The organism is Nocardia brasiliensis ATCC 700358 (assembly GCF_000250675.2).
Classification (GTDB): Bacteria; Actinomycetota; Actinomycetes; order Mycobacteriales; family Mycobacteriaceae; genus Nocardia; species Nocardia brasiliensis_B.
The window spans coordinates 402,885-460,555 of record NC_018681.1 but is presented as its reverse complement, the minus strand read 5'-3'; the positions used below and the strand labels follow the sequence as shown (position 1 = coordinate 460,555).

52 protein-coding genes and 1 tRNA gene (2 of these 53 cut by a window edge) are annotated in these 57,671 nt (G+C 66.8%); 20 read left to right on the top strand and 33 right to left on the bottom strand.

Annotated elements, in window-relative coordinates; translation table 11 throughout:
* Window positions 1-625 carry the 3' portion of an ATP-binding protein gene (locus tag O3I_RS02050; protein WP_014981225.1) on the top strand. Its footprint begins 317 nt before the window's first position, so the window shows 625 of its 942 coding nt (coding positions 318-942); its start codon lies beyond the left edge, outside the window; the stop codon is at window positions 623-625.
* Window positions 626-759: 134 nt separating this feature from the next.
* Here the strand turns inward: O3I_RS02050 and O3I_RS02045 are convergent, their stop codons facing one another.
* From O3I_RS02045 to O3I_RS46185, 6 genes are all read right to left on the bottom strand, one after another.
* Window positions 760-1,413, bottom strand: a complete 654-nt coding sequence (locus O3I_RS02045; protein WP_041563307.1) for a Uma2 family endonuclease — start codon at window positions 1,411-1,413, stop codon at window positions 760-762.
* A 1,462-nt stretch (window positions 1,414-2,875) separates the two neighbouring features.
* Window positions 2,876-3,991, bottom strand: a complete 1,116-nt coding sequence (locus O3I_RS02040) for a hypothetical protein (protein WP_014981223.1) — start codon at window positions 3,989-3,991, stop codon at window positions 2,876-2,878.
* A 33-nt stretch (window positions 3,992-4,024) separates the two neighbouring features.
* The gene (locus O3I_RS02035; protein WP_014981222.1) at window positions 4,025-4,555 is read right to left on the bottom strand and encodes a hypothetical protein; all 531 of its coding nucleotides are present in this window, start codon (window positions 4,553-4,555) and stop codon (window positions 4,025-4,027) included.
* Between the two features lie 4 nt (window positions 4,556-4,559).
* On the bottom strand, window positions 4,560-4,874 hold the full coding sequence (locus O3I_RS02030) for a hypothetical protein (RefSeq protein WP_014981221.1): 315 nt from the start codon (window positions 4,872-4,874) through the stop codon (window positions 4,560-4,562).
* 363 nt (window positions 4,875-5,237) lie between these two features.
* Entirely contained in the window at window positions 5,238-5,438 is a 201-nt protein-coding gene (locus O3I_RS02020) for a hypothetical protein (RefSeq protein ID WP_014981219.1), read from the bottom strand.
* 36 nt (window positions 5,439-5,474) lie between these two features.
* Window positions 5,475-5,792, bottom strand: coding sequence for a hypothetical protein (locus O3I_RS46185; protein WP_014981218.1), 318 nt, complete (start codon window positions 5,790-5,792; stop codon window positions 5,475-5,477).
* A gap of 323 nt (window positions 5,793-6,115) precedes the next feature.
* On the opposite strand from O3I_RS46185, the gene O3I_RS02010 reads away from it, so the two are divergent.
* The 5 genes from O3I_RS02010 to O3I_RS01985 all read left to right on the top strand — a co-directional run bounded on the left by O3I_RS02010 (window position 6,116) and on the right by O3I_RS01985 (window position 14,033).
* A complete protein-coding gene (locus tag O3I_RS02010) occupies window positions 6,116-7,087 on the top strand; it encodes a helix-turn-helix domain-containing protein (RefSeq protein WP_063632230.1) in 972 nt (323 codons plus the stop codon).
* 1,308 nt (window positions 7,088-8,395) lie between these two features.
* Complete coding sequence (locus O3I_RS02000; protein WP_014981216.1) at window positions 8,396-8,842, top strand: hypothetical protein; 447 nt, start codon at window positions 8,396-8,398, stop codon at window positions 8,840-8,842.
* 192 nt (window positions 8,843-9,034) lie between these two features.
* On the top strand, window positions 9,035-10,426 hold the full coding sequence (locus O3I_RS01995; RefSeq protein WP_014981215.1) for a cell division protein FtsK: 1,392 nt from the start codon (window positions 9,035-9,037) through the stop codon (window positions 10,424-10,426).
* A gap of 332 nt (window positions 10,427-10,758) precedes the next feature.
* Window positions 10,759-12,492 carry a replication initiator gene (locus O3I_RS01990; RefSeq protein ID WP_014981214.1) on the top strand — a complete coding sequence of 578 codons (1,734 nt, stop codon included), beginning with the start codon at window positions 10,759-10,761 and terminating at the stop codon, window positions 12,490-12,492.
* A gap of 266 nt (window positions 12,493-12,758) precedes the next feature.
* The gene (locus O3I_RS01985; RefSeq protein WP_041562354.1) at window positions 12,759-14,033 is read left to right on the top strand and encodes a tyrosine-type recombinase/integrase; all 1,275 of its coding nucleotides are present in this window, start codon (window positions 12,759-12,761) and stop codon (window positions 14,031-14,033) included.
* Between the two features lie 99 nt (window positions 14,034-14,132).
* Here the strand turns inward: O3I_RS01985 and O3I_RS01980 are convergent.
* Window positions 14,133-14,208: transfer RNA gene (locus O3I_RS01980), tRNA-Thr, on the bottom strand.
* Between the two features lie 57 nt (window positions 14,209-14,265).
* The gene (locus O3I_RS01975; protein ID WP_041563304.1) at window positions 14,266-15,471 is read right to left on the bottom strand and encodes a DNA polymerase III subunit delta'; all 1,206 of its coding nucleotides are present in this window, start codon (window positions 15,469-15,471) and stop codon (window positions 14,266-14,268) included.
* Between the two features lie 112 nt (window positions 15,472-15,583).
* On the opposite strand from O3I_RS01975, the gene O3I_RS01970 reads away from it, so the two are divergent.
* A complete protein-coding gene (locus O3I_RS01970) occupies window positions 15,584-16,129 on the top strand; it encodes a DJ-1/PfpI family protein (protein WP_014981211.1) in 546 nt (181 codons plus the stop codon).
* A 5-nt stretch (window positions 16,130-16,134) separates the two neighbouring features.
* Here the strand turns inward: O3I_RS01970 and O3I_RS01965 are convergent, their stop codons facing one another.
* The 3 genes from O3I_RS01965 to O3I_RS01955 all read right to left on the bottom strand — a co-directional run bounded on the left by O3I_RS01965 (window position 16,135) and on the right by O3I_RS01955 (window position 20,125).
* On the bottom strand, window positions 16,135-16,599 hold the full coding sequence (locus O3I_RS01965; RefSeq protein ID WP_051066876.1) for a DUF664 domain-containing protein: 465 nt from the start codon (window positions 16,597-16,599) through the stop codon (window positions 16,135-16,137).
* Window positions 16,600-16,698: 99 nt separating this feature from the next.
* Window positions 16,699-19,596, bottom strand: a complete 2,898-nt coding sequence (topA, locus tag O3I_RS01960; protein ID WP_041563303.1) for a type I DNA topoisomerase — start codon at window positions 19,594-19,596, stop codon at window positions 16,699-16,701.
* Window positions 19,597-19,918: 322 nt separating this feature from the next.
* Window positions 19,919-20,125 (bottom strand): cold-shock protein, encoded by a 207-nt coding sequence (locus O3I_RS01955; protein WP_011206895.1) that lies wholly within the window; start codon window positions 20,123-20,125, stop codon window positions 19,919-19,921.
* Window positions 20,126-20,561: 436 nt separating this feature from the next.
* Here O3I_RS01955 and O3I_RS01950 point away from each other — a divergent pair, with 436 nt between their 5' ends.
* Window positions 20,562-22,934, top strand: a complete 2,373-nt coding sequence (locus O3I_RS01950; protein ID WP_051066468.1) for a DEAD/DEAH box helicase — start codon at window positions 20,562-20,564, stop codon at window positions 22,932-22,934.
* Between the two features lie 310 nt (window positions 22,935-23,244).
* Here the strand turns inward: O3I_RS01950 and O3I_RS01945 are convergent, their stop codons facing one another.
* The 7 genes from O3I_RS01945 to ssd all read right to left on the bottom strand — a co-directional run bounded on the left by O3I_RS01945 (window position 23,245) and on the right by ssd (window position 29,226).
* Window positions 23,245-23,643, bottom strand: a complete 399-nt coding sequence (locus tag O3I_RS01945; RefSeq protein WP_051066875.1) for an Rv3654c family TadE-like protein — start codon at window positions 23,641-23,643, stop codon at window positions 23,245-23,247.
* Between the two features lie 172 nt (window positions 23,644-23,815).
* Window positions 23,816-24,178 (bottom strand): TadE family type IV pilus minor pilin, encoded by a 363-nt coding sequence (locus tag O3I_RS01940; RefSeq protein ID WP_171904448.1) that lies wholly within the window; start codon window positions 24,176-24,178, stop codon window positions 23,816-23,818.
* Window positions 24,179-24,192: 14 nt separating this feature from the next.
* Window positions 24,193-24,378 carry a DUF4244 domain-containing protein gene (locus O3I_RS01935; RefSeq protein ID WP_014981205.1) on the bottom strand — a complete coding sequence of 62 codons (186 nt, stop codon included), beginning with the start codon at window positions 24,376-24,378 and terminating at the stop codon, window positions 24,193-24,195.
* Window positions 24,379-24,716: 338 nt separating this feature from the next.
* Window positions 24,717-25,310 (bottom strand): type II secretion system F family protein, encoded by a 594-nt coding sequence (locus O3I_RS01930; RefSeq protein ID WP_041563299.1) that lies wholly within the window; start codon window positions 25,308-25,310, stop codon window positions 24,717-24,719.
* 411 nt (window positions 25,311-25,721) lie between these two features.
* A complete protein-coding gene (locus tag O3I_RS01925; RefSeq protein WP_041563298.1) occupies window positions 25,722-26,513 on the bottom strand; it encodes a type II secretion system F family protein in 792 nt (263 codons plus the stop codon).
* A 282-nt stretch (window positions 26,514-26,795) separates the two neighbouring features.
* On the bottom strand, window positions 26,796-27,977 hold the full coding sequence (locus O3I_RS01920) for a TadA family conjugal transfer-associated ATPase (RefSeq protein WP_014981202.1): 1,182 nt from the start codon (window positions 27,975-27,977) through the stop codon (window positions 26,796-26,798).
* A 142-nt stretch (window positions 27,978-28,119) separates the two neighbouring features.
* Window positions 28,120-29,226: a septum site-determining protein Ssd gene (gene ssd / locus O3I_RS01915; RefSeq protein ID WP_014981201.1), complete on the bottom strand. Its 1,107-nt coding sequence runs from the start codon at window positions 29,224-29,226 to the stop codon at window positions 28,120-28,122.
* A 380-nt stretch (window positions 29,227-29,606) separates the two neighbouring features.
* Between ssd and O3I_RS01910 the strand changes: the two genes are divergently transcribed.
* On the top strand, window positions 29,607-30,413 hold the full coding sequence (locus O3I_RS01910) for an HAD-IB family hydrolase (RefSeq protein ID WP_014981200.1): 807 nt from the start codon (window positions 29,607-29,609) through the stop codon (window positions 30,411-30,413).
* A 936-nt stretch (window positions 30,414-31,349) separates the two neighbouring features.
* On the opposite strand, the gene O3I_RS01905 is transcribed toward O3I_RS01910, so the two are convergent.
* Complete coding sequence (locus O3I_RS01905; protein ID WP_014981199.1) at window positions 31,350-32,093, bottom strand: hypothetical protein; 744 nt, start codon at window positions 32,091-32,093, stop codon at window positions 31,350-31,352.
* A gap of 11 nt (window positions 32,094-32,104) precedes the next feature.
* The gene (locus O3I_RS01900) at window positions 32,105-32,512 is read right to left on the bottom strand and encodes a MarR family winged helix-turn-helix transcriptional regulator (RefSeq protein WP_014981198.1); all 408 of its coding nucleotides are present in this window, start codon (window positions 32,510-32,512) and stop codon (window positions 32,105-32,107) included.
* 374 nt (window positions 32,513-32,886) lie between these two features.
* Here O3I_RS01900 and O3I_RS01895 point away from each other — a divergent pair, with 374 nt between their 5' ends.
* On the top strand, window positions 32,887-33,756 hold the full coding sequence (locus O3I_RS01895; RefSeq protein ID WP_014981197.1) for an alpha/beta fold hydrolase: 870 nt from the start codon (window positions 32,887-32,889) through the stop codon (window positions 33,754-33,756).
* Between the two features lie 180 nt (window positions 33,757-33,936).
* Here the strand turns inward: O3I_RS01895 and O3I_RS01890 are convergent, their stop codons facing one another.
* From O3I_RS01890 to O3I_RS01875, 4 genes are read right to left on the bottom strand one after another with little or no spacing between them, the layout of a single operon-like run.
* Window positions 33,937-35,631 carry a dipeptide ABC transporter ATP-binding protein gene (locus tag O3I_RS01890; protein ID WP_014981196.1) on the bottom strand — a complete coding sequence of 565 codons (1,695 nt, stop codon included), beginning with the start codon at window positions 35,629-35,631 and terminating at the stop codon, window positions 33,937-33,939.
* Complete coding sequence (locus O3I_RS01885) at window positions 35,628-36,599, bottom strand: ABC transporter permease (protein WP_014981195.1); 972 nt, start codon at window positions 36,597-36,599, stop codon at window positions 35,628-35,630. The genes O3I_RS01890 and O3I_RS01885 overlap by 4 nt, the downstream gene beginning before the upstream one ends.
* Entirely contained in the window at window positions 36,592-37,518 is a 927-nt protein-coding gene (locus O3I_RS01880) for an ABC transporter permease (protein WP_014981194.1), read from the bottom strand. The genes O3I_RS01885 and O3I_RS01880 overlap by 8 nt, the downstream gene beginning before the upstream one ends.
* Before the next feature lie 60 nt (window positions 37,519-37,578).
* Window positions 37,579-39,165 (bottom strand): peptide ABC transporter substrate-binding protein, encoded by a 1,587-nt coding sequence (locus tag O3I_RS01875; protein WP_014981193.1) that lies wholly within the window; start codon window positions 39,163-39,165, stop codon window positions 37,579-37,581.
* 417 nt (window positions 39,166-39,582) lie between these two features.
* Here O3I_RS01875 and acs point away from each other — a divergent pair, with 417 nt between their 5' ends.
* The 4 genes from acs (at window position 39,583) to O3I_RS01855 (ending at window position 44,481) form a co-directional block, all read left to right on the top strand.
* Window positions 39,583-41,535: an acetate--CoA ligase gene (acs, locus tag O3I_RS01870; protein ID WP_014981192.1), complete on the top strand. Its 1,953-nt coding sequence runs from the start codon at window positions 39,583-39,585 to the stop codon at window positions 41,533-41,535.
* A gap of 181 nt (window positions 41,536-41,716) precedes the next feature.
* Window positions 41,717-42,973 (top strand): Na+/H+ antiporter NhaA, encoded by a 1,257-nt coding sequence (nhaA, locus tag O3I_RS01865; RefSeq protein WP_171904447.1) that lies wholly within the window; start codon window positions 41,717-41,719, stop codon window positions 42,971-42,973.
* The gene (locus O3I_RS01860; protein ID WP_014981190.1) at window positions 42,970-43,500 is read left to right on the top strand and encodes a phage holin family protein; all 531 of its coding nucleotides are present in this window, start codon (window positions 42,970-42,972) and stop codon (window positions 43,498-43,500) included. Before nhaA ends, O3I_RS01860 begins: the two co-directional genes overlap by 4 nt.
* A gap of 45 nt (window positions 43,501-43,545) precedes the next feature.
* Window positions 43,546-44,481 (top strand): alpha/beta fold hydrolase, encoded by a 936-nt coding sequence (locus O3I_RS01855; RefSeq protein WP_014981189.1) that lies wholly within the window; start codon window positions 43,546-43,548, stop codon window positions 44,479-44,481.
* A gap of 336 nt (window positions 44,482-44,817) precedes the next feature.
* On the opposite strand, the gene O3I_RS01845 is transcribed toward O3I_RS01855, so the two are convergent.
* The 4 genes from O3I_RS01845 to nth are packed head-to-tail and all read right to left on the bottom strand — an operon-like array spanning window position 44,818 to window position 48,071.
* The gene (locus O3I_RS01845) at window positions 44,818-46,011 is read right to left on the bottom strand and encodes a MarP family serine protease (protein WP_041562352.1); all 1,194 of its coding nucleotides are present in this window, start codon (window positions 46,009-46,011) and stop codon (window positions 44,818-44,820) included.
* Window positions 46,012-46,021: 10 nt separating this feature from the next.
* Window positions 46,022-46,738, bottom strand: a complete 717-nt coding sequence (locus O3I_RS01840) for an NUDIX hydrolase (RefSeq protein WP_014981187.1) — start codon at window positions 46,736-46,738, stop codon at window positions 46,022-46,024.
* A complete protein-coding gene (locus O3I_RS01835; RefSeq protein ID WP_141691666.1) occupies window positions 46,735-47,373 on the bottom strand; it encodes a TlpA disulfide reductase family protein in 639 nt (212 codons plus the stop codon). Before O3I_RS01835 ends, O3I_RS01840 begins: the two co-directional genes overlap by 4 nt.
* A complete protein-coding gene (gene nth, locus O3I_RS01830; protein ID WP_051066873.1) occupies window positions 47,370-48,071 on the bottom strand; it encodes an endonuclease III in 702 nt (233 codons plus the stop codon). Before nth ends, O3I_RS01835 begins: the two co-directional genes overlap by 4 nt.
* Before the next feature lie 238 nt (window positions 48,072-48,309).
* On the opposite strand from nth, the gene O3I_RS01825 reads away from it, so the two are divergent.
* Window positions 48,310-48,537, top strand: coding sequence for a hypothetical protein (locus tag O3I_RS01825; protein WP_014981184.1), 228 nt, complete (start codon window positions 48,310-48,312; stop codon window positions 48,535-48,537).
* Between the two features lie 218 nt (window positions 48,538-48,755).
* On the top strand, window positions 48,756-49,430 hold the full coding sequence (locus tag O3I_RS01820) for a Crp/Fnr family transcriptional regulator (protein WP_011206875.1): 675 nt from the start codon (window positions 48,756-48,758) through the stop codon (window positions 49,428-49,430).
* Between the two features lie 66 nt (window positions 49,431-49,496).
* On the opposite strand, the gene O3I_RS01815 is transcribed toward O3I_RS01820, so the two are convergent.
* The 3 genes from O3I_RS01815 to O3I_RS44405 all read right to left on the bottom strand — a co-directional run bounded on the left by O3I_RS01815 (window position 49,497) and on the right by O3I_RS44405 (window position 51,117).
* Window positions 49,497-50,288, bottom strand: coding sequence for an MBL fold metallo-hydrolase (locus O3I_RS01815; protein WP_014981183.1), 792 nt, complete (start codon window positions 50,286-50,288; stop codon window positions 49,497-49,499).
* 186 nt (window positions 50,289-50,474) lie between these two features.
* Window positions 50,475-50,942, bottom strand: coding sequence for a RidA family protein (locus O3I_RS01810; RefSeq protein WP_014981182.1), 468 nt, complete (start codon window positions 50,940-50,942; stop codon window positions 50,475-50,477).
* Window positions 50,943-50,955: 13 nt separating this feature from the next.
* Window positions 50,956-51,117: a DUF4177 domain-containing protein gene (locus tag O3I_RS44405; RefSeq protein WP_014981181.1), complete on the bottom strand. Its 162-nt coding sequence runs from the start codon at window positions 51,115-51,117 to the stop codon at window positions 50,956-50,958.
* Between the two features lie 194 nt (window positions 51,118-51,311).
* Between O3I_RS44405 and O3I_RS01805 the strand changes: the two genes are divergently transcribed.
* The gene (locus O3I_RS01805; RefSeq protein WP_014981180.1) at window positions 51,312-52,331 is read left to right on the top strand and encodes an ArsA-related P-loop ATPase; all 1,020 of its coding nucleotides are present in this window, start codon (window positions 51,312-51,314) and stop codon (window positions 52,329-52,331) included.
* Entirely contained in the window at window positions 52,328-53,449 is a 1,122-nt protein-coding gene (locus O3I_RS01800; RefSeq protein WP_014981179.1) for an ArsA family ATPase, read from the top strand. Before O3I_RS01805 ends, O3I_RS01800 begins: the two co-directional genes overlap by 4 nt.
* 97 nt (window positions 53,450-53,546) lie before the next feature.
* On the opposite strand, the gene O3I_RS01795 is transcribed toward O3I_RS01800, so the two are convergent.
* A complete protein-coding gene (locus tag O3I_RS01795) occupies window positions 53,547-53,870 on the bottom strand; it encodes a WhiB family transcriptional regulator (protein ID WP_014981178.1) in 324 nt (107 codons plus the stop codon).
* Between the two features lie 359 nt (window positions 53,871-54,229).
* Between O3I_RS01795 and O3I_RS01790 the strand changes: the two genes are divergently transcribed.
* Window positions 54,230-56,599, top strand: a complete 2,370-nt coding sequence (locus O3I_RS01790; protein ID WP_014981177.1) for a penicillin-binding protein — start codon at window positions 54,230-54,232, stop codon at window positions 56,597-56,599.
* 67 nt (window positions 56,600-56,666) lie between these two features.
* On the opposite strand, the gene O3I_RS01785 is transcribed toward O3I_RS01790, so the two are convergent.
* Window positions 56,667-57,131 carry a GatB/YqeY domain-containing protein gene (locus O3I_RS01785; RefSeq protein WP_014981176.1) on the bottom strand — a complete coding sequence of 155 codons (465 nt, stop codon included), beginning with the start codon at window positions 57,129-57,131 and terminating at the stop codon, window positions 56,667-56,669.
* A gap of 159 nt (window positions 57,132-57,290) precedes the next feature.
* On the opposite strand from O3I_RS01785, the gene O3I_RS01780 reads away from it, so the two are divergent.
* Window positions 57,291-57,671, top strand: partial view of a metallophosphoesterase gene (locus O3I_RS01780; RefSeq protein ID WP_014981175.1) — the beginning only. It continues 582 nt past the right edge of the window; 381 of the gene's 963 nt are visible here — the first part of the coding sequence; it begins with the start codon at window positions 57,291-57,293; the stop codon falls past the right edge of the window.

The following is a 57,671-nucleotide window of genomic DNA, read 5'->3' as shown; positions in this document are numbered from 1 at the left end:
CGCGTGCATGCGCGATGTCGGCGGGGCACGACTCATGGTGACCGGGCCGTTCAGCGACGAAGATCTCGGCGTCGCCTGCTACCACTCCAAGGTCGGCGCGGCCGAGTTGCTGCTCAACCATATGGTCGACGGTGCGGGCGAATACGTCGTCGTCGACATGACCGCGGGCGCCGACTCCTTCGCCTCCGGCCTGTTCACCCGTTTCGATCTGACCGCGCTGGTGTGCGAACCGACCCTGCGCAGCGTCGGCGTCTACCGCCAATACCTGAACTACGCCAAAGACTTCGGCATCCACATCGCCGTCGTCGGCAACAAGATCTGCGATGCCGACGACCTCGCCTTCCTGCGCGAACACGTCGGCGACAACCTGCTCTGCTGGACCGGCCGCTCCGCACACGTGCGCGCCGCCGAACGCGGCGACATCCGCCCCATCACCGACCTCGAACCCGAGAACCGCGCCACCCTCGCCACCCTCCACTCCGCCCTCGACGCCCGCACCCGCGACTGGACCACCTACCAGCAGCAAGCCGTCGACTTCCACATCCGCAACGCCAACGCCTGGGCCGGCCCCGATCTCCTCACCCAAATAGACCCCACCTTCACCCTCCACCCCACCCCCTCCTGACCCAGCTCCCGCACCCGTTCCGTCTTCCCGCACTCCGCCCAGCGCGGTAGAGCGGGTGCGGGAACACAGAACCGGTGCGGGACAACAGAATCCACACTCGACCGCGATCCGGCGCTGCTCGAAAGCCCGTCGAGCTAGTACTCCAGATCGGACCATGGGATGTCGATGGGGAAGGGTGCGCCGATCCGGACGCCGTCGGGATCATCGTGCGTCCATTCGCCGACCAGGATGTAGTCGGCCGAGCGGAGTGGGCGCACGCCATCTGGCAGGGGTCCGTGTTCTGTTTCGAGCCCGTAGGCGCGGACCGTGGCGATGGCGCTGGCTTCGCGCGCCAAAGTCACCTCCCAGTACCAGGGAATCCGAGCACTCGCGTAGCGCCCCTTCTTCGCCTCCATGTCCGTCTGTGTGTTGGAAGGCGACAGTACTTCACCGACGAGCAGCGCATCGGCACCACGGACATCCTGATACGCCGATTCCAGACAGCGGTGCACCAGAAAATCTGGTGTCAGGAAGTCGGATTTCCCGCTCGTTCCCAGGAAGACGTTGGTCTCGAAGTTGACCACCCAGCAACGATCCGGCCTGTCCGCCATCGCCTTCCGCGAACAGCGCTCGATCGAGTTGGTCAAACGGCGGGTGAAGGTTTGGTGCTCGCCGGGCCCGCGACGGACCCACACCACGCGACCATCCCACAGCTCGATCTGATCAGCGATGTCCTCAGGAAGTCGCTGCAGCTCATCCCAAGTCATGTACTCAGGAAGATCCGGCCGCTCGATGCTCGGAAGAGACATGCCGCAATCGTAGGCGAGTTGCAATGCAGTCAACCAGGATGTTTGTGGAGCCGCCTGGGGGAATCGAACCCCCGACCTTTTCATTACCGAGAATGACGACTACCACGGGCAACTACAGACCCCCACCATGTTCTCTAAAACACCCTCTAACTGGCCATATACCTACTCTCGACTACCCTCAACGATCGAATATGCGTTCGGCACCAGACGGCGTTCACCGACTTAGTTGGGACTTAGTTGGGGGCAGCCGCGCCAGAGTATCGGCGTGTCACATCAGCGACACACCGTGAAATTTTGGCATCAGCTATCGATCAGCGACGGCAGTAAGAGGCAAGCCCCGAAGGGGTGCGGCAGCCCACATCCGACGGTTCCATGACCCATCGTCCAGCGCTGCGGCAGCTGGCCCGATGGGGGCCGAGTGCGCCGCTTCGGTCCCCCATCCTGGTTACGCGCCAGGGTGCCGCCCGGAGCGCAGCGAAGGGCGGGCACCCTGGGCGGCGCGCGCATGCGCGCCGCTCTTGATCCAGTAGAGGTGAATTCGGCAAGTTCTCTTACTTGGGTTTCCGGTTTCTCTTCCCCTTCTTCTCACTTCCCGGGGGCTCCCAAACTCTCTTCACCTGCCCTACCTGGTCCATCAAAGGCTGCGGCACAACATCTTCGCGCTACTGACCTTGTGTCCGACCCGTCGCGATGCGACGGACAGCCCCCTGGCGCGTGGCACCGGGATGAAGCGACCCGAATCCGGGCACGAACTTCGAGCCTCGAAAATCGAGCGTCTTAAAAAGTGATCGCTTGTGAGACACCACGCGGTTAGCATCCGAGCAGTCGTGCGTACTGCTCGCCCGGCGCGTACGGGAACGCGTAACCGGCCCGCGTGGTGCCGAGTCCGACGCTAGCTGTCCACAATCCCGGCTAGCAACACGCTCTGTTGGGGTGTAACCCGCTCAGCAGTTCGTGGTCAGCTCTCAGGCATACCGGCCTGTCTCCCCGAACAGGATTATCGGGTTGTGTGGATACACCCTCCTCCCCTTGGCGGCCCACCTCCAGTCATACCGGCCGATTTCACGCACAGGAGCCCGATGGTGGCGGTGGCGGTGCAGATGCCCCTACAGGGTGCACAGGGTGCAATACGGCCGTGCTGCGACTGACTGTCGGGCTGGATAGGTTCCGGCTGTTAAGGATTCGGTGCGGCCAGTTCCCAAGTTCTCGTGAGAACTTGGGGCACTTAGGGATTCAACCGAACGCTTAGGTGCCTGGCCCCCGCCCGTATAACCCCATCCCCCGGTCCCTACACCGGCTCGTTTTGAGGCTCCCCGATCTTGTAGGGGTTTTTCAGGTCCGTATGCAGATGCTGGGTGCAGGGACGAACCTCCGTGTTCGCGAATCTATAGAACCCAGCCCGACGCCGGCTGCGGCGTCGCCGCAGTTCATAGCGCTGCACTCGAGGTAACCCAGTGCGCCGTCACCGGCTGCGTTCTTGCCCTGGCGAGTCTCGTCCGTCCCTGCTGCGACCTTGCGCCCTTGCCGCTTCCTCGCGGGCGGTCTCAACCGCTCGTTCCGGCCCGTGTGCCTGCCCCAGGTTCATCAGCTTCGCGACGTGCGGCGGGAGTTGGGCCAACTGGGTTTCGCGTGCCTCGCGCTGTATCTGAAGCTCGGTCAGTCGCTTCTGTTCGGCTGCCTCGCGTTCAGCGGTGTTTTTCTCGGGTGCTTTCACGGGCGTTACGGGTTCGATCCTGAATTGTTTTTGAACGTCCCGCGCCGCCGTCTCTGCGGCTTCGCGGGCTATCCGGTCGCGTTCGGTCTCCGGCGCTTTAGGTTCCTTAGCGGGTGGCTTAGCTGATTCCCGCTGTATCAGATGTTCGAGCGTGGGGAATTCTTTCGCGGCTTGCCTCGCTGCGGCTAGTTCAGCGGCTTGCACTTGCTCGCGGCGTTGCTTCTCCTTGGCGATCCTGCGGATGTTCTCGAGCCGTTGTTGAGCGCGTTCCCTGCGTTGTCGTAGGCGCTGCTGCTCTGCTCGCTCTCGTGCCCGGTCCGCCTTCTCCTTGGCTCGCTGTTGCTTTTCGAGACGCTTACCTATCGTGAGGGCTAGGCGTCGCTGCTCGCGGGTGATCTCCTGAACGACGAACTGACCCGGATATTTTCCCTCAAGCTCCTTGATCCGGTCTCTGACTTCCTTGTCGTGCCGGGCACCTTGCACAATGGTCCAGTCGACCATTGCACCTGGCACCTCACGGATGTATCGCTCATCCTTATCGAGCTGCTTAAGCGTCTTCTCCTTTTGGGATCCGCCCGCCTTATACTCCGACGATTTAGTCAGACTGACATTGGCAACGTCGCTGATTCGAGGGCCTAGCGAGGTTTCAAGCCGGACTTCCTTCTCATAGCCGCGATCGGGCGTCTGACCTCGCAGAAGTGCCATGCCGTCTCGGAACCGGTTGCCCATGTCCCGCGAGCGTTTCCACCACTGCCGCGCCTTGAGATAACCCTCACGGTCTCTAGCGTTGAGCCCCTGGAACCACTTCTTGCCGACGTATCGAGTGTATTCCGCTTCTAACCTGTCGTTCCATTCATAGCCCATTGGCTCCCCCTGAGCCGGATGAAATAGGGGCGTTCAGTCCCTGCGTCCGGAAAGGGTGGGGCGACCCGCTTCGACCCATATCCGATAGTCCTCTTCGCTATAGCGAAACCCCTGTGCCCAAGTGCTACTCGTCTTGCGATCAATAGCAGTGGTGAGTGCAGGAATGACGCCCAGATAGAATTCCGCAAATGGCCTGTGGATGACCGGGCCGAATCCCTGGCTTCGCTTCGCATCATCGAACGAAGGGACGTTACGCCAGACGCCTTCGAAATTGCGTCGGAATACTTCGCCGATAAACCTGTGAAACTGATCGGCAACCGCTCGATTCTCGGGCGCAAGGGTAGAGTCGACGGTCGGAAATATCGAGAGTGCGGCGCGTTCTGCATGGTCGAGCCCCTGAGCCGACCAAGGGTCGTCCGGCATGTCCGGGACGGTCTCGTTCAGGAAGGCATCCAATTGTGCGTTCATGTTCTCCGGCGCTACCCATTCGAGCCATTTCGGGTCGTTCTGGTCGCGTTCTATCTGTTCGAGTTCGGCTTGTGTGAAAGGCCGGAAATCGCCCATGCTCTTACCCCTTCTCGTCATGGTCGGAACTGTTCAGTGTCGCGCTGTAGCGGTCACGGTACAAGCCGGTCACGACATCACCGTCCGCTTCGGTCCCGGTGACGATACGAAACAAGACCCGCCCATCGGGAAGATCCACGGTGAAGGTGTGATTGTCGAACCAGTACATCGGGAACCCGGCGTTGTGGAGGATGTCGCCGGAGGTCGTTAGATGCTCGACACAGTGCGCCAGGGTGCCTGTGGTGAGCGCGGGAAGCCGCACGGGCTCTTCGGTCGCCTCGGGCACCATCTCGAGGACGCAATGCGCCTCGCCGGTCACGACAGAGCTCCGTTGTCTTTGGGACGCTTCGCGTTCGGATACAGCTTTTCGTTCTCGCGGTACATCCAATGCAGGATGATCAGCACGGACACGGTGACGATGCACCCCGACGCAGTACATCGCAGGGTCGACCATCCGTTCTTCACGGCTCGTACAGCCTCTCGTTCGGCAGTCGACGCAATCCCGCTGTGCTGCCAGGGATTACGTCCACCTGATCCAACAAATGGCGCTGGTGGTGCTCCTGGACGAACCACAGCGCGCAGGTAACGCACGCCGCGTAGTGGAGCCGTACCCCGCCCAGCGTGACCACCAGGTGCACGTCCGGTTGGTCCGGGTGCGGAGACACCGGCGTGTGGCCGGTACTCATCGCGATTTCCGATCACTGGCGGCCTGTGCGGCTAGCCAGTTGTCCAGCTCGATCAGTGATCCGGACTTCACCGGTTTACGGCCGCCTACCGTGACCAGGTCCCATCCGTAGGGGGCGCGGTTCTGCCGTACGAGTCCGTACCCCGCATTTCCGGCTTGGAGCAACACCCGCTGCCGCAATTGCTCGAACGTGCTCACCGCCGCACCACCTTCGACGGATAGCTACCTGCGGTATCACCGGACACGGGGCATCACCAGCGTCCGCGAATCGCGATCGGAACCGGTACACATCCGGATCGTCTCGACCACGAGTAGAGCGCTGGGCCGGAAGGTGTTGCGGGGTGGTTCGATCCAGCGTCGCAATGCCCACGATTGCGCTGTGGGAGAGGGCAATACGACCACCCCGGCACGGACGATGATCACGTTCGCCCGGTACATGTCCGAGAACACGCGGGTGTCGTCCTCGGGCACATTCGGACGGACCAGGTACGTCCACCGGTTCGACCCGATATGCCCGATGATCGGGCCGACCGCAGCACCTCGAGACTTCATGTGCTGGCGCACCGTCTCACCCAACGGTGCGGGCATGGTCAGTGCACCGATGTGGCCCGCCGGGAACGTGATTCGACCCAGCGAAGGTGGATCTATTATCGCGGGCAGTCCGCACACGTCCCGGTAGTGGGCGCAACGGGTTAGCGGTGTGTCCTGGTTCGGTATGTGTTGCATCGTGATTCAGCCCCCTGCGGCATCGAACGACGTTTAGGTGTGCCCGGCCCTCCGGTCAGTTGAGGTGCGGCGGCTCGTCCAAGGGGTAAAGCCGCTTACCGGGCACCGATTCAGACAACCATCGGGAACGTCCGGAATGGCTCTGGTTGGTGTCCACATGTGTCCTCAATGCTCGCTACGCTGGAGCTGTGGACCCTGGGGCGCTGTTGCGTGCTGCCCGTGAGGCAGCGGGAATTTCGCTGCGTGGGATGGCCGAACGGACCTTCTACAGCCGGACGTATCTGGGCGCAATCGAAACGGGCCAGCGCCCTGTGCCTGCTGGGGTAACAGCTGCGTACGAACGGGTGCTAGGCACGACCGATCTAGGACGGCTAACGGCCGCCGCGATATCTGCGTCCAGCGTGGACGCCAGCACCTTGTCCGACGTCGCTTCGATGTTGTCAGCTATGCGCCGGGTCGAAGATGCGACAGGCGCGCTGTCGGTCCTTCCGGCAGTGCGGGGCATATCAGCGATGACCGAGCAGTTCGCACGGCAAGCGCGGAAGGCCAAGACCGCCGCGGCCGCGCTCGCATCGGAGGTGACCCAGTATCGGGGCTGGCTCGAACACGCTGTTGGAGCTGACACGGCCGCTCAACGCAGCCTCTCCACAGCCGTCGAGCTAGCGGAAGAATCCCGCGACCCTGACCGGCTGGTACACAGCCTGGGTTTCGCCGGGTACGTCGCTTGGGGAGCCACAGGGGACTACGACAGGGTTATCGCCCTCTCCGACGCCGCGCTGAAAGTCCGCAACGCACATCCGGTCTTGGCGGCCTACGCAAGGATGCGGCGCGCCGAACTACTAGCGGCACGTGGAGAGACGAACTCCGCACAACGCGCCCTGGCCGCAGCCGACGAGGTGACAGCGTCAGCAGATAGCCTCGAGCCACCCGAAGCGATGTACTGGTGGACGCCTGGGTTCGGTGCCGTCCAACGTGGCGGTGTTCTAGCCCTGCTGGGAGACACCGCGCAGGCGGTCGAAGAAGCTACAGCTGGACTTGCAGAGATGCCGATCGAGCATCGCGGTACAGAATGGCTGGCTTCGGCGCTGCGAAGGGTAGATCCGGATCTGACAGAAACCTAATCCCTCGATGTTCAGCTGTAACACTTGCTGTTAGAACCACTGTTAGAACGGGATGCAAAACTCAACACCGAGCACTTCGCGGTGCCCCCGCTCTGAGTGGACAGCCAATGCGCTCACTCGGTTCGCCCATGCCTAGCGGCGAAGGTAGAGCACGCACCTCCCAGACGATCGGTTAACTGTCAAGCGGACACACCGACAGGCACTCTCCGCGCGGGGCTAGCACGTTCGGATCTCCAGAGAAGAGCGGGAGTCGTTGCAGCACAAGACTACTCATCGCAACCCATGACTACCCATTGCCATTCATTACAACCCATTGCCGCTCATGGCAATTCGGCCATTGCTACCATTTCGCAACATTGGAGCGAGGAGCATCTTCGCACCCGCTAGAGCGTACAATCGCCCAGGGACACAGACGAGGATCGCGAAAATACTTGCAGCAGTATTGATTTCGATAAATAGCGAGTTTCTGCCGTCTTGGGCTGCGGAGAACGATCTCTCGACACGGCACGCGGTACCCTGGTGATGATTCAGGAACGGTTGATGCCGCCGTATGGCGCTCCTGGCTCTGGATCGACGGAGTAGTTCGTATCGCCGGGTGCGCGATATGCGAATCGCAATTTTTCAGCGAACTCCATGCCGGACTTGACGTTCGGCTCCCCCAGCCCAGTGTGCGAGTGAAGTCACCGAGCGGAACTTGCACAGATTGTGCACCCACAGCGGGTGTGAGATCGACGCTTTAGCCGGTGTGGTGGGCGTAGAAAGGAGTAACGCAGGACGTCACAACAACGTTGTGCACACAAATTGCGTGAATTGATGTACTGGACAGGTGCCGCCCGCGAGGTCAGGATGGAATGTTGGTCGCGGAACGCCAGAGAGGCAGGTGATGAGGATTCAGTGAGTGAGTTCGGCAGGGCCGAACAAGGTTTCGTCGCTGTCCCCCCGCGCTAACGAGGGGACAGCCTGAACGAAAAGAAACTCCAGCAGGTGTCAATGGGTCGCCACCCTCGCCTGTGGAGTCCCCACTTCCCATTCACGCAGAAACGAGGTCTCTGCCTTGTCAAGAGTAGTCGATAGATGCTGTTTAAGTCATCTTTCCGCCGCGAATTCGCCCCGTCCGCACGTCCCCGGAGCTGGGGTGTAAGCCGTGCTGACGACGCGTGGCTGCGGGCGGTTCGGGTGCCGAGGTCCGCCACGTGGCAGTAGGTCCAGCCCAGTGGCGTGACGCGCAACTTACTGCGCCACTAACACTCTCACTTTGGCGGAAATCAGTCAGATTACTCAGATTCGAACCCTAGGAAAGGTGCCGAGATGGCCACCGAAAACGAATATGACCGTCGCAAAGATCCCCGATACCCGGTTCCGTTCCCGGACCACTTCCACGCCGGTTTGTTGCAGTTGGGCGAGGTCCGTCCGGACAACGAGTACACAGGTGATCCGAACAGACCAGGCCCGCAGAAGCGCGATCCCGTTACGGGGCAGCCAGTCTGGAAGATCAGCGTGACTGATCCGGGTGAGAGCAACCCTCGCCGCGCCAGTTTCGAGGTGTTCCTTCTTTCCGACACCGAACCGGTGCCACCAAGTGAGGAGATCCGCCCGGGAGTCCGGTGGATCGAGCTGACCGGGATGACGATCAGTCCGCGTATCGCGGGGCAGGGCGAATACAAATACCTGAGCCGAACCATTCGTGCGACAGGCTACGCCCAGCCTCCTACCAGCCCGCGTTCGTCGGGCAGTTCGGGACAGAAAAGTGCCTGATCTGAGGCGCTGAACAAAAGGGATGGGGTCCGGTGCCAGCATGCCCGGACCCATCCCGCGCAAACTCCTGCGGGTGGAATGACCGTAAAAGCTTGTAAGACAGTGTTTTTCGCAAGCACGACCTGATGAAAGGCAATCAAGAAGATGGTTCGTTCGGCCGAATATCAGAAGCCCCCTCCGGGGACGCCCACGATGCTCGATGCCATCGGTAAGGCGTTTTTCTATGCGCTCGAAGCTGCGGTGGTCGGGGTGGCGCACGTGGTGTGGTGGGCGGTGTTGTATCCGATGTTGTCGGTGCCGCTGGCTGGTGCGGGGGTGTTGTGGTGGTGGCAGGGGTGGCCGTATGGGGTTGGTGCGGTGGCGTTTTCGGGTGCGTTGTGGGTGGCGTGGTGGGCATGGTGGCCGGGTTCGTGGCGGCGGTGGGTGTCCGGGCGTATCCGAGGCCGGTATCTGGGGTGGAAGCGCTACCGGGTGGGCTGGAACTCCACGCTCGCGCTGAACTCGCTGACTCAGGTACTCGACACGGGAGTGCTGACTCCGCGGCTGGCGAAGATCGAGGTCGGCGACACCGCCGATGTGCTGACGGTCAAGATGCTCAAGTCCCAGGTCGTGGACGACTGGGCCAATCGCGCCGATGCGTTGCGCAATGCGTTCGGCGCTGTCGGGGTGCGGGTGCGCACGATCGAGCCGGGATGGGTACGCCTGGAAGTGATCCAGGTCGACCGGCTCACCGAACCGATTCCACTACCTCGGGTGGACGCGAAAACCGTTGACCTGGAAGCGCTCACGATCGGGGTGACCGAACTGGGTAAGCCGTGGCAGGTGCGGTTGCTCGGTAATCAGTTCCTCGTCGCCGGGGCCACAGGCTCGGGTAAGGGGTCGGTGGCGTGGGCCACGATCGCGGCGTTGGGTCCGGCGATCCGGGCCGGGTTGGTGCAGGTGTGGGTGATCGATCCCAAGGGCGGTATGGAGTTCGGTGCCGGGCGGCGCTGGTTCGCGCGCTTCGCCTACGACAACGGCCCTGGTGCGTTGAAGTTGGTTCAGGACGCTGCGGCGGTGGTGCAGAGCCGGGGTGTGCGCTACATGGATTCGTGGGCGCGCAAGATCACCCCGACCGTGGCGGAACCGCTGGTGCTGCTGATCATCGATGAGGCAGCGAGCCTGAGTAGCTACTTCAGCGACCGCCGGATCAGAGACGAGTTCATGCGGCTGCTCGGGGATGTGCTGACCAAGTCCCGGGCGGTGGCGATGCCGGTGATGGGTTGTCTGCAAGACCCGTCGAAGGAGGTCATCCCGTTGCGACAGCTGTTCCCGTCCCGAATCGGGTTGCGGATGAAAGAACGCACTCAACCCGACATGGCGCTCGGGGACCACGCGCGTGAGCGGGGTGCGCTGTGTGATCAGATCCCGGTCTCGATGCCGGGTGTGGGGTTCGTGGAAGAAGAAGAATCACCGGAAATCACTCGCGTGCGCGCGTTTCATGTCACCGACGACGACATCCGCTGGATCATGTCCACCTACCCGCCTCCACACCGCCAGGGTGAGGACGAGACCGGCGTGGACCTCGGTAAGAGCGCTGGCTGATCTCGGCGAGCTAGCCTGGTAGAAGCCGTGCCAGGCGATCTCTTCAGTTTCCTTTTGCGAGCCGCACTTTCAACAGCGCGGGCAGCGCACTCAGACACAGACTTCTCGGCGCGGGTAGCGCGATCACACAGTCTCTCAGCGCGGGTAGCGCATCCTCGAGACCTATTTTCAGCGCGGGTAGCGCTCGTGGCCTGTACCGGCAGGTGCCACATCAATCCTTCATTGCTGTTCCGGCACAGAGACTTTCGGTGCTTGCTGTGGCACCGGACCGGGCTGCGTTCTCGTGGCGGACCTGGTGCCGCAGCTCCCCTAACGGAACAGGAGCGGTCTTCATGGCTGTCCATCTCGACGACGTATCCCACGAACACGACAGCGACAGTCAGGCGAGCGGGCGGGGGCCGTCGTTTCTGGAAATCGCGGTCGCTGCCGCAGACCGACACGGAGTCTGCGTGCGCCCGGTCGTGCTCGAACAAACCGACACCGTGACCGGACGGACCACCTTCGTTCCGGTGCCATGCGGTGCCAGACTCGAATCACGCTGCGGCCCCTGTGCCCGCAAAGCACAAGCCCTACGCAAAGCCCAGTGCCGCGAAGGTTGGCACCTGACCGAAGAACCGACTCCGGCGCGGACACGCGCGACCTACGACCACGAGGGCCTGCTGCTCTACCGAGCCGACCTGGCCGCACTCCTCGCTGAAGGTGTCGAACACGAGGCGGCCGAGCTGCGTGCCGAAATCGCTTGGGCAGACAAACAACTGACAGTGCTGGGCATGAGGGGATCACCGCCAGCGGAGACAGAGGAGACACACGCCGGCGGGGACAGCAGCGTCGAGGAGAGTTCGCGGCGTCGGCGGTCGACTCGCCGCCGCCAGGATGCGCCCGGTCTGCCGCGCGCCGATGTCTCCGAGCGCACGGTAGGACGAGCCCTCGGCGGTCACATCTCCTCGATGTTCGTCACCCTGACCATGCCCAGCTACGGCAAAGTCCATGGCGACGGGGCCGCCCGCGATCCCGACGCCTACGACTACCGGCGCGCAGCCTGGGATGCGATCACCTGTGCGCGGCTGTTCTCACGCTGGATTCAGAACCTGCGACGCGTGGTGGGCTGGAATGTCCAGTACTTCGCCGTGGTCGAACCCCAGAGGCGCGGGGCGCCGCACCTGCACGTGGCATTGCGGGGCGCGATCCCACGAGCTGTGCTGCACAAGGTGCACCAAGCCACCTACCACCAGGTGTGGTGGCCGCCCGCCGAGCAGATGCGGTATCCGGGCAAGGTCGTTCCGATGTGGGACACCGAGCACGCCACGTTTGTTGACCCGGTGAGCCGGAAACCGTTGGAGAGTTGGGGCGAAGCGGTCGACGCGATCGGACCTGACGACGTTCCCGCCCACACTGCTCGGTTCGGGCCGCGCATCGACATCCAAGGCATCGCGGCAGGCACACCCGCCGCTGATACAGCGATCGGCTACCTGTGCAAGTACCTGACCAAATCAGTGACCGAGGTGCTGCGCGCCCGCACAGCTTGCCAGCAGGACCACTACGACCGCTTACACGTGGCGTTGTGCCGGACACCGTGTAGTCCGCGGTGCGCCATCTGGCTGCTCTACGGCATCATCCCCAAGGGGGCGACGTCGAAAACCGTTCCCGGCGTATGCAAAGCACGCGCACACCGCCGCGAAACCCTCGCCCTGCCCGGCAACCGAGTACTCACCTCCGAGCAGTGGACCGGCAAAACCCTCGGCGACCACAAGGCCGACCGCCTCGAATTCGTCCGCCGCACCCTGGCCGCAGTCGGCATCGACAAACCCGCCCAAGACCCGCGCCGCTATGTGTGGGCCACGATCGCCCCCGGCACTCGCACGCCCTCGCGAGCGAAACTCTTGCTGGCAGCGATCAGCCAACGCATCACCTGGCGCGCCGAATACGACCGCGCCCTCTACGCCGCACAGCACCCCGACGGCGACGGCAGAGGTTCGGCAATTCGCGCAGGGGCAACGATTGCCATCGAGCAAACAGGCAGCAAAACTACTGATCTTGACCACTCAGGAGCTACTGATGTCAGCTGAGAGCGCATCCACCTGGCCAGTTCGCAGGTGGGCGAAGACCACGGAGGCCGCTGCGCACATCCGCGTAAACCCGGAAGTGCTCCGGCGTTGGAACCGAGAGCGTGACAAGCATCCGTGGCTACCGAAACCGAAGCGAGTGGGAAAGGACTTCCGGTGGGATCTGCACGCACTGGACGCGGCGCTGGAGGCACGCGAGGACTGACCACGCTGGAGACAGCATGAGAACCGGTCGACCTCCGCGCCCGATCGGTGTTGCGGGTGGCGTAATGCTCACGGAGCTGTCCCCGGGGCATTGGCAAGCTCGGGTGTTGGTGCGTGATGCATCCGGCAAACGGCGTGATCTGGCGCGGGTGTCGCCGATGAAACGCGATGCACAGGGACGAAGGATTCCTGATCGCAACGGTTCTCGAGCAACGGACGCGGTACTCGATGCGGCGAACGCGATCCGGATCGATGTCGGGGGCGAGTTGTCGGAGGCGACAAGTGTTCGGCAACTGTGGGCGCTGTACCGGATTTACCTGGTTGAGCAGGGGCGGGCTTCGGCAACGGTGGAGCGCTACGACTTGGTGGCTGAGATGTTCGACACGGCGTTCGGTGGTCGGCGTCTTCTGGAGGTGACGACCTCCGCTATCGAGGCTTTTCTCAACGACTTAGGCGAAGCCAAGGGGCCAGGCACGATGCGGACCGGGCGCATTGTCCTGTCAGGGATGTTCCGCTACGCGGTGCGTAAAGACGCGCTGAGCGTCAACCCAGTTCGTGAATCCAAGCTGGCTCAGAATGTCGAGGCGAAGGGCCGCACAGGCGGCTCACGCGACATCACCGTTGATGAGCTGCGGTTCATCCTAGCGGCGGTGCGGACATCGGAAGTTGCCTGTCCGCGAAAGCTTTCGAGAGCCGAGCGGAACCGCAAGACTCCGGTGAAGTCGTATACGCCTCCAACCGTGGCGGAGTACTGCGAGAGTGCTGACCTGGCGGACTGGGTGACACTGCTCGCCGGTACCGGCCTACGCCGTAGCCAGGCGGCGGGGTTGTTGTGGTCGGACATCAATCTGGAGCGTCGAACGCTTCGCACCTCGGGAAAGGTCGTCCGGGTCAAGGGTGACGGCCTTGTACGCGTTGTGAGCGATGACGATCCGAAGAATCGGAGTGGTGCCATCGCTTTGCCTGACTTCGTGGTGGAGATGTTGAAACTGCGGCGCAAGGAGCTGGCCGCGCGGAAGCTGGCTTCCCGCCCTACCGGTGGGGATGCGCTCGATCTCGTGTTCCCGTCTGCCGTGTGGACCTTGCGTGATCCGCAGAACTTGGGCCATGAATGGCAGCGGGTTCGCGAAGCCCTCGGCATCCCTGATGACGTGACTGCACACAGCTTTCGGGGGGCGGTGGCGACGATTCTGGACGACGCTGGCCTGTCGGCGCGAGTGACAGCAGATGTGCTCGGGCACGTTGATCCTGCGATGACCCAGCGGCGCTACATGGCACGTGGTCGGGTGCATCACGCAGCGGCAGACGCCTTGAACCGTGCAGTGAGCAATCCCACCTGATCACCGGGCGTGTCCAGCGACTTTGTTGGGACTTAGTTGGGAGTTCAGCCAGACAGGTTGAACTTCTGCGGGGCAGAAATCGGCCCCTACCTGGGTATATGGAGCCGCCTGGGGGAATCGAACCCCCGACCTTTTCATTACGAGTGAAGCGCTCTACCGACTGAGCTAAGGCGGCGTGCCTTTCGGCGTGGCGAGTCTATCGTCTTCGGGGGTGGATCGCGAAAACGGGTGGTCAGGGGGTTTGGGCGGCCATTAGGGCGGCGGCGAGGGCAGCCAGGGCGAAGCGGGGTTTGACGTTGAGGTCGAGGGCTTCGCGGCAGGCCAGGACGGCGTCGATGGATTGCAGGAGGCCCTCGGGGCGGATGCGGCGGGCCAGGTCGTGGATCTGGTCGGACAGGTCGGGGTGGGTGAGGGCCACGCCGGAGCCGTTGCGGGCGGCGCCGAAGCGGACCGCCAGCGCGTCGCGGTAGACGCCTGCGACGTCGATTAGGGCACGGTCGAGGGCGTCGCGGCCGGTGCGGGTGGCCCGGGACTTCTGGCGGCGTTCCAGGTCTTTCAGCACGCCTGCGGAACCTCGGGTGGCGCCAGCTGCGCCCTTGCCGGTGCCGCCCGCGCCGAGGGCGGTCGCGAGTTCTTCGCGTTCCCTGTCGTCGCGGGTGGCGCTCATCTGCTTGGCTTCGTCGTCTGCGGCCTTGACCAGTTCGTCGGCGGCGGCGTAGGCGGCGCCGGGTTTCGAGGCGGCGGCGACCAGTGCCAGGGCACGTTGACGGCGGGCGCGCGCATCCCCGTCGGTGGCGAGACGGCGGGCCCGGCCGACGTGGCCGCCGCTGATCGAGGCCGCCCAGTTGGCGGTCTTCTCGTCGAGGTGGTCGCGTTCGCGCAGGACCTGCGCGATGGCAGGCACCGACGGGGTTACGAGGTGCACGTGCCGGCAGCGCGAACGCAGGGTGATCGAGATGTCCTCGGGGTCGACGGTCGGCGCGCACAGCAGGAACACGGTGCGGTCCGGCGGCTCTTCGACCACCTTCAGCAGGACGTTGCCCGCGGCCTCGGTCAGGCGGTCGGCGTCTTCGATGACGACGACCTGCCAGCGGCCGGTGCTCGGCCGGCGCGACGCGACCTGCACGATCTCGCGCATCTCCTTGGTGCTGATGCTCAGCCCCTCGGGGATGACGCGGCGTACGTCGCCGTGTGTGCCCGCCATGGTCGTCGTGCAGGCGTGACAGCGGCCGCAGCCGGGCGAACCGGGGTCGGTGCACTGCAACGCGGCCGCAAAGCACAGTGCCGCAACGGATCTCCCGGACCCGGGCGGGCCGGTGAACAGCCATGAATGCGTCATCGCGCCTTCGACCACGTCGGCGCGTGCCGCGATCGCGGCAGCCGTCAGCTCGGACTCGACCGCATCCTGGCCGACCAACCGATCGAAGACACCTGCCACGCCGTACACCCTAGCGGCCCGCACCGACACCGATCGCCGGGCACAGGACACGCGCATCCCTCTTGACCCGCGTGCCACCCGGGCGGATCCTCGAGACGGAGGTGCGATCACCGTGCGAATTCTCTTGATCACCGGCGATGCGGCGGAAGACCTCGAGGTCATGTACCCGTATCAGCGTCTACTCGAAGAGGGCCACGAGGTGGACATCGCCGCCCCGGCCGTGAAGAAGCTCCAGTTCGTGGTACACGACTTCGTGGACGGCTTCGACACCTACACCGAAAAACCCGGGCACAGTTGGCCGGCCGATGTCGCGTTCGCCGACGTCGACCCCGCCGCCTACGACGCGCTGGTGGTGCCGGGCGGCCGCGCGCCGGAATATCTGCGCAACAACCCGGAATGCCAGCGCCTGGCCCGGCATTTCGCGGAGGCGGGCAAACCCATCGCCGCGCTCTGCCATGGACCGCTGATCCTCGCTGCCGCAGGCGTTTTGACCGGACGCTCGTGCAGCGCGTACCCGGCGCTGGCCCCGGACATCGAGGCCGCCGGCGCGAAATTCGTCGACAGCGCGGCCCACGTCGACGAGAACATCGTCACCGGCCGCGCTTGGCCGGATCATCCGGCGTGGATGCGCGAATTCCTCAGGGTGCTGGGCGAATAGGCGGTTCAGCGCGAGTAGGTGCTGTTCGCGCCGTCGAGTTCCTCGCGGATGATGTCGGCGTGCCCGCTGTGGTGCGCGATCTCGCGCAGGATGTGCAGCACCGTGAAGCGGACGGTCCACCAGACCCGTTCCGGCGACCACGGCGCGGTCGGCGTGGGCACCGAGGTATCGAGGGTGTCCACCGTGCGGATCAGCTCCGCCGTGGCGGCGGCGACCTCGTCCCACTCGGCGAGCAGCCCCGCGACGGTCTCGCCTTCGGCCATCGCGTATTCGCCCTCGAACCGGGCCGGGTCGATCGCGGCGTTCTCGTCCCGTTCGATGAGCACCGTGACCCAGTGCCGCTCGCAGCTGATCAGGTGATGCAGCAGGCCGCCGAGGGTCAGCTCGCTGACCGTGGTGCGCTTACGGGCTTGGTCGTCATCGATGCCGCGCAGGGTGATCCGGAACAGGTCTCGCTGGTCGGCGAGCATGCTGATCAGGTCTTCGCGCTCTTGGTCGGCCACAGGTACATCCTTTCGCGGGTCGTGCACTCGAGACCGTACTACGGCTCCAGCATCCGACCCGCGAACTCAGGAATTCCCGACGCCCGTCTTCTTGGTCGCCGCCTTCTTCGCGGCCGACTTCTTGGCGACCGTCTTGGTGGTCGTCGACTTGACGGCCGTCTTCTTGGCCGCGGTCTTCTTCGCGGGCGCCTTCTTCGCAGCCGACTTCTTGGCCGCCTTCTTCACCGGTCCGCGTGCGCGCCGGTCGGCGAGCAACTCCATCGCCCGCTCGGGGGTGATCGACTCGATCTCGTCGCCCTTGCGCAGGGTGGCGTTGGTCTCGCCATCGGTGACGTACGGACCGAAGCGGCCGTCCTTGATCACCATCGGCTTGCCGGAGGCCGAGTCGTTGCCGAGTTCGCGCAACGGCGCCGCCGCGGAGGCCTGCCGACCTCGGCGCTTCGGCTCGGAGTAGATCTTGAGCGCCTCTTCGAGCGTCACGTCGAAGATCTGGCCTTCGCTGGTGAGCGAGCGAGAGTCGGTGCCCTTCTTCAGATATGGGCCGTAACGTCCGTTCTGCGCGGTGATCTCGTCACCGGTGGCCGGGTCGGCGCCGACCACCCGCGGCAGCGACAACAGCTTGAGCGCGTCGTCGAGCGTGACGGTGGCCAGGTCCATCGACTTGAACAGCGATCCGGTCCGCGGCTTGGGCGCGGCCGCCTTCTTCGCGGTTTTCTTTGCGGGCGTGGCGGTTTCGTCCGCGGCGGGCTCGGGCAGCACCTCGGTGACGTACGGACCGAAACGCCCTTCCTTGGCGACGATTTCGTGCCCGGTCGCCGGATCGATGCCCAGCGAGCGACCTTCCTGCGGGGTCGAGAACAGCTTCTCGGCGACCTCGGGAGTGAGTTCGTCCGGCGGCAGGTCGTCGGGCAGGTTGGCCCGCTGCGACACCGAATCCCCTTCGGGGTCATCAGGATTCGGGACCATCCGCTCCAGGTACGGCCCATACCGGCCGACCCGGACGACCACGTCGCGGCCCGACTCGTCGGCAAACAGCTTGATGGAGTTGACTTCTCGCGCGTCGATATCGTCGAGCCGCTCGCCGACCATCCTCTTCAGACCGCCGGACCGCGCGACCGAGCCCTCCACCCCGGTGTCGCCACCGAAATAGAAGTTGGACAGCCAACTTCCACGCTGTTCACGACCGCCCGCGATGGCGTCGAGGTCGTCCTCCATGCCCGCGGTGAAGTCGAAGTCGACCAATCGACCGAAATGTTCTTCCAGCAAACCGATTACGGCGAAGGCCACCCACGACGGCACCAGCGCGCTACCGCGCTTGTACACATAGCCGCGATCGAGGATCGTCTTGATGATCGACGAGTACGTCGACGGACGGCCGATGCCCAGTTCTTCGAGCGTCTTGATCAGCGACGCCTCGGTGTATCTGGCGGGCGGATTCGTGCTGTGCCCATCGGGATTCAGCTCGACCGCCGTGACGCCCTGGCCTTCGCTGAGCGCGGGCAGTCGCGATTCGGCGTCGTCGGATTGACCGCCCGCCTCCTCGTCCACGCTCTCCACGTAGGCCTTCAGGAAGCCCGCGAAGGTGATGGTGCGACCGGAGGCGGAGAACACGCATTCCTCGCCGGTACCCGCGACGCCGGTGATCCGCAGCGTCAGCGTGGTGCCCCTGGCGTCGGCCATCTGCGAAGCGACCGTGCGCTGCCAGATCATCTCGTAGAGCCGGAACTCGTCGTTGTCCAGCCGCGCGTGCAACTGACCCGGGGTGGCGAAGGTGTCGCCGGCCGGGCGGATCGCCTCGTGTGCCTCCTGCGCGTTCTTCACCTTGCGGGTGTACTGCCGCGGCGTCGGATGCACATATTCGGAGCCGTACAACTGCGTCGCCTGCGAGCGAGCCGCGGCGATCGCCGACTCCGACAGCGTGGTCGAGTCGGTACGCATGTAGGTGATGTAGCCGTTTTCGTAGAGCCGCTGCGCGACCCGCATCGTGCGCTCGGAGTTGAAGCGCAGCTTGCGCCCCGCCTCCTGCTGCAGCGTCGAGGTCATGAACGGCGGATACGGCTTACGCGTGTACGGCTTCGCCTCGGCGGAGGACACCACCATGTCGACGCCGTCCAGCGCCTGGGCCAGTCGGCGCGCGTGTGCCTCGTCGAGCACGACGACACCGGAGGCGGACTTGAGCTGACCGTCGGAGTTGAAGTCACGACCGGTCGCAACGCGCGCACCGGCGACGCTCACCAACCGCGCACCGAAGGTCCGCGGGTTGCTGGTGTCGCCGTCCTCGCCGGGACCCGCGTCGAGTTTCGCGGCGATATCCCAGTATTCGGCGGAACGGAACGCCATACGCTCGCGTTCGCGCTGCACGATCACCCTGGTGGCGACGGACTGCACGCGGCCCGCCGACAGCTTCGGCATGACCTTCTTCCACAGCACCGGACTGACCTCGTAGCCGTACAACCGGTCCAGGATGCGGCGGGTCTCCTGCGCGTCGACCAGGTCGTTGTCGAGGTCACGCGTATCGGCCGCGGCGGCCTGGATGGCTGGTTCGGTGATCTCGTGGAACACCATGCGCCGGACCGGGACCTTGGGCTTCAGCGTTTCCAGCAGATGCCAGGCGATGGCCTCGCCCTCGCGGTCGGGGTCGGTGGCGAGATAGAGCTCGTCGGCGTCCTTGAGCAGGCTCTTGAGCTCGGCGACCTTGGCCTTCTTATCCGGGCTCACCACATAGATGGCCTCGAAGTCGTGGTCGACGTCCACGCCCAGGCGCGCCCAGGACTCGCCCTTGTACTTGGCGGGCACGTCCGCGGCACCGCGCGGTAGGTCTCGGATGTGTCCCACCGACGCCTCGACCGTGTAGTTACGGCCGAGATAAGGCGCGATCTTTCGGGCCTTGGTAGGGGACTCGACGATCACGAGACGACGCAGGGGACGGCCCTGGTCGGCTGCACCGCGGTCTCGTGTTGCCACCGGCGAATACACCTTTCCTGTCGACCCGCGCGGGGCGCTTGCAGCGCCGACACGGGTTTGGGGCAAGCGACGACGACGGCTGGGCGTCGCCACCAGACACGGTTATACCTTGACGCTACGTGTGGCCGAGTACTTGCGACTTGAACCACAGAGCGTACGCGCGTCACTGGGAATCAGTATGCCCTGTCTTTTCACCGCGGCTACGCCACGGCGTGTTCACAAGGTACTTCGCCCCAGCACGGCGGGTTGTGCCCTACCCCGGATATAGCTCGTCCCCCACCTCCGTTACCGGCGGTGAGGGACGAGTGTTGGATTGCGTCGCTCAGCTGAGCGCGCGAACTCCGGTGGCCTGCGGGCCCTTGGTGCCCTGGCCGACCTCGAACTCGACCTTCTGGTTCTCTTCGAGGGTGCGGAAGCCCGACCCCTGAATTTCGGAGTAGTGGACGAAGACGTCAGCGGAGCCGTCCTCGGGCGCGATGAAGCCGAACCCCTTCTCCGCGTTGAACCACTTCACAGTTCCCTGTGCCATTCTGTTCCTTCTCTTTTCTTACCGGAACGGCGGACAACTGGGTTCGTCCACCGGGTCCGTTCCGACCGCTGTACTGTTGGTTCCCCCTGCAGGAAAGCACCAAGCACACCGTTCGCAACATCGATCCTGCTGACGGTTTGGACTTTGGATCCGTCCCTCGAACACAGAAGCTTGCGACCAGGAACCAGTGAACCATGTCTTCGAGCAATTCAACAGTCGAGTTACCGACAATTTGCAAAAAAGTTGATCTTGCGAATGCGCAGGTGAGGGACACAATGCCAGAATCCAGACTTCAGGTTCGTTTGCCTCCCGATAACCGAGTCGGCGTATGGCAAACAGCCTGTGACCCAGGTCGCTATTGGGTATCGAAATGGCAGGTGAGGGTTCCTAACCGCACACGTTTCACACTTTCTCCGCGTGTCGTGGCGCGCGCCGCATGAATCCAACAGCCCCTATCGCCCGAACGGCCCAGTACGAGAGCCTCAGCTACGGGACATCGTTGCTGAATCGTGTCCTGGCGGATGGGACCGGTTCGGACTCCCGATTGACCCACGCCGTCGAACTCCCCGCGCGCGCCGCCGCCGTCACCACCTGGCCCGATTGGGCATCGCCGGAGGTGGTGGCCGCATTACAGGACACGGGCATCGACACGCCGTGGAGCCATCAGACCCGCACCGCCGATCTGGCCTTCGGCGGCGCGCACGTGGTCGTCAGCACCGGCACAGCATCCGGAAAATCGCTGGGCTACCAGCTGCCGGTCCTGACCGCGCTGCAACGAGACCCACGGGCCACAGCCCTTTATCTGGCGCCGACCAAGGCGCTCGGCGCGGACCAGCTGCGGGCCGTCGGCACGCTGACCCACGAAGGGCCGCTGCGCGATATCCATCCGGCCACCTACGACGGCGATACGCCGGCCGAGATCAGGCAGTGGGTCCGGGCCAACGCCCGCTGGGTGTTCACCAACCCCGACATGCTGCACGTCGGCATCCTGCGCTCACATCAGCGCTGGGCCAGGGTGCTGCGCAGGCTGCGCTATGTGGTGATCGACGAATGCCATGCCTACCGGGGCGTTTTCGGTTCGCACGTGGCGCTGGTGCTGCGCAGGTTGCGGCGCATCGCGGCGCGCTACGGCGCCGATCCGGTGTTCGTGCTCTGCTCCGCGACCACGGCCGAGCCCGCGGCGGCCGCCGCCCGGTTGATCGGAGCGCCCTGCGCCGCGGTCACCGAGGACGGATCACCACAGGGCCCGCGCACCGTCGCGCTCTGGGAGCCGCCGCTGCTCACCGCCGTGACCGGGGAAAACGGCGCCCCGGTGCGGCGGGCCGCGACCACGGAGGCGGCGCGGATCATGGCCGATCTGGTGGTCGAAGGCGCACGGACGCTCACCTTCGTGCGCTCCCGTCGCGCCGCGGAACTCACCGCGATGGACGCCCGGCGGTTGCTGCTGGAGGTCGATCCGAGCCTGGCCGAACGCGTCGCGGCCTATCGCGCGGGATACCTGGCCGAGGACCGGCGGGACCTGGAACAGGCGCTGTCCGATGGTTCGCTGCTCGGCGCGGCGACCACCAACGCACTCGAACTCGGCGTGGACATCGCCGGCTTGGACGCGGCGGTGATCTGCGGTTTTCCCGGTACCGTCGCCTCGTTCTGGCAGCAGGCCGGGCGGGCCGGACGCCGCACCCAGGGCTCGCTGGTGGTGCTCGTCGCCAGGGACGATCCGCTGGACACCTACCTCGTGCACCACCCGGAAGCACTGCTGGACAAGCCGGTCGAGGCGACGATCACCGATCCGCACAATCCCTATGTCCTCGGTCCCCAGTTGCTCTGCGCGGCACTCGAACTACCGCTCACCGACACCGAAGTGGACGAGTTCGGCGCCAGAGAAATACTGACCGAACTCGCCGCACAGGGACTAATCCGACGCCGCGCCGTCAAAGGTGCCGCGGACCGCGGACGCTGGTACGTCACCGCGGAGACACAGCCGCACGACGCCGTCGACGTGCGCGGCGGCATCGGCACTCCGGTGGCCATCGTCGACGGGGAAACCGGCAGGCTGCTCGGCACCGCCGACGCGGGACGGGCGCCCGCGACCCTGCATCAGGGTGCCGTCCATCTGCATCAAGGCGAGTCCTATGTCGTCGACGAACTCGATCTCGAGGACGGCGTCGCGTTCGTGCACGCCGCCGAACCCGGGTGGACCACCAGCGCCCGCTCGGTCACCTCCATCGCCATCGACGCGATGACCGACCAGCACCGGCACGGTCACGTGACGACCGCGTTGGCCAAGGTCAGGGTGACCAGTCAGGTGATCGGCTATCTGCGCACCCTGGTCACCGGCGAGGTCCTGGACCTGGTCGAACTCGATATGCCGGAGCACACGCTGCCCACCAGGGCCGTGCTCTACACGGTGAGCCCGGAGTTGTTGACGCTGGCGGGCATCGAGCCGGCGGCCGTGCCCGGCGCACTGCACGCCGCCGAGCACGCCGCGATCGGACTGTTGCCGCTGGTGGCGACCTGCGATCGCTGGGATATCGGCGGCGTCTCCATCGCCGAACATCCGGATACCGGGTTGCCCACGGTGTTCGTCTACGACGGCCAGCCGGGCGGCGCGGGCTTCGCCGAGCGGGGGTTCGCCCAGCTGCACCGCTGGCTCTCGGCGACCCTCGACGTCATCGAAGCCTGCGCCTGTGCGGCGGGGTGCCCGTCCTGCGTCCAGTCACCGAAGTGCGGGAACGGAAACCACCCGCTGGACAAGGCCGGCGCGGCGCGGCTGCTGAGCGCGGTGCTGGCCGAACTGACGGTTCGGTGACGCCGTCGCGCCTTCCTCGTGACGAGGTCGAGCCCGAGGTGTGATCAGATATCCATCTGACCTGCGTAGTCGGCCTCGACACGAGGGTGCGGGCGGTCGGAGCGCAGCGACCCACCGCCGAATAAAGAGGAATGAATTCAGGTTAACTACGCTATTGCCCACATCGCCGTCTGCGTACATGCGCATTCATCCGATTCTTTATCCGCGCTCCTGCGGAAATTGTCCCCGATGAAATTAAACGGCCTGGGGAATTACCGATTTCCGCTACTCGCGACATCGTTCTCACAGCGAACACACACACTGATCTGTCTCACTTCACAACCGGTCCTGCTCGTGCGACTGCGCGCACCACCCGAACACCTAACAGACCTATTGGTACATTCCGTTCGACAATCACCGTCGCATCCCACTCGGCGACCGCACATCCGCGCACGCGAGCACCCATCCGCCGCGCCACCTCTGTCGCCTCGCCACACCCCACCTCCAGCCCCTCGACCAACCGCGCCGCCGCCGCGAGCGCCGCCAGATCCGCCGCCGCCTGCGCCCGATGCCGGGTGACCACCGCCACGCCCACCTGCCCGATCAACAGTGTCACCGCGATCAACCCGGCCAGCGCCAGACAAGAGAACACAGTCGCCGCACCCCGGTCCCCGTGGCGAAGACGGGTCCAGGACGGGCAGGGGCGATGGTGTCGGTTCCGGCCGAAGATGCGGGTCAGGACCGCGAACACAGTCGCCCCATCCCCCGTCCGAGACGTGCCCAGAAACACACGGTCCGACAGCGTCGGTCCGATCCGAAAATGCGGAGCAGGCCTACGCGCACGGTCACCACGCCCCGATCCCCCTGTCCGGCACGTGCCCCAGAAAGGTGCGCGCGTCCGTTCATTGGGCCGAGCCGGGTTCGCGGGTGGCGACGGCATCGGCGTGGAGGGTGAAGAGTGGGAGGAGTGGGGCGCGAGCGGTTACCCGGGCGATCACGTAGGTCCCTTCGGTGCGGAGTGAGATGTCGGCGGAGGGCGGGGCGACGCGGTGGGCGGCGGTCAGGGCGTTCGCCTCGTCGCCGCGGGCCGCGAGCCGGGCTGCCTCGCGGGCGGCGTCGACGCAGCGCACCTGCGCCGACGCCGCCAGTAATGCGCCGAGGCACAGCACCACCGCCACGATCACGGTGGCGAGGGCAATGGCCGCCTCGACCGTGACCGAACCACGATCGTCACCGAGATCGATTCCACCGCAACGTTTTAACAGGCTCTGCTCCCTGTTCAGACGGCGGTGTTCAACGCCCGATCGATGATCCGCGTCAACGCGTTCACGATGCTGTCGCCCGTCACGACGCCATATAGAACCGCGCCGAAGGCCGCGGCCGCTATCGTGCCGATCGCGTACTCGGCCGTGCTCATGCCGTCTTCGGCGACCATCGCCCGCAACGTCCGCGCCCGCACCTCCATATATATGGCGCCCACTCCACTCACCGTGCTGTGCACTACATGCCCGACTCGCACCTGACTCCCCTCTCACTCCGACCCGTGCGGCCGCTCCGCACAGGCACGTTTCCGTCGCCCGGTCAACCGACCCTTCGTCGCCAATCCCCGGGCAGGTCCCCGAAACCGAAACCTTCATCTGCACGACTCCCCCTCGCTGCTGTTCATGTCCGTCCTGACCACGCACGTCGCCGCGCCGGCATCGCCCGCGCGGCCCCGATTACTTGTGCCTGGCGCTGCGCTGGCGGCAAGCTCGCGTTCTCGGCTGGTATGGCAGCACTCGCTCGGCGCACTGTGTCGCGGGTTCACAGGAGGCCGCCATCGAGTACGCGACCGGCCAGGCCGATCACGACCGGGACGATGCCGAGGCAGACGAATGCCGGTAGGAAGCACAGGCCGAGGGGGCCGCCGACCAGTACTCCGGCTCGCTCGGCGCGGGCGGCGGCCGCGTCTTCCACTGCGGCTCTGCGCTGTTCGGCCAGTTCACCGATCGCCGCGGCGAGGGAGGCGCCGGAGCGAGCGGATCGCCGCGCCATTCGGGCCAGTGACTCGATCTCCTCCGCACCCGCGCGGCCGTTGCCCTCCGCGGCCGCCCGTTCCCAAGCGGTAGTGGCATCCGCGCCGAGGGCGAGCAAGTCGGCGGCGCGCAGCAAAGCGGTTCCGAGCGGCTCCGGCGCGCCGGGCGCCACCGCCCGCGCCGCCCCCGCCATCGGCAAACCGGCCCGCAGGCAGGCTGCCAACAGGTCGAACACGGACGCCGACGCCAGCGAGTCGAGTTGCTGCCGCGTGGGCGCGGCCGCCAGCGCTGTTCCTGACGCCCAGAGCGCCCGCCACCGTCGACTGACCGCCACCCGGCCGGGCAACAGAATCAGCGCGACAGCAAGCAACAAAACCGGCATCTCGGGATATCCCACGTCGATCGCCACACCCCCGCGTCCGAGCGAGTACACCAAAACCTCAGGACCACAAAGCAGTCGACTCATCCGAGCACCTCACAAGTCCACGCCTCTGTCCCGACGTGAGCGGTGCACCCAAGCATCAGCTTCTCCACACCAACACATTTCGGGCCGACCGCATCCGTCCGGCACACGCCGACACCAGCCAACACCTGGCTCATACGGGGCGCCTTGCAGGAGAAGCGCCTACAGCCGTGGCGAGCAACACCCACGGCGAACTGATCAAGCGAGCACCTGCCGGGGCGACCGCATGTATCCAGCGCATACCGGCACCCGCCAGTGGCTGCTTTATGCGGGGGGCCTTTGCGGGAGACGCATCTACCGCCTTGTGGGGTGGGGCACACGAAGAGTGGTTCATGCCAGCGCCTTTCGGGTAATGGCGTCTGTCCAGAGGAGGCCGGTGCAGGCTAGGGCGGCGCCTAGCGGGAGGAGGACGGTGCCGGTTGGGGTTGCCAGCAGGACGTGGAGGGGGGCGGCGCCCATCAGGTGGCCGAGGGCTAGGCCGAGTAGCGGGAGGGCTGCCAAGACGGTGGCGGTGGCCCGAGCACCGGCGAGGGCAGCGGTGGTACGGCTGTGGAAGCGGATCCGGCCGGACAGGTCGGCGCGGGCGGCGGAGAGGAGTTCGGCCAGCGCGAGACCGTGCTGCTCGGCCACCTGCCAGGCGTCGGCGATCCGTGACAACTCCACTGCGACAACGGAATCGGAGTCGCGTAGCCCTGCGGCAGCCGATCCGCCCAGCTTGCTGCGGCCCGCGCTGACGGCGAACGCCTTCGCGGATTCGCCGCGCGCTTCGGCGGCCGCGAGCGCGGCGGCGGCGCTGGGGTGCGCGCCCACCCGAAGTTCGCCGACGACTGCCTCCAACGCATCCAGCAGATGCGTGCGTTCGAGATGTCTGCGCTGATCCCGGCGCGCCCGCCGGACCCGGAAGCCGACGGTGCAAGCGACCATCGCCGCCGCAAGGAACGGGCCCGGGCCGACGAGCAGCACGGCCAGCACCGTCGCGACAGCTGCGCAGCGAAACATCCAGCCGCGCTGCCAACGTCGCGTATCCGCTCGCTGCACGAACACCAGCGCGAACCGGCGGCGCGACAACGACACCGGCGCTACCAGCAACGCCGCCGCGATACACACCAACGCGCCAACCATCACCGCACCGCCCAACGACGACAACCTCGCAGCGCAAGCACCAGGGCGGGTCGACGGCGGGACAACGACACTGGTGCCGCGATGGATGCGGCAGCAGGGCACTTCAGCGCGCCGATCATCGCCCCGCCGCCCGACGATGAGAACGGCACGCGGCGCGTCTGATTCGACCTGCAGCTGGGCAGAGATGGAGTGCTGCTGGCGGATTCGGCACCGCACCTGTCGAACGCTCCTCGCCGAGTGCGGCGGCCTGTAGCGGTTGTGCTCGGGTCGAGGTGGTGGGCATCAGCGGAGCCTTTCGTCGAGGAGTTGCGAAAGGTCTTCGGCGGCGGGGGCAGGGGTGGTGGCGTGCCAGGCGGGGGTGATGTGGACTCGGCCGTCGGGGTGGCGGTGGAGCAGGCCTATTTCGCGGAGTCCGCGGGAACCGTCGGGGCGGCGGTGGACGTGCAGGACGATCTGGATGGCGGCGGCGAGCTGGCTGTGCAGGGCGGCTCGGTCCATTCCGCCGAGGGCGGCAAGGGCTTCCAGGCGGGCCGGCACCTCTTGCGGCGAGTTGGCGTGGACGGTGCCGGCGCCGCCGTCGTGGCCGGTGTTCAGGGCGGTCAGCAAGTCGACCACCTCGGCGCCGCGCACCTCGCCGACCACGATGCGGTCCGGCCGCATGCGCAGGGCTTGCCGTACGAGGTCGCGCACGGTGACCGCGCCGACACCCTCGACGTTGGCGGTGCGCGCGACCAAGCGCACCACGTGTGGATGCGGCGGCGCCAGTTCGGCCGCGTCCTCGACGCAGATGATCCGTTCGTGCGGGTTCACGATGGCGAGCAGGCCGGACAGCAGCGTGGTTTTACCCGATCCGGTACCACCGACCACCAGAAAGGCCAACCGGGCGCGCAGGATTCGTTCCAGGAGGCGTTTCGCGTCCGCGGGCACCGCTCCGGCCGCGGCCAAGGCATCCAGACCTTGGGTGGCGGGCCGCAGTACTCGCAGGGACAGACAGGTGCCGCCGTGCGCGACGGGTGCGAGCACAGCGTGCAGGCGGACGCCGAACGAATCACCCAGGGCCGCTCCGGTTCCGGACAATTTGCCGTCCACCCAGGGTTGCGCGTCGTCCAGCCGCCGACCGGCGGACAACGCCAGCCGCTGCGCGAGCCGACGCACCGCCGCCTCGTCGGGGAAGGTGATCGAGGTCTTCTCCAGACCGTGCCCACGATCTATCCACACCGCATCCGGCCCGGTGACCAGGACATCGGCCACCTGCGGATCGTGCAGCAGCGGTTCGAGCAACCCCGCACCCGTCATTTCGGTCTGCAACAGCCGCAGTGCCCGCAGCAGGTCCGTATCGCCGAGTACACCGCCCGCCTCGGCTCGGATCGCGGCGGCCACCCGCGCCGGATCCGGTTCTCCGGCCGCACCGGACAGCCGCTCCCGCACCCGATCCAACAACTCGGAAGTCACCAGCGCACTCATCGCCGCCCCCGCCCCGAACTCCCGCAACCGACAGACCCGGCCGGGAGGTCGATCCGCGCAGTTGACTGCTCAGCGCCGAGATCTCGTCGCTCGCACCGGTCACATACGGACGACGAGGCAAGCGGCGAGTGAACCGTGACGCTCATCGGCGCTGTCCGGCCGGTGCGCTCAATACGCTGAGCACCGCATCCGCGGCTTCCCGCAACGGTCCACGACGCATGGTGAGGCCGTGCCGTTCCAGGTGTGCGGCGAGTCCGGCCTGGGCGCGCACCGCGGCGAGCAGGGGCAGGTCGAGCACCTCCGCTACTTCGGGCCCGCGTAGGCCGCCGGGAGCGGGCCCGCGGACTATCAAGCCCTGGTTCGGGTTTCGTCGTGCGATATGTGCGGAAACGGCTTCGGCGGCGGCGACCGCGCGCAGCTTGGCGGGCACCACCAGGACGACGAGGTCGGCGGAGTCGAGCATCTGGTCGGCATGCGGGCCCCGTTCGCCGGAAATGTCGCAAATCACCAAATCGCCTGCGGCACGGCCTGCTTCGAGTACCGCGCGGACGGCGGCGGGCCCGATCTCGCGCGGCAACCGGCCCGCACCGCTGCGCGCGCAGGACAGCACCGCGAGCCCGGGGGCGGCGGCGGGAAGCGCGGAGTGCAACGCGGCGGCGGAGACCCGGCCGTCTTCGACGACCAGGTCGGGCCAGCGCAGCCCGGCGGTCGTCTCGATGCCGAGCAGCAGGTCGAGACCGCCGCCGAGGGGCGCACCGTCGACCAGGATCGTGTCGTGACGGAACTCTTCGGCTGCGGCGCGCAGTGCCGTCGCGGCGGCGAGCGTCGACGCACCCGCGCCGCCGCCGGCCCCTGCCACGGCGACGACGATGCCGTCTCCGTCACGGTGTTCGCCGTACTCAGCAAACCTCTCGATAAGTCCTACGGCGGCGCCCGGCAGCGCGATGACGCGTTCGGCGCCGACGGCGGCTGCGGCTTGCCAGTCCGGCAGTGCCGGTTCCCCGTCGGTGACCAGGATTACGCCGACGCGGCGCAGGTATGCCGCCGCGACGGACTCGCGCGCGGCGATTGTGTCCAGGATCACCAGCGGCGCACCGGTCCAGGCGGGCCGGCCGACGGGGAGCTCCTGTTCGTCGAGTGTGCGTTCGGCCGCGGCGGCGACGCGCCGCACCTCGTCGCGCAGCCGGGGGTCGTGCAGGAGCACGAGTGCCGGTGGCGTGCTGTTGTCCGGCGCCGCTTCACGATTCATGCAGCTGAGCGTCGCTGAATCGGCGGTCCGACAGAAGGGGCACTATGCCGAATGTGGATAACTCGCGGGTGTGGAGAACTTTTCGTTCCTGAGCAGGAACCAGACCGTCCCCTGAATAGAGGACGGCCCCAGCCGGGGGGGGAGGAGGCTGGGGCCGTCGGGTTCAGCCCCGGGGGGTCGGGCTGAACGCGCCTGGACCATGTCCAGGTGCCAGCAATACTACACCCAAGCCCCGGCCACAACGCAAGTCTGTTGTCGGAGAACTTTGTGAGCCTCGCATGCTCCACATTCGCTGAGCAAACTCCCCGCTCGCGGCCACCGATCGGGCCTCGGACACCACCGTCGGCGACGGGTCGCGCCGGGCCGCCTATTCTGGTCGGGTGGACTCACCCCACGCGAACGGACGCGTCGCCGCCTTCTTCGATCTCGACAAGACCGTGATCGCGAAGTCGAGCACGTTCGTCTTCAGCAAGCCCTTCTATGCGCAGGGCCTGCTGAATCGCCGTGACGTGCTCGAAAGCAGTTACGCCCACTTCATGTTCATGCTCTCCGGCGCCGACCACGACCAAATGGAGCGCATGCGCGCACATCTGACGAACATGTGCGCGGGCTGGGATGTCGAGCAGGTGAAAACCATTGTGGCCGAGACACTTCACGAGCTGGTCGATCCGCTGATCTACGCCGAGGCCGCCGATCTCATTGCCGACCACAAGATCCGGGGCCACGACGTGGTGATCGTGTCGGCCTCCGGCGAGGAAATCGTCGGACCGATCGCGGAGGTGCTCGGCGCGTCCCACACCGCGGCGACCCGGATGGTCGTCGCGGACGGCAAGTACACCGGCGAGGTGGAGTTCTACTGTTACGGCGAAGGCAAGGTCGCCGCTATCGAAAAGCTCGCCGCCAGTGAGGGATACGACCTCGCGCGCTGCTACGCGTATTCGGATTCGATCACCGATCTGCCGCTGCTGAACGCGGTCGGCCACCCCACTGCCGTCAACCCGGACCGCAATCTTCGTCGCGAAGCGGTGGCCAAAGGTTGGCCCATTCTGACGTTCTCCAACCCGGTGTCGCTGTGGGCGCGCTTCCAGGCCCCCTCGTCCACCACCCTTGCGGCCACCGCGGTGGTCGGGTTGAGCGCGCTGGTCGCCGGCGCGATCAGCTATCGCCTGCTGCGCAAGCGGAGCTGAATTTTAACCACCACCCACCACGGCGCGAGTCACGCTGTTCGAGCGGAAGCGGAGCGCTTGCCGGGCAATGTGCAGTCCGCACACGACACCCGGAAACGACCAGGCATTTAACCACGAAACGCCGATCGACACGCCGCTAATGGAATGTCCGCGCAGGTCTTGATGTGAGGGCGGTCACAGGTGTAGAAAGGTAACTACGGAAGGGTCGGAAGGCCAAGGCAGGACCGGAAGAGAAGGTTCCAGTCTCCCAGCCATCCTTCCCAGCACGGGCACCAGGCACCCACGCGGAGCGCGCCGCGACAAGGGCAGAAGCGTTGTGGGCCTGCGAGATTCGGGTTTCGTCGGCGAGGGCCTCGCACAGGTTGCGGGGATGAACCGCCGGAGTTCGGATTATCGCCGAGGCCGATAGGAACACAACCCACTCAGCACGCTTGGTAACCAGGTAGTCCGTGCTACGCGGGCGGTGAGGTCGGAAACGACACGCCGCCCGCTTTGATGTGTGGGAGCGGGGTTGCAGGGGGTCTGTGGTTCGCGCCCGTTCAGGGGGCTGAGTGACGGACCTGCGCCCAGTTTCGCTCCCGCCTGCGAGGTGGGCCGAGTGACGGACCTGCGCCCGGTTCGCTCCCGTCTGCGGGGCGGGCTCAGTGACGGACCTGCGCCCCGTTGCCGCACCAGTTCCGTCTTCGCCGCACCACTTCTGTCTTGTCGCACCCGCTCTGCCAGGGCACAGCAGGTGCGGGAACGCAGAACTGGTGCGGGAAGACCGGCGACTAAGCGGCAGAGTCGGCGATCGAAGTTGCTTCGCGGGCACCCTCTTCCAGCGCGCCGCGGCAGAAGAGGATCACTCAGTTGCCGCACCACTTCTGTCTTGTCGCACGCCCTCTGCCAGGGCAAAGCGGGTGCGGGAACGCGGAACTGGTGCGGGAAGACCGGCGACTAAGCGGCAGAGTCGGCGATCGAGGTTGCTTCGCGGGCACCGTCTTCGAGGGCGCCGCAGCAGAGGATGACCCAGCTCCCGACAGCTTCGGCGGTGCCGGTGCCGAAACCGGCGGCGGTGTCGAGGTAGGACTGGCGGCGGCGGAGCCAGAAAACTTCTGGCACGCCGAGACTGTGTGGGTCCAGTCCGCTGGACACGGCGACGAGCCGGGATGCGGCGCGCGCCACGACGCCGTCGGCGGTGCCGAAAGGTCGCAGGGCGAGCAGCTCGCCGTGCACCACGGCGGCGAGCACCGGGGCGGGTGCGCGGGAACCGACGACGGTCTGCGCGAGTAGATCGAGACGCTCTGCCACGCCCGCGTCCGCGCGCGGCCTGCCGAGCAGCTCTTCGTCCGCAACCAGATCCGTGGCGGCGAGCAGGTGCAGTCGGGCCAGCGCCTGCAGTGGCGCCCGCTGCCAGGTGCCGACCAGGTTGCGCAGCGCGTCGCCGTCCAGCGCCTGGCCGACGCGCAAAGAGCCGGCGAGTATCGGATCGGCGACGTTGCCGTCGGCGGGGAGTTCGGTGCTGCCGCCGTCGATGGCGGCGGACGAGCGGGCCGCCCGCACCGCGGCCTCGGCGGCGGTGGTGGGCCAGCCGCGACGATTCGCTTTGTGCCGGTGTACCGCGGCGAGCGCGTCCCTGGCACGGTCGGCGGCGGCACGCACGCCAGGCAGATCGACGAGGGGCTGTAGCGGATCGGTCACGGCATACGAGGCTACTTGCGGTCCTCGGCGTGCCGGGCGATGGACTCCTCGATCTCGGCGAGCATCCGCAGCTGCGTGGGCGTGAGCAGGTCGGTGAAGCGGTTGCGCACCGAGGCGTGGTGGGCGGGTGCGGCGGTATCGAGGGCACGCCGACCGGCCGCGGTGAGAAGCACGTCGTCGCCGCGGCCGTCGCGCTCGCAGGGTTCGCGGGCGATCAGTTCGCGCCGCTCCATGCGGCCGAGTTGCCGGGACAGTCTGCTGTGCGGCCAGTGCATGTGGGCGGCGAGGCCGCTCACTCGGACACACTCCGCGGTCTCGGCGACCTCGGCCACGGCGGCGAGTACGTCGTAATCCGGCATCGAAAGTCCGGTGCTGCGCTCCAGATCCCGGGCGATCTCGGCATCCACCAGCAGACGCATCCGTTGATACGCCACCCAGCCCGCATCAGCGGCAAGGCGCTGTGCCGATCCAGCGGCAGCCCTCGATGCCGATCCGGCAGCAGGCCGCGATACGGCTCCGGTCGCAGGCCGCGACGCCGATCCGGTAACAGGCCGCTGTGCGGGTTCGGCAGCAGGCCGCGCTGCGGATCTGGCGCCAGCCCGCGATGCCGACTCGGCGGCAGGCCGCGACGCCGATCCCGCAGCCGCCCCCGATACCGATCCGGCGGCACGCCGCCGTGCGGATCCAGCGTCGGCAGATTCGGTCATGCCTCGAGTCTACCGCGACTTATTTACATGTAACGAATCTTCGGCTACGGTTCTCGTTACATGTAACATACTTGGAGGTTGGGCACATGCAGGGCAACGAGCGGATCGTCGAAGTCAATGGAATCCGCCTGTGCACAGAGAGTTTCGGCGATTCGACGTTGCCGCCACTGCTGTTGATCCACGGCGCCGCCGAATCCATGCTCGCGTGGGAACCCGGCTTCATCACCGGACTGGTCGATGGTGGGCGACGAGTAATTCGCTACGACACAAGGGATTCCGGGCAATCCACCACCTTCCCCGTCGGTACGCCCGGCTACGATCTGCGCACGCTGGTCGCGGACGCGATCGGCCTGTTGGACGCGCTCGGCATCGAACGCGCACATATCCTCGGCATGTCCCAGGGCGCGGCCACCGCCCAGCTCATCGCGCTGGATCACCCCGATCGGGTGATCTCGCTGGTCCTCGCCTCCGCTTCACCGGGCGGCCCCGGCCATGAGAATCCGGACCTGCCGGGGATGACTCCCGAACTGCTGGCGTACTTCTCGGCCGAGGCCCCGGTACCCGACTGGTCGGACCGCGCGGCGGTCATCGAGTACCTGGTCGAATCCGAGCGCCCGTTCGCGGCAGCGAGCCGCGTTTTCGATACCGCGCACCGCACCGAGCTGGCGACGCAGGTGGTCGATCGGGCCGCCGATATCGCCGCGCAGCTGACCAATCCGTTCCTGCTGGACGCCGGAGCGCCGTGGCGGGATCGGCTCGGTGACATCACCGCGCCGACGCTGGTGCTGCACGGCACCGAGGACCCCCTGTTCCCGCTCGAGCACGGAAAGGCTTTGGCCGCAGCGATTCCCGGCGCGGAACTACTGCCCATGCCGGAGACCGGACACCAGGTGCCCCCGCCGTGGCAGTGGGACGCGGTCGTGCCCGCCCTGCTCGCGCACACAGCCCGGAGCTGAGGGCTCAGCACACAACCAGGCCTGCGCACACGACTCGGCATATTGCGGTCGAGCGCCTGCTCGATCGCGAGCACCTGCGGCCGAGCAGCGAGCACAAGCCGGAAACGAGAAAGCGGCTCACCCTGTCGCAGGGTGAGCCGCTGACGTCCGGCGAGCTGATCCCCAGCCCGCCAACGTTTCTCAGCCGGCCAGCAGATCCCGGCCGGGGATGGCGTCGAGCAGCCGCCTGGTGTACTCCTCCCGGGGCGAGTCGAAGACCTCCTGGGTGGAAGCCGCCTCGACCACCTTGCCGCTCTGCATGACCAGCACGTCATCGGCGATCTGGCGGACCACCGCGAGATCGTGGGTGATGAACACGTAGGACAGGCCGAGTTCGGCTTGCAGGTCGTTCAGCAGCCGCAGGATCTGCGCCTGCACCAGCACGTCGAGCGCGGAAACCGCCTCATCGCAGACCACGACCTCGGGCGAGAGCGCGAGGGCGCGAGCCACCGCGACGCGTTGGCGCTGACCGCCGGACAGCTCGTTGGGGTAGCGCCGCATGACCGAGGACGGCAGCGATACCTTCTCGAGCAGTTCACGGACCGTCGCCTCGCGCTCCTTCGGGGTGCCGATGTCGTGCGTGCGCAACGGCTCCTCGATGGTGCGGAAAATCGAGTACATCGGGTCGAGCGAGCCGTACGGGTCCTGGAAGATCGGCTGCACCCGGCGCCGGAACGCGAAGGCGCCCTTGCGATCCAGCTTCGCGACCTCCTTGCCGTCGAACAGCACCTTGCCCGAGGTCGGCTCGAGCAGGCCGAGGATCATCTGCGCCACGGTGGACTTGCCGGAACCGGACTCGCCGACGATCGCGGTGGTGGTGCCGCGCCGCAGCCGGAACGAAACATCCTGCACCGCAGTGAAATCCGTCGACTTCCAGGGCGTGCTGCCGCGAATCTGGAAGACCTTGGTGAGGTTCTCCACGACCACCACGTCGTCGGACGCGGCCGCGATCTCGGTATCGGCCGCGGCGATCTGCTCGGCGACCTTCTCGGCCTGCTCGCGGATCTCGATGCGCTGCTTCACCGACGACAGTCGCTGCGAGGCGAGCGAGGGCGCCGAATTCACCAGCCGCTTGGTGTACAGGTGTTGCGGCTCGCGCAGAATCTGTAGCGCGGGACCGGATTCCACCACTCGTCCGCGGTACATCACCACCAGGTGTTCCGCGCGCTCGGCGGCCAAACCGAGGTCGTGGGTGATCAGCAGGACCGCGGTGCCGAGCTCGGCGGTGAGGCCGTCGAGATGGTCCAGGATCTGCCGCTGCACGGTGACGTCCAGCGCCGAGGTGGGTTCGTCGGCGATGAGCAGCTTGGGCCGGCAGGCCAGGCCGATGGCGATGAGCGCACGCTGGCGCATGCCGCCGGAGAACTCGTGCGGGTACTGATTCACCCGCCGGCCCGCGTCGGACATGCCCGCTTCTTCGAGCAGTTCGATCGCCCGCTGCTTGGCCGCCTTGCCCTTGGCGATGCCGTTGGCCTCCAACGTCTCCCGGATCTGGAAGCCGATCTTCCACACCGGGTTGAGGTTCGACATCGGGTCCTGTGGCACCAGGCCGATACCGTTGCCGCGCACCGCGATGACGTCCTTCTTGGAGGCCGTCGCGAGGTCCTTGCCGTCGAACAGGATCGAGCCGGAGGTGACCTTGCCGGTGCCGGGCAGCAGATCGATGATCGCGTGCGCGGTGGTCGATTTGCCCGAACCCGACTCGCCGACGATCGCGACCGTCTGTCCCGGATACACCTGCAGGTTCACGTCCCGGACCGCGGGGATCCGCTTACCTTCGGACGTGAAGCAGACGTTGAGATCCTTGATCTCCAGTAATGGCGTTTCCGCGCTCATCGCTTCCTCGCCTTCGGGTCGAGGGCATCGCGCACCGCGTCGCCCAGCATGATGAAGCTCAGCACGGTGAGCGCCAAAGCCGTTGCGGGATAGAACAGGATCGCCGAGGTGCGAATCTCCTTCTGCCCGGAGGAGATATCGGAGCCCCAGGACACGATGGTGCGCGGCAACCCGACGCCCAGGTAGGACAGCGTGGCCTCGGTGACGATGAAGACGCCGAGCCAGATCGTGGTGACCACGATCAGCGGGCCCGCCGCGTTCGGCAGCACGTGCCGGATCAGCGTGCGTATTCGCGAGACGCCCAAAGCCTTTGCCGCCGTGACGTAATCGCTGTTCTTCGCCTGGATCACCGCGCTGCGGGCGATCCGGGCCGCCTGCGGCCAGGTGAACGAGGCGAGGATGAGAATGACGGTCCAGATGGTGCGGTCGTCGAGCAGCTGCATGATCACGATCGCGGCGAGCATCAGCGGGATCGCGTAGAAGATCTCCGAGACGCGCGAGACGATCGAGTCGAGCAGGCCGCCGTAGAAGCCGGACAGCGCGCCGAGGATGCCGCCGATCAACACGAACATGATCGTCGAGCCGACGCCCGCCATCACCGAAGCCCGTGCGCCGTAGACGGTTCGGGCGTAGATATCGCAGCCCTGCTTGTCGAAGCCGAACGGGTGACCCGCACCGCGCGGGTCCATGCTGAAGTCGCCGTTGCAGTAGCGCGGGTCCTGGCTGGTGAACAGGCCCGGCCAGATCACGACGACGAGGATGAACAGGATCATCAGCGCCGCGACGATGAAGATCGGGTTGCGCCGCAACTGCCGCCACGCGTCGTACCAGATGCTGGTCGGCGAGCCGCCTTCGGCGACCATGTCGGTGGCCAGCACCTCGACCTCGTCCGGCGGTGCGACGAAGTAGACCTGCCTGCCCCGCGCCGCGCTGTCGGCGAGGTCGATTCCTTTTTCGAGGTCAGGCATAGCGGATCCTCGGGTCGAGTGCGGCGTACAAGAGGTCTACGACCAGGTTCGAGACCAGGAAGATGATGATCAGCACGGTCACGAACGAGACGACCGTGGGCGGCTCGCCGCGGGTGATCGCCTGGTACATCGTGCCGCCGACGCCGGGGATGTTGAAGATGCCCTCGGTGACGATGGCGCCGCCCATCAGCGCGCCGAGATCGGCGCCGAGGAAGGTGACCACCGGGATCATCGAGTTGCGCAGGATGTGCACGGTGACGACCCGGCGCCGGCTCAGGCCCTTGGCCGTGGCGGTGCGCACGAAGTCGGCGGTCATGTTCTCCGCCACCGAGTTCCGGGTCAGGCGCAGCACATACGCGAACGACAGCGACCCGAGCACAAACGCGGGGACGAGCAGTTCGGTGAAGCTGGCTTTACCGGTGACGGTCACCGGTGCGATCCCCCACTTCACGCCGAGCAGGAACTGGGCGAGGAAGCCGACCACGAAGATCGGGACGGCGATCACGATCAGGCTGATGACCAGCATCGTCGAGTCGAAGAGCTTGCCCTTGCGCAGCCCGGCGACCAGACCGAACACGACGCCGAAGACGGCCTCGATGAACACGGCCATGAAGGCGAGCTTGATCGTGATCGGGAAGGCCCGCGCGAGTTCGTCGCGGACCGGCCTGCCGGAGAAGGCAGTGCCGAAGTCGAACGTCAGAATGCCCTTCAGATACAGCAGGTATTGCATGATGAAGGGCTGATCGAGGTGGTACCGGGCGCGCAACTGCGCCTCCACCGCGGGGGTCATCGGTTTGTCGCCGGCGAGGGCGTGGATCGGGTCGCCGGGGACGAGGAATACCAGGGCATAGATGAGCAGCGTCGCCCCGAGGAACACGGGGATCATCTGGAGCAGACGCCGCACGACATACCAGGCCATTTCGTCTCCTGGGTCGGAGATGAGCCGCGCCGCCCGGGGACGGCGCGGCTCATCTGGCGGCTACTTCTCGATGTTCTCGAAGTCGAACAGACCGTTCCAGGCGAGGTTCGCCTTCACCTTCTCGGAGCGGCCCGCGGCGGCGATGTAGTCCAGCACCGGGATGTCGGCCATCTGGCTGAGCATCATGGTCTGCGCCTGCGCGACGATCTTGTAGGACTCCTCCTGCGTCGGCGCGGCCAGCGCGGCGTCGAGCAGCTTGTCGAACTCGGGGACCTTCCAGTCGACGTTGTTCGTCTCGGAGTAGCTGTAGTACTGCGAGGTCAGGAACTGCAGCATGGTCGGGTAGTCGCCCTGCCAGCCGTAGCGGAACGCCTTGTTGATGGTCTTGGCGTTGACCTCGTCGCGGATGTTCTTGAACGTCGGGTACGGCGTGCCGATGGCGTCGATGCCCAGGGTGTTCTTGATGCTGTTCGCGACCGCCTCGATCCAGGCCTGGTGGCCGCCGTCGGAGTTGTAGGCGATCTCGTAGCGACCCGACCACGGCGACATGGCGTCAGCCTGGGCCCACAGCTTCTTGGCCTCGTCCGGGTTGAACTTCAGGAACTCCGAGCCCGGCAGGTCGCCGCGGAAGCCCGGCAGCGAGGCGGAGGTGAAGTCCCGCGCCGGCAGGCGGGTGCCGTGGAAGATGTTCTGGCAGATCTGCTCTCGGTTGATCGCCATGGACAGGGCCTTGCGGCGCAGCACGCCTTCTTCACCGCTGAAGTGCGGGACGTTGGCCTGGATGCCGATGTGCTGGTTCTGCGCGGTCGGCTTGGTGATCGCGCGGTCGCCCAGGTCCTTCTCGTAGGAGGTGATCGCGCTGTCCGGGATCGTGTCGAGGGTGTCGAGGTTGCCCGCCTGCAGGTCTGCGTACGCCGTGTCGAACGACTGGTACATCACGAAGCGCAGGCCCTTGTTCTTCGGCGCGCGGCCACCCTTGTAGTCCGGGTTGGGCACCAGGTCGATCTGCACGTTGTGCTGCCAGGCGCCCTCGTGCGCGAACTTGTACGGGCCGTTGCCGATCGGGTTCTCGCCGAAGACCTTCATGTCCTTGAAGGCCGCGTCGGGCAGCGGGTAGAACGGCGCGTAGCCGAGTTCGGTCTCGAAGTCGATCGAGGGCGACTTGAGCTCGACGGTGAAGGTGCGATCGTCGACGACCTTCAAGCCCTTCATCGTCTGCGCCGTCGGCTTCTCGGCCGACACCTCGTCGAAGCCCAGGATCGGGGTGAACACGTAGCTCTGCAGCTGGGCGTTGGTGCCGAGGGCGCCGTAGTTCCACGCGTCGACGAACGACTTCGCCTTCACCGTGGTGCCGTCGGAGAACTTCCAGTCCGGCTTGATGGTGATCTTGTAGGTCTTGCGGTCGGTCGTCTCGATCTTCTCGGCCATCTCGTCGTGCGCCACGCCGTTGCCGTCGTAGTACTTGAGACCCGCGAACAGCCGGTCGACGACTCGCCCACCCATATTCTCGTTGGTGTTGGTCGGTACCAACGGGTTCTGCGGTTCACCACCATTGGTCGTGACGATGCTCGCGTCGGCGCTGTCGTCCGACGAACAAGCTGCCAGTCCGAGGCTTGTGGCCAGTAGTGCTGCCGCAGTCAGCGCCATTGCTCTGTTGAATCTCAACGCGTTCTCCCGTTTTCGAGAAGGGCGGAGCCTGGTGGCACGCGTTGAGGTCAACCAGGCGCATGCCGGCACGATCCGCCTTGGGTGCCTCGGAGATTATCCACCTGGAAGGGGCTCTGTCAGCCGATTGACCAGAGTTCGTTCCACTAATTACCAATTCGGCAACATCGCCGAAACACGAAAAACATCGCGTGAAAACGGGCGATCCGCCGAAACATTGCCTCCGTACGGGGCGTTCCGGCGTCTCCCTGACACCCCCTCATCGCTGCGGATCGCGCAACGGCGTGACGGTACGGAAACCCGGTGGACACACCGGACGCGGCGTAGGTCACAGTTGTCTACTGTCGAACTGGCTGCGTTTGAATCGTGGGCTCAGGCTACGTGGAAAGAAGAAGCGAGATGACCGAAACAGCCGACCACAGGGACTCGTACCCGCCCGCCGCGGACTTCGCGGCCGCGGCGAACGCCGATGCCGCGCTGTACCAGCGAGGTTCGGCCGATCGCGACGCGTTCTGGGCCGAGCAGGCCGATCGTTTGCACTGGCACGAGCGGTGGAACCAGGTGCTGGACTGGTCCGGCGCGCCGGTCGCCAAGTGGTTCGTCGGCGGCAAGCTGAACGTCGCCTACAACTGCGTCGACCGGCACGTGCTCGACGGACACGGCGACCAGGTCGCCATCCACTGGGAGGGCGAGCCCGGCGACTCCCGCGACATCACCTACCGCGAGCTGCTCACCGAGGTGAGCCGGGCCGCGAACTATCTGACCGAACTCGGTCTCGAAGCGGGCGACCGGGTCGCCATCTATATGCCGATGGTGCCCGAGGCCGTCGTCTCGATGCTGGCCTGTGCGCGGCTCGGCCTCACCCACTCGGTGGTGTTCGCCGGGTTCTCCCCCACCGCGCTGCGCCAACGCGTGGACGACGCCGAGGCTCGGTTGATCATCACCACCGACGGGCAGTGGCGGCGCGGTAAGGCCGCGCCGCTGAAGGAAGCCGTGGACGAGGCGCTGTACGCGAACGGCGATGTGCCGCACAGCGTTGAGCACGTGCTGGTGGTGCGTCGCACCGAGCTCGAGGTGCCGTGGACCGACGGCCGCGACCTGTGGTGGCACGAGACGGTGGCGAACGCGTCGCCCGAGCACGAGGCGCAGGCCTTCGACGCCGAGCACCCGCTGTTCATCCTCTACACCTCCGGCACCACCGGAAAACCCAAGGGCATCCTGCACACCAGCGGCGGCTACCTCACCCAGACCGCCTACACCCACCACAACGTCTTCGATCACAAAGCCGGACAAGACGTCTACTGGTGCACCGCCGACATCGGCTGGGTCACCGGCCACAGCTACATCGTCTACGGACCACTGGCCAACCGCGCCACCCAGGTCGTCTACGAGGGCACGCCGAACTTCCCGGACGAGCACCGGCACTGGCAGATCGTCGAAAAGTACGGCGTCAGTATCTATTACACGGCACCGACACTGGTGCGTACCTTCATGAAGTGGGGTCGCGAGATCCCGGCCGCGCACGATCTGTCCAGCATCCGGCTGCTCGGTTCGGTCGGTGAGCCGATCAACCCGGAGGCCTGGCGCTGGTACCGCGACACCATCGGCGCGGGCCGCACCCCGATCGTGGACACCTGGTGGCAGACCGAGACCGGCTCGATCATGATCTCGCCGCTGCCCGGCGTCACCGCCGCCAAGCCCGGCGCGGCCATGGCGCCGCTGCCCGGCATCTCCGCGCTGGTCGTCGACGAAGAGGGAAAGCCGGTGCAGCGCGGGGAAACCGAGGCCAACGGCTACCTGGTGCTCGACCAGCCGTGGCCGTCGATGCTGCGCGGCATCTGGGGCGACATGGAGCGATACCGGGCCACGTACTGGGAGCGCTACGCCGAGCAGGGCTGGTACTTCGCCGGGGACGGCGCCAAGCTCGACGCCGACGGCGACCTGTGGGTGCTCGGCCGGGTCGACGACGTGATGAACGTATCGGGCCACCGGATCTCCACCGCCGAGGTGGAATCGGCACTGGTCGGTCACTCGGGGGTCGCCGAGGCCGCGGTGGTCGGGGCCAGCGACGAGACCACCGGCCAGGGCATCGTCGCGTTCGTCATCCTGACCGCGGAGGCCGAGGACACCGGCAGCGCGCTGGTGGACGAGCTGAAGGCGGAGGTGTCGCGCGAGATCAGCCCGATCGCGCGGCCGCGCGAGATCCACGTGGTGCCCGAGCTGCCGAAGACGCGCAGCGGCAAGATCATGCGCCGGTTGCTGCGCGACGTCGCGGAGGGCCGCGAGCTCGGCGACACCTCGACGCTGGTCGATCCGAACGTCTTCGAGGCGATCCGGGCCAGCAAGGCGTAACCCCCACGGAACCGCGGCACGCATGGTAAGGCCGGTGGCTGTTCTGGTCACCGGCTTCAACCGTTAGGATTGCGTAAGGTGTGCCGGGAAGTCTGGTCGGCATGCGGCCGTGCACCCGCAGCCGATGCGGCGGGATGGCGTGGTCGCAGCCCCGACCGACCCTGCCGAAAGGTTCCCCGTGATCACGCAAGTGCGCTCGGAACTGTCCCGCTATCTCCGCACCGAAACAGTCGGCGGCGCCATCCTGCTGATCGCCGCCGCGGTCGCGTTGCTGTGGGTCAACTCGCCGTGGGGCGCGAGCTACGTGACGATGACCGAGACGGTGCTCGCCATCCCGCCGCTGCACCTGGATCTCACCCTGGCCGACTGGACCAAAGACGGCCTGCTCGCCATTTTCTTCTTCGTCGCGGGCCTGGAACTCAAACGCGAACTCGTGGTCGGCGAGTTGGCCGACCCGAAACGCGCGGCCCTGCCTATCATCGCCGCGGTCGGCGGCGTGGTCACGCCCGCGCTCATCGCCGTGGCGGTCGGGTTCGGGGTGCCCGGGATGGACCGGGGCTGGGCCATCCCGGTCGCCACCGATATCGCGTTCGCGCTGGCCGTGCTCGCCATGACGGGTTCCCGCATCCCGGCGAGCGCGCGGGTCTTCCTGCTCAGTCTGGCGGTGGTCGACGATCTGATGGCCATCATCGTGATCGCCGTGCTGTTCACCACGACGCTGGCGCTGCTGTGGCTGCTGACCGCCGCGGCCTGCTTCGCGCTGTGGGCGCTGGCTCAGCACAAGCGGATCCGCACCCCGTGGCTCTACGTGCCGCTGGCACTGGTCGCCTGGTACGCGCTGCACGAGGCGGGCATCCACCCGACCCTGGCCGGGGTGGTCCTCGGCCTGCTCACCAGGGTGCGCCCCGACCCCGGGGAAGAAGAGGCGCCGGCCACTCGGCTCGAGCATCTGATCCAGCCGATCTCGGCCGGTGTGTGCGTCCCGTTGTTCGCGTTGTTCGCCTCCGGAGTTCCGTTGGACGCCAAAGTGTTCGGCGAACTGTTCAGCGACAGGCTGGCGCTGGCGGTAATTCTCGGGTTACTGCTCGGCAAGACCCTGGGCATCTTCGGGATCAGTTGGCTCGCAATCCGGTTCGGTGTGGCCAAGCGGCCCGCCGGACTCGGGTATCGCGACATGTTCGCCCTGTCGGTGCTCGGCGCGATCGGCTTCACCGTTAGCCTTCTCGTGGCGGAACTCGCGCTGGCCGATGTCGGCGACGGCTCGGCCGCGGAATTGGCGAAGGCCGCTGTGTTGGTCACATCAATGGCGGCGTCGCTTGCCGGTTCGGCGCTACTGTTGCGGCGAGGGCGTGTCCACCAGGCGCGTCGAGACGCGCGTGCGCTACAACGAGAAGACGAGGATGCAGTGCCGGGACAGGGAGAAGGGTCGACCAAGTGAGTTACACAAACGGCGGTAACGGGAACGACGCGCAGCGCGGTCGTACAGTGACCTCCATTCCCTTGTCCGACGCGAATCCCACCGGCAGCGCCAGCTTCGGCAGCCTCGTGCGCGATGCGACCGAGCAGATGTCGACGCTGGTCCGGGCCGAGGTCGCGCTCGCCAAAGCGGAGGTCACCGGGGAGATCAAGAAGGGGCTGCAGGGCAGCGTCTACTTCATCCTCGCGCTGACCGTCCTGCTGTTCAGCACGTTCTTCTTTTTCTTCTTCCTCGGCGAACTGCTCGATGTGTGGCTGGCCCGCTGGGCGGCGTTCCTGATCGTGTTCGCGCTGATGATCGTCGCGACCGCGCTGCTGGCGCTGCTCGGCTATCTGCGGGTGAAGAAGCTGCGCGCGCCGGAGAAGACGATCGACTCGCTCAAGCAGGCCCGCGCGGTGCTGCCGCACGGTCTCGGCGCGGCGGCGCACGAGGACCGTCCGGCGCTGACCCATGACGGCCGTCCCGCCCTGGACAAACCCGCTTCGTAACCGCTCGCTCGCGCGCGGATACCTCGACAACTAGGCTGCCTCGGCGTGTCGTCGCACTCAATTCCGGATCCGTCCAGCGTCCGTTACGACGGCCCGTGGGCGCATCGGGACGTCCATGCCAACGGCATCCGCTTCCACGTGGTCGACGCGGCCCCGGACCGCACCGACGCGCCCTTGGTCGTGCTACTGCACGGATTCGCCGACTTCTGGTGGTCCTGGCGGCACCAGCTCACCGGACTGGCCGCGCACGGCTACCGGGCGGTGGCCGTCGATCTGCGCGGCTACGGCGACAGCGACAAACCGCCCCGCGGATACGACGGCTGGACGCTGGCCGGCGATATCGCGGGACTCATCCGCGCCCTCGGCTATCCCGACGCGACCCTCGTCGGGCACGCCGACGGCGGACTGGTCTGCTGGGCCACCGCGGTACTGCATCCCCGGCTGGTTCGCTCGATCGCGGTGGTGAGTTCACCGCATCCCGCCGCGTTGAAGAGCGCGGTCTTACACAACCGCCACCAGCGCGCGACCTGGCTGCCCAACTTCCTGCGCTACCAGCTGCCACGCTACGGCGAACGGCTGCTGACCACCGGTGACGGCTTCGAGGCCGAACGGCTGCTGCGGCAGCGGGTCAGCGGATCATGGTCGGGCACCACCGAATTCGTCGACACCGCCCGGCGGATGCGCTCGGCCATCCAGATCCCCGGCGCCGCGCACTGTGCGCTGGAGTATCAGCGCTGGGCCTTCCGCAGCCAGTGGCGACCGGACGGCCGCCGGTTCATGGCCACCATGCGCGAACCGATCCGGATCCCGGTGCTGGCCATGCGCGGCGATCTGGATCCGTACGTGCTCGCCAGCACCTTCCGGCGGGGTCAGCACCTGTCCCCCAATCGGCAGCTGACCCCCATCCCGGCCGCCGGACACTATGCGCACCAGGAGAATCCGGAGATGGTGACAGCAGAGCTGGCGAAACTGCTGGCGTAATTTCGGCGACGGCCACTGCGTGTCAGGGGCGGGCAGACGGTGTCCGCGGACGTCCTCGGTCCACGTGCGCCGACGGTCCGCACGCGTCCGGGATCCGCGCGCGTCTGGGACCAACGCGCGTCCGGGGATCCACGCGCGGGCGGGGATCCACGCGCGTCCGGGACCAACGCGCGTCCGGGGATCCGCGCACGTCCACAGTCCGCGCACGTCCGCGGTCGGTGGTGACCACGGGTCCACGCTGCGCCGCGTCACTGCACAGCTGAAAACCACGACTCGCGTCGACCGATCAGCGAGACTCGAGGGCGGCCTCACGAAGACCGCCCTCGAACCACGCCGTCAGCTCAGCACGCAGGCTCCGGTGCCGACCGGGGCGTTCACGCCCGGTGCGGCGTCCAGCTGCGCACGGACCTCGGCCAGCGTCAGCACGTAGCCGGTGTCGTCGTCGGTGACGGCCGCACCGAACACGACGCCGAGCACGTGGCCTTCCGTATCGACCAGCGGCCCACCGGAATTGCCCGCGCGCACCAGCCCGCGCACGGTGTAGACCTGCCGCTCCACCGTGCCGTCGCGGTAGATGTTCGGACCCGTCAGATCCAGCGTCTCGCGCACCCGGGCCGCGCTGGCGGTGTAACGCCCGCCGCCCGGGTAGCCGAGCACGATCGCGCTGTCACCGGACCGCGCGGGCGCCGGCGCCTGGGCGATCGGCGGGGCGGTCAGCCCCGGCACCGCGAGCACCGCGACGTCGGTCGACGGATCGAACAGCACCACGGTGGCGTCCAGCGGCCCGGTCGACGAATCGACCTGAATGCTGGTGGTACCCGCGACCACGTGCGCGTTGGTCATGATCCGCTCCGGGGCGATCACGAAGCCCGAACCCTCCAGCGCCCGCTGGCAACTCGGCGCGACACCGCGGATGCGCAGCACGCTCTGCTGCAACGAGCCCGCGACCGGACTGCCGAGCACGCTCGCGTCCGGCGGCTCGACGGCCGCGATCGGCGCCCGGCCGAACGGGCCGATCACGTCCGGCAGACCGGAGGTGTTGAGCAGCTTGGAGAACTCGTTGGGCAAGCGGCGCAACCAGTTCGGCGCCACCTGGTTGACGTCGGTGAGCACCCGGGAGCCGTTGATCGCCGTGGCGATCGACGGCTGCGACGAGGTGGCCAGCGGCAACGCGAGCAGCCACGCGGTGACCAGCACGGCCACCGCCTGCAGCGCCGCACCCACCACGCTGTCCACACTGCGGGTGAACGGATGCCGCATGCCGCTGCGCGCGGCCCGGCCGAGCACCATGCCCGCGACCTCGCCGATGATCACCAGCAGCACGATGAGCAGCACACCGGTCAGCACGCGGGTGCGGCCCTCGTCGACGTGGACCAGGATGTGCGGCGCGATCAGGATGCCCGCGACCGCGCCGAGCACGACGCCGAGGAAGGCCAGGGCCGAGGCCACCGCGCCCTGCCGCCACCCGGACGAGGCGGCCAGCAGCGCGAGCAGCACGACAGCGATATCGAGCCATGCGGATGAGCTCACCGACGCTCCCTCATAAGGTCATTCCCACTGCAGCCAGTGCCGTCTCCAGATCACGTACGTCGGTGTGGTCCCACTCTTGTTCCCAGCCCGCGGTTTTGCAGATTCCAGCGAGGATGCCCCCGGTCAGCCCCCAGACCAGCATGCCGTCCACCTGGAAGGCGGGACTCTGGTAGCCGAGGCTGCCGCGGACCAGGAAGCGGTTGGCCGGATCGAGCAGCTCGGCCAGGCGCACCCGCACCACTCGCTCGGTCTCACTCGCGTCGACCACCCCGACCACGCTCGGCGTGCGCCAGTAGGCCACGACCGGTGTCACGTCGAATCGGGAGGGCGGCACGAACAGCTTCGGCAGAATCGCCAGCGGCTCGACGCCGGACCGGTCCAGCCCGGTCTCCTCACAGGCTTCGCGCAGCGCGGTGTCGATCGGCCCGGTGTCACCGGGATCGACCGCGCCGCCGGGAAAGGCGACCTGGCCGCGATGCTGGCGCAGGGTGGCGGCACGCTGGGTGAGCAACACCTCCGCGTCCGCGGGTAGCCCGCCGGGCGCGGCGGGGTCGGCTTCGGGCGATCCGCCGAACAGCACGAGCACCGCCGCCTGCCGCGGGGTCGTGGTGACCGTCATGGCGCGGCGCAGCGTGCGCGCCAGCGTGAGGGTGTCCGACGAGTCGGTGTCGGGCTCGGTGGCCCGGCTCAGCCATTTCGGAATGTCCTTGGGCACAGGGATGGTCATGCGGCTACTCCCAGCTCCCGGGCGACGGTGTTCGCGATGTCGTCGACCCCGCTGAACGCGCGCACCTCCACCCGCGCCACCGAACCGTCCGCCCGGACCAGCACCGAAACAGGCAGTACCGCAGGGGCGCCGACGACGGTCCGCACCCGCGTGTCGGCATCGAGTACACCAGGCAGCTTCACGTCGAGTCCAGTCAGCCGGGCGATCGCCTTGGCCTCGTCGGGGTCGCTGTGCACGGTCAGCACGGTAATCGCGTTTCCGGCGCGCCGGGCGAACTGCTGCAAATACGGCAATTCTTGCGCACACGGCCCGCACCAGTAGGCCCAGAGGTTCAGCAGCGCGGGCTTACCCGCGAGCGCGGCGGCCAGCTCCACCGGCGCACCGTCGGCCAGGCAGGTCAGCGTGATGCCCGCGAGCGGACCGGCGCTCTGCGCGCCCGCGGCAGGTCGCGGGCACGGCGCGAGATCCGCGGCGGCGCGTTGCTGTTCGGCAACTCCGGCGCTGCGCGGCGACCGCGCGGCATCCGGCGCAGGATCGGCGTCGCGATCGCCGCGCGGCCACAGCGCGACCGTCAGCGCCAGCACAGCGATCAATCCGGCCAGCGCCCATCGCCAGGCAACCGGGACTCCCCTCACCGGCCGACCAGCTCGAGCAGATGCTCCTTCTCGGGACCTTTGACCAGATCGGCCGCGGTGTCGGGATCGGTGGGACCGGCACCGAAGGACGGGCAGTCCTTGGCGAGCACGCACACACCGCAGGCCGGCTTCCTGGCATGACACACCCGGCGGCCGTGGAAGATCACCCGATGCGAGAGCATCGTCCACTCTTTGCGCTCGATCAGCTCGCCGATGATGTGCTCGACCTTCACCGGGTCTTCCTCGGCGGTCCACTGCCAGCGCCGCACCAGGCGACCGAAATGGGTGTCGACCGTGATGCCCGGCACGCCGAACGCGTTGCCCAGGATGACGTTCGCGGTCTTGCGCCCGATGCCGGGCAACTGCACCAATTCGTCCATGGTGTGAGGCAACTCACCGTGGTGCCGCTCGAGCAGGGCCTGTCCGAGGCCGATCAGCGAGTTCGCCTTGTTGCGGTAGAAACCTGTCGAGCGAACGTATTCCTCCAGCTCCGCGCGGTTCGCCTCGGCGTAGGCGCGGGCATCGGGGTACTTCGCGAAGAGCGCGGGCGTGGTGAGATTCACCCGCACATCGGTGGACTGCGCGGAAAGTATTGTCGCGACCGCCAATTCGAGCGGCGTGCGGAAATCCAGCTCACAGTGCGCGTCCGGAAAAGCCTCGGCCAGCACACGGTTCATCCGGCGCGCGCGACGGACCAGCCCGAGCTGGGTTTCCGCCTGTCGCGCGCGGGTTTTCCGCTTCGGCGCAGCGGCCGCGGTGGCTTGCGCATCGGTCGCCGCGGCGGCAGTCGCACGTCCGTTTCCGGCGGCGTTGGAAGGGGTGACACGCACCCGTCCACCATACGGAACTGTCGGACGGCGTTGCCCGTCCAGTTCGGTTGCCGTGTTCCATCTGAGACCTAGACCGTGTTTACTCCTCCGTATGCAAGGACTCGCTGTGGTGCTCTTCCCAGTGCTGTTGATGCTGTTCGCACTGGGTATGGAGCGGGTCGAGAACCGGCTCCGCAAACTTCTCGAACCCGACGAAGAGGTTCAGCAGTACCTGGACAAGGCAAGCAACGCAGAAGTGAAAGAGCTGACGAGGCTCGGCCTGCCCGCCGCCGTGGCACGGATGCGCAAGCGCCGCGCCCGGGGCGAAGAGCTGGATGTGGCCCGAGCAAGCTGACCCCGAAGTGACCGACGGACCCGGCGGCTAGAGCTGCGGTAACCACGTGGGTGCCCGCGAAAGCCAAGATCAGAAACTGGTACGGTTCCTCGCTGCGCCATGCAATCCACACGTTACGTGGTGTCTGTCACTACGCTGTCATCATGCCGCGTAGACTGCGCTGTTGGCCGAGTCGCTTTCGGTCCAGTACAGAGCCATTTCCCATAAGGAGCACATAAGTGGACGAGGCCCTCGCCAGAGCAGGCATCTTCCAGGGCGTCGAGCCCACTGCGGTGGCCGCCCTCGCCAAGCAATTGCAGCCCGTGGATTTCCCACGTGGTCATGTCATTTTCAACGAAGGTGAACCGGGTGACCGGCTCTACATCATCACCTCGGGCAAGGTGAAGATCGGACGTCGTTCTCCCGACGGCCGGGAGAATTTGCTGACCATCATGGGCCCCTCGGACATGTTCGGTGAGCTGTCGATCTTCGATCCGGGCCCGCGTACCTCCACCGCCACCACGGTGACCGAGGTGCGTGCCGTGACGATGGACCGGGACGCCCTCAAGTCCTGGATCGACCAGCGACCCGAGATCGCCGAGCAGTTGCTCCGCGTCCTCGCCCGGCGCCTGCGTCGTACCAACAACAACCTGGCCGACCTCATCTTCACCGACGTGCCCGGCCGGGTCGCCAAGGCGCTGCTGCAGCTCGCACAGCGGTTCGGCACCCAGGAGGCCGGTGCGCTGCGGGTCACCCACGACCTCACCCAGGAGGAGATCGCCCAGCTGGTCGGCGCCTCCCGCGAAACCGTGAACAAGGCGCTCGCCGACTTCGCGCACCGCGGTTGGCTGCGGCTGGAGGGCAAGAGCGTGCTCATCTCCGACTCCGAGCGCCTGGCCCGCCGCGCGCGCTAGTCCACAGGTGTACCGCCTGCCGGATTCACAGCTCCATGAATCCGGCAGGCCGGTTTTCGATGCGCGTCAGCCTTCGGCGCGCAGGTATTCCAGCTGGGCCTGCACCGAGCTGCGGGCGGCGAGCCACAGCCGCTTGTCGACGTCGGCGTACACCCGGCGCACCACGGCCATCGCGCCCGCGTCGGGGCCGAGTACCCGCAACGCCTCGCGGACCTGTTCGAGTCGTTCCTGCCGGTGCGTGATGTAGTAGCGGGCCACCGGCTCCAGGTCGGGATGGTCCGGCCCGTGCGCCGGCAGCAGCGCCTTGCCCGCGCCGACCTCGACCAAACGGTCGAGCGAGGACAGATAGTCGGCCAGGGTGCCGTCGCTGGAATCCAGCACGGTGGTGCCGCTGCCGAGAATCGTGTCACCGGTCAGCACCGCGTCATCGAGCACGAAACTCACCGAGTCGCCGGTGTGGCCCGGGGTGTCGAGCACGGTGATGCGCAGGCCCGCGGCCTCGATCACCTCACTGTCGACCAGCGGGGCGGTCGAACCGCGCAGAAACTCGGAGTCCTTGGCGCGCACCGGGGTTCCGGTGAGTTTCACCAGCCGATCGATGCCGCCGGTGTGGTCGTGATGCCGATGCGTGATCAGCGTCAGCGCGATCTCGCCCCCGGTGACCTCGGCGATCTTCGCGCCGTGCGCCTTGTCCTGCGGACCGGGATCGACCACCACGCAGTCCGATCGCCCCGGCGCGCGCAGGATCCAGGTGTTGGTGCCCTGCAACGTCATCTGGCCCGGATTGTCCGCGAGCAACACCGCTGCGGTCGGGGTGACCTGCCGTAATTGCCCGTACGCGGGATGTTCAAGTGCCATGCCATCGTCCTCGAGTGCGATCTGCCGTTCCAGAGTGGTCTACCCAAAAGACAACCACGCGCGCGACTTTCACATGCCGCGCGCCCGGCACCTCCCCGCGCGGCCATCGGGTGCCGCACGCCCGGCCGCCCCTCAGCCACAACGGAGCGAGCCTGACGAGCGACCCTTCGCGGCCGCGCGGCCGAATTACCCCACCTCGACGATGATCTCGACCTCGACGGGGGTGTTCTTGGGCAGTTCGGAGACGCCGACGGCGGAGCGCGCGTGCACGCCCGCATCGCCGAAGACCTCGCCGAGGAATTCGGAGGCGCCGTTGATCACGACCGGCTGATCGTTGTATCCCGGTGCGGAGGCGACGAACCCGACCACCTTCACCACGCGCACCACCCGGTCGAGCCCGACCAGTCCGTGCACGGCCGCGAGCGCGTTGAGCGCGCAGAGGCGGGCGGCTTCCTGTGCCTGCTCGGTGCTCACCTCGGCGCCGACCTTGCCGACCGCGGACAGCTCACCGTTGACGAACGGCAGCTGACCCGAGGTGTAGACCAGCGAACCGGTCTGGATCGCCGGGATGTAGGCGGCGACCGGCGGCGCGACGGGCGGCAGGGTCAGGCCGAGCCGGGCGAGATTGCTTTCCCACTGGGTTGCTGTGGTCATCTCCCCGTCTCCTTTACTTCGGACGCTTGAGGTAGGCGACGTGCTGTTCACCGGTCGGCCCCGGCAACACGGTCACCAGCTCCCATCCGTCCGCGCCCCACTGGTCGAGAATCTGCTTGGTCGCGTGCGTCAACAGCGGCACGGTCGCGTACTCCCACAAGCTCGCTTCACTCATGGGAGGAGCGTAGTTGCCGGCTCCCGGAGCGCGCCTGCGGCATCGCGTTCCGCACGCCCGCGCGCGGTGGGCAAAACGTCCCGAAATCCTACTGTCTGGTACAGATACACCGCCTGGACCAGGCACTAGGCGGATCCCTCGGGCGCGATCCCAGAACGGGTTATAGGCTCGCGAACGTGGGAGTACCAACAGCAGTGCCGCTTTCGGCCGAGCCCGAGCTCGAAAAAGGCTGGCCGGAACGTGCCGAGAAGGCTCGCTTGCACTACGTCTCGGGCAAGGGTGGCACGGGCAAGTCGACCGTGGCCGCGGCGCTGGCATTGGCCCTCGCGGCCGGCGGGCGGCGGGTGCTGCTGGTGGAGGTGGAGAGCAGGCAGTCGATCGCCCAGCTGTTCGACCTGCCGCCGCTGCCGCCGACCGAGACCCGGATCGCCACCGCGGACGGCGGCGGCGAGGTGGTCGCGCTCGCGCTCGATATCGAGCACGCCTTCCTCGAATACCTGGACATGTTCTACAACCTCGGCTTCGCGGGCCGGGCGATGCGCCGGATGGGCGCCATCGAGTTCGTCACCACGATCGCGCCCGGCCTGCGCGACGTCATCCTGACGGGCAAGATCAAGGAGACCGCGGTCCGGGTCGGCAAGGACGGCAAGCGGGTCTACGACGAGATCGTGGTCGACGCGCCGCCGACCGGCCGGATCGCCAGCTTCCTCGACGTCACCCAGGCCATGCTCGAGGTGGCCAAGGGCGGGCCGATCGCCTCCCAGGCCGAGGGCGTCTCGAAGCTGCTGCACTCGGATCAGACGATGATCCACTTGGTCACGTTGCTCGAGGCGCTGCCGGTGCAGGAAACCGCCGACGCGATCGCGGAATTGAAGGCGGCGGATCTGCGGATCGGCACGGTCATCGTGAACCGGGCCACCGAGGGTCAGCTGCCGCCCGAACTGCGCGCCGCGGCCGCCCAGGGCGCGGTGGACACCGACGCCGTCCGCGCCGGGCTCGCTGCCGCGGGGATCACCCTGCCGGACAACGACTTCCAGGGTCTGATCACCGAAACAGTCGAGCACGCCGCCACTTTGCAGGCGCAGGACGACAGCGCGGCCGAGCTCGCCAAGGTCGACGTGTCCCGCCTGTACCTGCCCGCGCTGCCGGAGGGCATGGACCTCGGCGGCTTATATGAACTGGCCGAACACTTGAGTACCCAAGGGGTCAAATGACCGCGCCTGCGCCACTGGATATTTCGAGCATCATCGAAGACCGGACGGCGCGCGTCGTGGTCTGCTGCGGCTCGGGCGGGGTCGGCAAGACCACCACCGCCGCGGCGATCGCGTTGCGCGCGGCCGAACGGGGCCGCAAGGTCGTGGTGCTCACCATCGACCCGGCGCGCCGGTTGGCACAGTCGCTCGGAGTCGCCGATCTCGGCAATTCGCCGCAGCGGGTGCCGCTCGGTCCGGAGGCCAAGGGCGAGCTGCACGCGATGATGCTGAACATGCGCCGCACCTTCGACGACATGGTGCTCGAGCACACCAGCCCGGAGAAGGCCGAGCAGATCTTCGCCAATCCCTTCTACCAAACGGTCGCCTCGTCGTTCGGCGGGACGCAGGAGTACATGGCGATGGAGAAGCTCGGCCAGCTGGCCGGGCGCAAGGAGTGGGACCTGATCGTGGTCGACACTCCCCCGTCGCGCAACGCGCTCGACTTCCTGGACGCGCCGAAGCGGCTCGGAAACTTCCTGAACGGCAGGATGATCCGGGTCATCATGGCGCCGGGTCGCGGCGTCACCCGGCTGGTCACCGGCGCGATGAGCCTGGCGGTGCGCGGGGTGTCCACGATCGTCGGCGGCCAGATGCTCAAGGACGCATCGAACTTCCTGCAATCGCTGGACTCGCTGTTCGGCGGCTTCCAGGACCGCGCGGATCGGACCTACGCGATGCTCTCCAAGCCGGGCACCCACTTCCTGGTGGTGGCGGCCGCGGAACCGGACGCGCTGCGCGAGGCGTCGTTCTTCGTGGACCGGCTGTCCACCGAACGGATGCCGCTGGCGGGCCTGGTGCTCAACCGGACGCATCCGGCGCTGAGCACGCTGTCGGCCGGGCGGGCGGCGACCGTGGCGGAGCAACTGGCGGACTCGGACCCGCTGACCGCGGCGGTGCTGCGCATTCACGCCCGTCGCGTGGCCACGGACAAGCGCGAACAGCATCTGCTGCACCGGTTTACGGGGGCGCATCCGCGGGTACCGATCGTCGCGGTCACCGCGTTGCCGTTCGAGGTGTCCGATCTCGAGGCGCTGCGTGCCGTAGGTGATCAACTGACCACCAACCGAGCATCTGCTTGATACATAGACGCATCCGCTATAGGTCCAAACGGAAGCTTTTGCCCCCAAACGGAACTGAGCCCGCTTTCGCAGGCTCAGTTCCGAGGGTTCACGGGGGCTACATTGCCACCTGATGTTGGCGCTGGGCCTGGAAGAAGTCGGCCCAGGAGGTCACTTCCGGGTGCTGCTTGAGCAGCGCGCGCCGCTGCCGCTCGGTCATACCGCCCCACACACCGAACTCCACTCGATTGTCGAGCGCGTCGGCACCACACTGCATCAGCACCGGGCAGTGCCTGCAGATCGTCGCGGCTTTGCGCTGGGCAGCGCCGCGGACGAACAACTGATCGGGATCCACTTCCTTGCATCGGGCCTGGGCTACCCAGGCGATCCTTGCTTCGGCCTGCTCCACGTCCAATCGAGCGATGGGGGTTGTCATGTGCATTTGGTGTGCCCCTTTGCAGTCCGAACACCGGGTCAACGGCGCTCCAGAATCGCGTGTCAGCGTCGCAGCAACCCAAACCCCGCTGCGAACTGCACCACATTCCACTTTGAGTGTTAGCTCTATCACACTGGGTTCTCAATCTAGGTAAAGGTATGGGGCTAGCGCAAGACCGCCCCCGGATTTTTTGGTACGTCCGTCCCTGCAAAATCCCCGGAGCGGCGGCGAGGCCGGGTTATTCGCGGCGCGCCGTCCCGCGACACGCCAGACTCGCTCGCGCGACACGCCCATTACCCGTCATCAATCTCGCTCCGGTAAACGCACGGAAGAGAGCTCGGAGCGCACCCCGTAGTCTGAGGATCGTGCCGATCACACAAACGCTCGCGAGGCTGGCCGGCAGCTGCTTGCTGGCTGCCGTGCTCGTCGCCGGGTTGCTGTTCCCGCTCGCAGGCGGTTTCGGGTTCGTCTCGAACCGGGCCGCCGACGCCGTCGACAACGTGTCCTCGGAATTGGTGGAGGGCACCGTGCCCGCGGTGTCCACCATGGTCGACGCGAGCGGCGCACCGATCGCCTGGCTGTACGAGCAACGCCGCTTCGAAGTGCCCAGCGACAAGATCTCCAACGACATGAAGCTGGCGATCGTCTCCATCGAGGACCGGCGCTTCGCCGAACACGAGGGCGTGGACTGGCAGGGCACGTTGCGCGCGTTCCTGACCAACACCTCGAGCGGCGAGGTGCAGCAGGGCGCCTCGACGCTGGACCAGCAGTACGTCAAGAACTTCCAGCTGCTGGTCGTGGCCAAGACCGACGCCGAACGCCGGGCCGCGATCGAGACGACTCCCGCCCGCAAGATCCGCGAGATCCGGATGGCGCTCACCCTGGACCGCGAGCTCACCAAGGACGAGATCCTGACCAGGTACCTGAACCTGGTGCCGTTCGGCAACTCCTCCTACGGCATCCAGGACGCCGCGCAGACCTACTTCGGCATCGACGCCTCGGAGCTGAACGTCTCGCAGGCGGCGATGCTCGCCGGCATGGTGCAGAGCTCCTCGAAGCTGAACCCCTACACCAACACCGAGGGCGTGCTGGCCCGGCGCAACACCGTGCTCGACACCATGATCCAGAACATCCCCAGCCGGGCCGACGAGTTCCGCGACGCCAAGACCAAGCCGCTCGGCGTGCTGCCCGAGCCGAAGGGTTTGCCGCGCGGCTGCATCGCCGCCCACGACCGCGGTTTCTTCTGCGACTACGCGCTGCAGTACCTCGCCAACGCGGGCATCAGCCGCGAGCAGATCGACAAAGGCGGCTACCTGATCCGGACGACGCTCGATCCTGCGGTGCAGGACTCGGTGAAGCGCTCGGTGACCGACTCGGCGAACCCGAATCTCGACAACATCGCCCAGGTGATGTCCGTCGTCGCGCCGGGCCAGGACTCACATCCGTTGGTCGCGATGGCGAGCAGCCGCACCTACGGCCTGAACCGCGACGCGAACGAAACCGTGCAGCCGCAGCCGTATTCGATGGTCGGCGACGGCGCGGGCTCGATCTTCAAGATCTTCACCACCGCGGCCGCCATGGAGAAGGGCCTGGGCATCAACGCCCAGCTCGACGTGCCCGGCCGCTTCGAGGCCAAGGGCATGGGTAACGGCGGCGCCCGCGGCTGCCCGCCCGCCACCTACTGCGTGGAGAACGCGGGCAAGTACAAGTCGCCGATGTCGGTCACCGAGGCGCTGGCGACCTCACCGAACACCGCGTTCGTCAAGCTGATCCAGGCCGTCGGCGTGACGCCCACCGTCGACATGGCGGTCCGGCTCGGCATGCGCTCCTACACCGAGGCGGGCACCTCCGGCCACGGCAACCAGAGCCTCGCCGACATGATCAAGGAGCAGAACCTCGGCTCCTTCACCCTCGGTCCGGTCGCGATCAACCCGCTGGAGTTGTCCAACGTCGCCGCGACGCTCGCCTCCGGCGGCAAGTGGTGCCCGCCGAACCCGATCAAGGAGGTCGTGGACCGGCAGGGCAGGCAGGTGCCGCTCACCCAGCAGGCCTGCGAGCAGGTCGTCGAACCCGGCCTGGCGAACACCCTGGCCAACGCGATGAGCAAGGACGACATCAGCGGCACCGCCGCCGGCGCCGCCCAGTCCGCGGGGTGGGCCGCGCCGCTGTCCGGCAAGACCGGCACCACCGAAAGCCACCGCTCGTCGGCCTTCCTCGGCTTCACCAACTCGCTGGCCGCCGCCACCTACGTGTACGGCGACAGCCCGACGCCGGGCGAGATCTGCTCGTTCCCGCTGCGCAACTGCGGCGACGGCAACCTGTTCGGTGGTAACGAGCCCGCACGCAGCTGGTTCAACTCGATCAAACCCGTGCTCGGCCAATTCCCGCCGCCCGCGCTGCCGCCGCTGGACGACAAGTACGTGCGCGGCTCGAACAACGCCCAGGTGCCCGACGTGGTGGGCATGACCCAGGGCGCGGCGACCGCCGCGCTCGTCGGCGCCGGGTTCCAGGTGACGCCGGTGACCGGGCCGGGCGCACAGGCCAAGGGCACCGTGATGGGTACCGCGCCGAACGGCTCGGCCATTCCCGGCTCGGTGATCACGCTCTACGTCAGTGACGGCACGCAACGGGCCGCACCGCCACCCGGTCCGCCGCCACCGCCGGGGATCATCCCCGGGTTGCCGCCGCCACCGCTGCTGCCGCCCATCCCGATCCCGATCCCCATCCCCCGCTGACGCACGAAGGGCCGCGAACTCGCCAGTTCGCGGCCCTTCGCGTTGCGCGGCCGTGGCCGCACGCCGATCAGAGGCGTGCTTTGACCGCGGCGGAGATGCGCGAGCCGTCGGCCTTGCCCTCGGCGAGCGCGGTGGCGATCTTCATGACCTGCCCCATCTGGCGCATGCCGGGACGTTCGCCGAGCTGCTCGGCCACCTGAGCGATCGCCGTATCGGCGAGATCGGCGACCTCGGCCTCGGACAGCTGGGTCGGCAGGTATTCGTCGATGATCCTGGCCTCGGCGTGTTCGTTGGCCGCCAACTCGCCACGCCCGTTCTGGGTGTAGATCTCGGCCGACTCGCTGCGCTTCTTCGCCTCTTTCTGCAATACGGCGATCACGTCGGCGTCGGAGAGCTCGCGGGCCTCGGCGCCGGCCACCTCGGCCGTCTGGATCGCGGCGAGCAGCATCCGCAGTGTGGAAAGACGCAGCGTATCCTTGGCTTTCATCGCGGCGGTCATATCCGTCCGCAGTTGCGCTTTGAGTTCCGACATGAGGCTCACGGTAGCCGCTCGCGCACGCAGCGCCCACCACATTTGCCCCGCCGATGGCGAATATCGGCGCTCGCGCGCACGCCGATCGACGGCGCTCGCGCAAGGCCTTGTGCGTAAACACACTCGGCGATCCGCAGCGAGGTCACCTATGCTGGGCAAATGCCCGTGATCTCGACCTCTGCTGTCCGCACGACCGCGTTGGGAGCCGCTGGGGCGGCGGTGGCCGGAATCGGCTACGCCTCGCTGGTCGAACGCAACGCCTTCGTTCTGCGGGAGGCAACCATGCCGGTGCTCGCGCCGGGGTCGTCCTCGCTGCGGGTGCTCCACATCAGCGATCTGCACATGACACCCGGCCAGAAGCACAAGCAGCAGTGGCTGCGCGAACTGGACCGGCTGGAGCCGGATCTGGTCGTCAACACCGGCGACAACCTCTCGCACCAGAAGTCGGTACCCGCGGTAGTCCAGGCCCTCGGCGGATTGCTTTCCCGCCCGGGGCTTTTCGTTTTCGGGAGCAACGACTACTTCGCGCCGGTGCCGAAG

Excerpts from the sequence above, each read along its gene's own strand:
- O3I_RS01990 (WP_014981214.1), top strand. The coding sequence starts at position 10,759 with ATGGCTGTCCATCTCGACGACGTATCCCACGAACACGACAGCGACAGT.
- O3I_RS01930 (WP_041563299.1), bottom strand. The coding sequence starts at position 25,310 with ATGCCGGTTTTGTTGCTTGCTGTCGCGCTGATTCTGTTGCCCGGCCGG.
- O3I_RS01900 (WP_014981198.1), bottom strand. The coding sequence starts at position 32,512 with ATGCGTCTGCTGGTGGATGCCGAGATCGCCCGGGATCTGGAGCGCAGC.
- O3I_RS01785 (WP_014981176.1), bottom strand. The coding sequence starts at position 57,131 with ATGTCGGAACTCAAAGCGCAACTGCGGACGGATATGACCGCCGCGATG.
- O3I_RS02035 (WP_014981222.1), bottom strand. The coding sequence starts at position 4,555 with ATGGGCGATTTCCGGCCTTTCACACAAGCCGAACTCGAACAGATAGAA.
- O3I_RS01815 (WP_014981183.1), bottom strand. The coding sequence starts at position 50,288 with ATGGCACTTGAACATCCCGCGTACGGGCAATTACGGCAGGTCACCCCG.
- O3I_RS01955 (WP_011206895.1), bottom strand. The coding sequence starts at position 20,125 with ATGGCACAGGGAACTGTGAAGTGGTTCAACGCGGAGAAGGGGTTCGGC.
- O3I_RS01965 (WP_051066876.1), bottom strand. The coding sequence starts at position 16,599 with ATGCTCGCCGACCAGCGAGACCTGTTCCGGATCACCCTGCGCGGCATC.
- O3I_RS01950 (WP_051066468.1), top strand. The coding sequence starts at position 20,562 with ATGAATCCAACAGCCCCTATCGCCCGAACGGCCCAGTACGAGAGCCTC.
- O3I_RS01875 (WP_014981193.1), bottom strand. The coding sequence starts at position 39,165 with ATGGCGCTGACTGCGGCAGCACTACTGGCCACAAGCCTCGGACTGGCA.
- O3I_RS01920 (WP_014981202.1), bottom strand. The coding sequence starts at position 27,977 with ATGAGTGCGCTGGTGACTTCCGAGTTGTTGGATCGGGTGCGGGAGCGG.
- O3I_RS01925 (WP_041563298.1), bottom strand. The coding sequence starts at position 26,513 with ATGGTTGGCGCGTTGGTGTGTATCGCGGCGGCGTTGCTGGTAGCGCCG.
- O3I_RS44405 (WP_014981181.1), bottom strand. The coding sequence starts at position 51,117 with ATGAGTGAAGCGAGCTTGTGGGAGTACGCGACCGTGCCGCTGTTGACG.
- O3I_RS02040 (WP_014981223.1), bottom strand. The coding sequence starts at position 3,991 with ATGGGCTATGAATGGAACGACAGGTTAGAAGCGGAATACACTCGATAC.
- O3I_RS01985 (WP_041562354.1), top strand. The coding sequence starts at position 12,759 with ATGCTCACGGAGCTGTCCCCGGGGCATTGGCAAGCTCGGGTGTTGGTG.
- O3I_RS01880 (WP_014981194.1), bottom strand. The coding sequence starts at position 37,518 with ATGGCCTGGTATGTCGTGCGGCGTCTGCTCCAGATGATCCCCGTGTTC.
- O3I_RS01895 (WP_014981197.1), top strand. The coding sequence starts at position 32,887 with ATGCAGGGCAACGAGCGGATCGTCGAAGTCAATGGAATCCGCCTGTGC.
- O3I_RS01840 (WP_014981187.1), bottom strand. The coding sequence starts at position 46,738 with ATGACCATCCCTGTGCCCAAGGACATTCCGAAATGGCTGAGCCGGGCC.
- O3I_RS01935 (WP_014981205.1), bottom strand. The coding sequence starts at position 24,378 with ATGGAGGTGCGGGCGCGGACGTTGCGGGCGATGGTCGCCGAAGACGGC.
- O3I_RS02000 (WP_014981216.1), top strand. The coding sequence starts at position 8,396 with ATGGCCACCGAAAACGAATATGACCGTCGCAAAGATCCCCGATACCCG.
- O3I_RS01885 (WP_014981195.1), bottom strand. The coding sequence starts at position 36,599 with ATGCCTGACCTCGAAAAAGGAATCGACCTCGCCGACAGCGCGGCGCGG.
- O3I_RS01795 (WP_014981178.1), bottom strand. The coding sequence starts at position 53,870 with ATGCACATGACAACCCCCATCGCTCGATTGGACGTGGAGCAGGCCGAA.
- O3I_RS01810 (WP_014981182.1), bottom strand. The coding sequence starts at position 50,942 with ATGACCACAGCAACCCAGTGGGAAAGCAATCTCGCCCGGCTCGGCCTG.
- O3I_RS01800 (WP_014981179.1), top strand. The coding sequence starts at position 52,328 with ATGACCGCGCCTGCGCCACTGGATATTTCGAGCATCATCGAAGACCGG.
- acs (WP_014981192.1), top strand. The coding sequence starts at position 39,583 with ATGACCGAAACAGCCGACCACAGGGACTCGTACCCGCCCGCCGCGGAC.
- O3I_RS46185 (WP_014981218.1), bottom strand. The coding sequence starts at position 5,792 with ATGAAGTCTCGAGGTGCTGCGGTCGGCCCGATCATCGGGCATATCGGG.
- O3I_RS01890 (WP_014981196.1), bottom strand. The coding sequence starts at position 35,631 with ATGAGCGCGGAAACGCCATTACTGGAGATCAAGGATCTCAACGTCTGC.
- O3I_RS02045 (WP_041563307.1), bottom strand. The coding sequence starts at position 1,413 with ATGTCTCTTCCGAGCATCGAGCGGCCGGATCTTCCTGAGTACATGACT.
- O3I_RS01995 (WP_014981215.1), top strand. The coding sequence starts at position 9,035 with ATGCTCGATGCCATCGGTAAGGCGTTTTTCTATGCGCTCGAAGCTGCG.
- ssd (WP_014981201.1), bottom strand. The coding sequence starts at position 29,226 with ATGAATCGTGAAGCGGCGCCGGACAACAGCACGCCACCGGCACTCGTG.